This is a genomic window from Verrucomicrobium sp. 3C, from assembly GCF_000379365.1.
Classification (GTDB): domain Bacteria; phylum Verrucomicrobiota; class Verrucomicrobiia; order Methylacidiphilales; family Methylacidiphilaceae; genus Methylacidimicrobium.
In genome coordinates this window covers 1199482-1257152 of the sequence record NZ_KB901875.1, presented here as the reverse complement: position 1 = coordinate 1257152, position 57671 = coordinate 1199482, and the positions used below count along the sequence as shown (strand labels likewise).

The following is a 57671-nucleotide window of genomic DNA, read 5'->3' as shown; positions in this document are numbered from 1 at the left end:
CCGAGAATCCCAAAGCGACGCCGACCGCTACAGCCGGTTCGATCCCAAGGAAGAGGAGGATGGGAACCGTAAGGGTGCCCCCTCCGACTCCGGTCAACCCGATGAGAAAGGCAATGCAAAAGCCGAGGAGATAAAATTTTGTCACGCCGATTGTCTCGTGTTTCTACCGTTCCTTAGCCTGCGAGTTCAAAGCTTTACCGCCGCCAGAGATTTTCGGCCGCCTGCTGCAATCGGATCCGGGTTCGGGAAGCGACAAGAAACGGGGATTCGCTCGTTGCGATCGGGAAAGGCCGTTGGGCCTCTTGAGGCTCTGCGGCCCTCGCCTCAAGACCGAGCCTGTTTCACAGCCGAACCGAGCTCGGTCTCGCCTCGGAAGGCTCATCTCCTCTTGACAGACCGCCGCCGCGCCAAAGGAAGTAGAGGATCGGGTAGATGAGCAGTTCGAGCACTCCCGAGGTCACGATCCCGCCGACCATTGGTGCGGCGATCCGCTTCATGACGTCCGCCCCGGTCTCCTGGCTCCAGAGGATGGGGAGAAGACCGAAGAAAATCGCGCAAATGGTCATCATCTTCGGGCGGATTCTACCGAGAGCGCCCTCCTCGATCGCCGCGCACAGATCAGCGCGCGACCGCATTCTCCCTTCACGGCTCCGCTCTTCATACGCATGGTCGAGATAGAGAACCATGATCACCCCCGTCTCCGCGTCGAGGCCGGCCAGCGCGATCAGTCCTACAGCCACCGCTACGCTTAGGTTGTAGCCGAGCCAGTAGAGGAACCAAAAGGCGCCTACCAGGGAAAAGGGGACGGCGAGCAACACTAGGAAGGTTCGACCCATCGACCGCGTGTTTAGATGCAACAAAACAACAATAATCACCAAGGTGAGCGGGATGAGGAGAAAAAGGCGCTGCTTCGCGCGAAGGAAATATTCATAAGAACCGGCCCACTCGACGTAGTATCCGGGAGGAAAAGCGACATTGCGGGCGATCTGCGCGCCCGCCTTTCGAACATAGCCGACGAGATCCTTGGCCGTGCTATCGACAAAGACAAAGCCGACGAGCTGGGCGTTCTCGCTCCGAACCTCGGGAGGGCCGAAGGTAAACTCAATGTTCGCCAGTTCTCCCAAAGGGACCTGGACGCCGGAAATCGGCTCTGATGGCGAGCTCCGGGACGGGCTTTCGACCGAAACGGTCGCAGGAGCCGCGCCCAACAGGATCCGAGAGAGCGCTAGCGGGTCCTGTCGAAAGTCTCGATTGTAGCGGACGCTCACGGGATATCGTTCCCGGCCCTCCACCGTAACGGTCACGGTGTTCCCGCCAATCGCTCCCTCGATCGCTTGGTTGACATCCTCGACCGTGAATCCGTAACGGGCCAACGCCTCGCGGCGAACCTGTATGTCCAGGTATCGGCCCCCTTCCACCCGCTCCGCAAAGACGCTCCGGGTGTCGGGAAACCCGGAAAGAGTGCGCTCGATCCTCTCGCCCAAGTCGCGGATCACGTTGAGGTCCGAGCCAAAGATCTTGATCCCCAGGTTTGACCGGAAGCCGGTCGTCAGCATCTCCGTGCGGGTCTGGATCGGCATCCAAAAGATGTTCGCCACTCCCGGGAACTGGAGCTGTCGATTCAGCTCCGCGACCAGTTTGTCCCAACTCATCCCTTTGCGCCATTGGCTTTCCGGCCGGAAAGTCACCACCGTTTCGGTCATCGAGAGAGGGGCGGGGTCGGTCGCCGTGTCCGCCTGCCCTACCTTTCCGAAGACGGTAGCGACCTCAGGCATTCGGGCGATGATCCGGTCCTGCGTCTGGAGGATCCGAGCGGCCTCCGCAATCGCCACCCCGGGCACGGCGGTCGGCATGTAGAGCAGGGTTCCCTCACCCAGCGGAGGCATGAACTCCGCGCCCAGGCGGGAGATCGGATAGAGAGTCGAGGCCAGCACCGCAACGGCGAGGAGAAGCACCGGAATTCGATAGTGGAGGACGAACCGGAGGATTGGATCGTAGAAGGCAAGAAGCAGCCGGTTGAGCGGGTTGCGCCTTTCCGGAACGATCCGTCCCCGAATGAACCAGAGCATCAGCACGGGAACCAGCGTTACCGAGAGCAGAGCCGCGAAAAACATCGCAAAGGTCTTAGTGAAGGCCAGGGGACGAAAGAGACGGCCCTCCTGAGCCTCAAGAGCAAAGACGGGAACAAAAGAAACCGTGATCACGAGGAGAGAGAAGAAGAGGGGACGGCCCACCATCTTCGCGGCAGCAAGCAGCACTCGGAGCCGCTCCTCTCCACGCGGATCCTTCCCGCTCTTCTCCCAGGCCTCCTCCAACTGCTTATGGGCATTTTCCACCATGATGACGGCTCCATCGACCATGGCCCCGATCGCGATGGCGATTCCTCCCAGCGACATGATATTCGCCGTCAGGCGCAGACTGCTGAAAGGTATGAAGGAGAGGACGATTGCCGCAGGGAGAAGCAGAATCGCCACTAGGGCGCTGCGTACGTGCCAAAGGAAGAGAATGCAGACCAGGCTGACCACGAGACTCTCCTCGATCAACTTCTTCCAAAGGGTGCGAATCGAGCGATGGATGAGCTCGGAACGGTCGTAGGTGGGGACCAGTCGGACTCCGGAAGGGAAAGAGCCCTCGAGGGTCTTCAGCTTTTTCTTGATTCCGTCGATCACCCGCAGGGCATTTTCGCCGTAGCGCATCACGACGATCCCCCCAACCGTTTCCCCCTTTCCGCCGAACTCCACTAGCCCTTGCCGCAAGTCTCCCCCAAGGGTGAGGCTCCCCAGTTGGCGGACCAGGATGGGAAAGCCCTGCGGGTCGGTGCGCACGACCACGCTTCCGACGTCCGCAAGGGATTGAAAGTAGCCCCGCCCGCGAATGTAATACTCCATGGTCGAGACCTCGAAGCTCTTCCCACCCACATCGCGGTTACCCTTACGAACCGCGTCGACGACTTCGGAGAAGCGCACACCGTAGGCCACCAGCTTGTCGGGATCGAGGTTCACCTGGTATTGGCGGACATAACCGCCGACGCTCGCCACCTCCGAAACGCCGTGGACGGACGCCAGGGCATAGCGGAGCGTCCAGTCCTGGAAAGAGCGAAGCTCGGCCAAGTCGTGGCTTCCCGACTCGTCGACGAGCGCGTATTCATAGACCCAGCCAACGCCCGTCGCATCCGGCCCCAAGGTTGGGCTGACCCCTTCCGGCAATCGGCCGCGAACCGAATTCAAGTACTCGAGCACGCGCGACCGGGCCCAATAGATGTCCGTGCCATCCTCGAAGATAACGTAGACAAACGACTTCCCGAAGATCGACTCTCCGCGGACAAACTTCACCTTCGGCGCCGAGATGAAGAGCGTCGAGATCGGATAGGTGATCTGATCCTCCACGAGCGTTGGACTCCGCCCCGTCCACTCCGTATAGACGATCACCTGAACGTCGGAGAGATCCGGAACGGCGTCCAAGGGAGAGCTCCGCAAAGCCACGATTCCCCAGGTGAGGCCAAAGGCGGCCAGCACACTCACCAAGAACGGATTGCGGCCGCTCCATTCGATGAGGCGCTCCAACATGGCTACATCCCAGGCATTCTGGGCATCCCTTGGTGATGGTGACGGCCAGCCGGCGGAGGAGCGGTCGGAGCAGGCTTCCCGGGCCCCTCCGTTCCCTCGGCAGGCTGCTCCCCAGACCAAATCTGCAAGGCCCCCTGGACACGGGACTCGGCGTCGATGAGGAAGTTCGCACCCGTAACCACCTGTTCCCCTTCGTGGAGCCCCGCGAGCACCTGGTACTCGTCGTCGAGTTTTTCCCCTAGCTGAACAAAGCGGGGCTCAAGATGGCCCCCGCCGTGATCGACGAAGACGACGAAACGCCGCCCTGTCGGAATCACGGCATCGCTTTGCACCGCCAGTTGTACCCCGTAGTCGAGATGAGCCGTCACGTCGGCGTACATTCCGGGACGGAGTTTGTGGCCAGGGTTCGGCAAGATGACCCGAACCTGCAGCCGACGCACCGCCTCCGTCAAATGTGGTTGCATAAAATCGATAGAACTCCGAAACCGCTCTCCCGGGAGCGCGGGAAGAGTCACCTCGCATGACTGGCCTTCCGAGATAAAAGGGGCTTGATCTTCCGAGAATTGCGCGAGAACCCAGATACGAGAAAGATTCACCAGCCGAAAGAGAGTCTGTCCCGCCGAGAAGCGCATCCCCTCGACCACGTTTTTCTCGTGCACATGGCCCGAGATGGGAGACAGCAGATCAAAGGTTCCGCGAATCCCTTTCCCGGTGCGCACGTCGTTGGTCGACATGCTCCAGGCATAGGTCTCGAGCTCCCGAATCTGCGCGTCAGTCAAGTCCCAGACGCGAATCCGATTCCGGATATGCACGAACTGCTGGTCGAGGAGGATGGGGTTTGCCTTTTGGATCAGAAGGCTCCTCCGCCAGGCGCGGTAGGCACGGATATAATCCATTTGGGCTTGAACCCAGTTCTCGGAAAGAATCGTGGCTAGCTTTTCGCCTTTGCGAACTCCCTTCCACAAATAATCGGCGTAGAGCTTGATGACATACCCGTCTCCAGCCTTTACGTTGATGTCGACCACCTTCGACTCATCGACAGCCAAAATGGCGGGAGCGCGCAATTCGCGCATGAGGCGGCGCCGCTCCACGACTCCGGTACGGACCCCGATTGCTTGCAGCCGCTCGGGAGGAACAAAAAAGGGGCTTGCCTTCGGGGTAGACTGATCCGAGACCCCTTGTGCAGCAGGAGTCGGAGAACCAGAAAGGGGAGTCTCTTCCGGCTTTCTGCTCGAAGAGGCATGCGCGTGAACGGGCACTAGATCCATGCCGCAGATCGGGCATTTGCCCGGAACGGGAGAGCGCACGCTGGGATGCATGGTGCATGTGTAATGGAGAATCCTTCCCTCTTCCTGGGAATCCGCGGCGGCCGAGCCGGTTTCGAGCCAACCCCACAGGCAGAGCGTCAGAAGGAGGAGTGGCAAAGATCGGCTGCTGTTCACGGATGGGAAGAAACTGCCTCTGAGGCGATCAAACACCCCTCGGAGGAGAAACCCTCGCCCACCTTTCGCGGGCGACGGCTTTCCTTCTCTCATCGCAAACCGGCGCCGGGTTCGCGCAGCGCCATCGGAGGATTCCAGAGGACTTCCGCCCCGAGAAAGGCTGCTCGCGCTCCCGTCGGCTGCCGAAGCTGCCGAAGGAAGGCCGAGGTCGGCAGAATCTCCCGCGCGGGGCGAGGAGAGTTCGGAAGGATTGCCGGCGCCTGGAGGCGGGATCCCTCTTCTTCCGAAAGGAACACTTCACCCGTGGCAAGAGACTTTTCCCGATCCATCCGCACTCCGGGCCTCGGAGTTTCTTGATCTTCTCCCCGAGGAAGCTCTGGGCTCGGTTCCTCTGGCCGCGCTTCCGGATGCCGAGTGGGGGAACGTCGCGACCCCGGCTGGTCCGGCGGAAGCGGCTCGACTTTCCCTCGGCGGTAGGCGAGAGCCGCCTGGATCGCCAGCAGGAGCAAAATGGCCAAAAGAGTGCGCCACTCGGTTGAAAAAGAGAACCCCGCTCCCACGATGGGAGCGATCCCTTCGGCTTCCTGGAGCCAACCAGCCATCATCTTCCCGCTCTCCCTTTTCGGACTAACCTGCCTATCTCACAAATTCGTAGCCGGGGCGCCGCCAATGGGCTTGGATGCGAGGCGCGGCGCCGGTTTTCCCCCGGAGCGGTATGAGACGACATCCTGCGAGGAGGGACAATCAAGCCCCAACGAAACAGCCGGGTCCATTACGCAAGCCGCAGGAGAACGTTTGTGTGGAGTCGAGGAGTGGCGCGGTGCGACGTAGGAGAGCCATAGCGGGAGCTGCCCCTTTCGGTATGACAGTGCCTGAGTATCTCTCCCTATCGGCCGTTTCCACTCCCCGCTCATCAAACCGAACAGGCAGATTTCCAGCATTCGGCTTCCGGACAAGGTTGGCGCAGGATTATGCCCACGGTAAGCTCCACGTACAGCTCCCGAGGGAGATGAGGTCGAACTTGCCTTCGCTTTCTCCTGCAACGTCATCGGGAGCTTCCGAACACGCAAGGGAGGTTGTAGGCGTACCGCCACTCTCCGTTCTCGCTCCTTCCGACGTTTCCCTTGAACTAAGGCCCCTTCCCTCCCTCGGACTTTCTCCGAGCTCACAGGTAGTATGGACCTATCCGACTCCCACCTGGTCCCGCTTCGGCCCCTCGCAGGGCAGCGNTCGGTCCGCTCGGGGCCANCCCGAGCTCCCGGCCAGATGGGCCTCCCGTGTTGATGCATCGTCCTTTGCCCGCATGCCCTCGCCCAATACCCCGGCGGCTCTCCCCAGTGCACGTATTGCTCTCCTTCCCAGGGAGACAACGGCCTTCGCTTCTTTCTCACGAGCTCGGCGTCCGCATTGCCGGTTTCGAGCCTTTGTTCAGCGTTCACTTTCCTTAGGGCCTGCTTGCTCGCTGACCCGCTTCCCGGGCCTTTTTCCCCAGAGGCTTCGACCGCTGGCGTTACCACCAGTAGCCGCTCCGAGTGCTTCCGGCTGGAGCAATCGTTGCCGGGTGGAGATCACTCCCTCCCCACTGGGCGATGCACCCTTTTCACGGCGCACAAGAAATGCAGGTTAAGAAGAAGGCACGCTCCCCGAAGTCATCCCCGAAGGTTCGCCCGCGATGTTCGAACGCATCGCCGTGTCGGCCTGGATGTTGCGCAGCCGGTAGTAGTCCATGACCCCGAGATTCCCTTTCCGAAAAGCATCCGCCATGGCCAGCGGAATCTCGGCTTCCGCCTCGACGAGCTTGGCCCGCATCTCCTGCTCCAAAGCCACGGCCGCCGCACGTCGCACCTCGGCTTTGGCTTGCGCAACCCGTTTGTCCGCTTCCGCCTGCTCGGCCTGGAGCTTCGCTCCGATGTTGTCACCAATGGTGACTTCGGCGATGTCGATCGAGAGGATTTCGAATGCGGTTCCGGAATCGAGGCCTTTCTGAAGAACCGTCTTCGAGATCCGATCCGGATATTCCAAAACCTCCTTGTAATTGAGCGCCGACCCGATCGTGGTGACGATGCCTTCTCCGACCCGAGCGATGATCGTCTCCTCGGTCGCACCCCCGACGAAACGCTCGAGATTGGTGCGAACGGTGACTCGGGCCCGCGCTTTCACGGAAATTCCGTCCTTGGCCACGCCGGTAATCGTATTTTGCCCCGTCGCCGGATTCGGACAGTCGATCACCCTGGGATTGACGCTGGTCCTCACCGCCTCGAAGACGCTCTTCCCGGTGCCAATCGTGGCCAAGTCGATCGCACACGCACGGTTGAAATCGAGAGAAATTTGCGCACGATCGGCGGCGATCAGGGCTCGCACCACCTGCTCCACGTTGCCACGCGCCAGGTAGTGGGATTCCAATTGGGCGGTGCTCAAATCAATGCCGGAACGGACCGCAGTGATGCGATTGTTTACGATGAGCGAAGGGGGGATCCCGCGCAGCCGCATGGCGACCAGATTGAACAAGCTCACCCATGCCCCGGAGATGAAGGCGCGAACCCACGTCCCGACGAAATTGATCACGAGAAACGCTCCGACGAGCGCGATGACAGCCAAAAGACCCAGAAAGAAAAGGGAAATCATGGGCTACTCCTCTCGCTTACTGCCTCCACAACCCACTGGCCGTCATGCCACGCGACCACCTGGATCTTCACACCTTCCTCCAGAAATCCGCTCTCCGCAATGACCTCTGTTCGCTTCTTCTCGATTAGGGCGACCCCGATGGGATGGCAAGGGGAAAGGAGAATCCCCTGTCGGCCAATCCACTCGGCGGATGGGCCGGCGGTCCGGCGCGGATTATAGAATTCCAGCGCCATTCGGTGCCCGATCCGGCTCTTCGGCAGAAAACGGAGCCAGGACCAGAGCAGCCCGCCGAACAGAAAGAGGCTTGCCGCCAGCGTCTCCAAGCCCGCTTTCCAGCCGAAACTCACAAAGGCGAGGACCACCCCCGTAAAAAAGGCGATCGTCGCGAGCCATCCCAGGATCGTGCTGGGGAAGAAGATCTCACCAATGAACAGAAGCAGACCCACCAGGAGGCAAAAGAGAATCTCGATCATCTCTCCTCGTCCAATGCCTCGACGACGACACGAACTCCCTCCGTCGAAACGATCCGCAGCCGGCTGCCCGCAGGAACGAAAGCCCCCGAGGTCACGACGTCGACCAACTTATCTCCAAAGCGTGCGGTTCCCGCAGGCCGCAGAACGGTAAACGCAACCCCTTCTTCTCCGGGCCGCACGCGAGGAACTGTTTTTTCCACGGAGATCCCTTCGGGACCCAAACTCAAACGCCGTGTCGGCAGGAACCGAGCGGCAATCGCCCCCAAGGCGAAGGCTCCCAACGCGGCCAGCGCGAGCGAAAGGAGCGGCTGGGCGAGCCGCTCGGCTCCGATCCAGACCGCCTCTTTGGGATACCGATCGACCATGGCGTAGAGCAATCCCATGACGACGAGAATCAACCCGGCCATCGTGGGCAGCAGAAGGCCCGGCAGGAAGAGGAATTCGAGAACGATTAGCCCGACCCCGGCAATAAAGAGAAAGAGCGGTTCCCAACCGCTCAAGCCCGCGAGATAGTGACCAAAGAAATAGAGGAGAAAACAGAGCAAGGCCCCGCCGCCAAAAAGCCCAAAAGAGCCGCCGGTCTTGATCTCCAAGTAGCCCAACAGAAGGCCAAGCCCAAGGAGCAGCGGACCAGTGGCCATCAGGGCGCGGGCAAGCTGCTCGAAGCCGGTGGGACGCAACTCCCGCACGCGCACGCCAGGGCCACCAATCTGGAGCGCCAAGCTCCGCAGATCCGCAACGCTTCCCTCGGAAAGCAACGGTTCCGGAGGATGGCCGTAGCGACGCGCCGCCTCGGTATCCGTCAGCGTCAGCACCTTCCCTTTCGGTAGAAGCGGAGTCCCCTCGATCACAAGGCCGCCTTCCCGATCCACCATGGCGTCGAATACCGCCGGATTATGGCCGTGCCGCTGCGCCGTCGCCCGCACCAGCGCTTGGTAGGCCGAAAGTATCTTCTTCTCGTAACTTTCGGGGATGTTCTGAACCGACCCGCCGCCGGGAGAGGCGAGAACTGGGGTGGCGGCGCCGATTACGGAACCGGGAGCCATGTAGATATGCCGGGTCGCCGCCGCAACGAACGCGCCGGCCGAAAACGCCTTCGGATCGACAAAGGAATAGGTCGCCTCCTGATTCGGAAAATGCTCGAGGACGCGAATCATCTCCTCCATGGCGTCCGCTCGGCCTCCGGGAGTGTCCAAATCGAGAACGATTGCTTTCGCTCCCTGGGAAACTGCTTCTTTGACCCCGCGCCGCACCAAGTAGACCAGAGCCGGTTCGATTTCGCCATGCACCGGAACCACGTAAATGAGATTGTCCGCCTGAGCGGCGGCGGCTTGGGCGAGGAAGACAAACATCCCAAAGAGCTTCCAGGAGAGGCTCAAGCCGGCACCGCTGCGCATAGGCTGTGCTCCACCTTCGGCCAAGGAGTCATGGACGTCAATCCCGGGCCCAAAGAGCATTGACAAGATTCGGCTTCTTGCGCGAGGCTTCTCCACGCATCAGGGCAGACGAATGATAACGCTACTCCTTTGTCTGAGAGAGTCGGCTTTCTCAAGGAAAAGCTTCGCCGTGCTCGCGTCACTGCTTCTCCTATGGATCGCGGCACTGCTCCCGGCGTTGGCTGCCGTCCCGGCGTTGGCTGCCGAGGAATCGGCGAGCGCCGATTCCTCTGGGACGGCGACCAGCGCAGGCCAGAGTTCCTCGACCCAGAGTTCGTCGAGCCAGAATTCGCAGGTAGCGGAGTTGATCAAGCGGTTGGAGGACCAGGGGATTCCGGTCCAGGCGAACACCAAGGGGATCGTGCTCTCGGGGTATGTGGATGCCAGCTACACCTACAACGCGATCAACGCTCCTTCGTTTAACCAAGTGCCTGGTTTTACGCCGCCGGCGGGCTATACAGGGCCGACCAATGCGGCGGGGAGGGCCTTAGGGTATCCGGCGATTCCTGGACGGGAGCCGGTGGATGGGATTCCTGGCGGGGGCTTCAACATGAACGCCTTCAAGCTGGCCTTGGAGAAGCCGTTGACCGAGGAGAACCGGTGGCAGGCCGGTTTTCGGGCCGATCTGATCGTGGGGCAGGATGCCTCGATCGGGGCTCCGGACACGATCGGGGGCTTGGGGACCAACTACAGTTCGCTGGCTCTCTTCAACACCTCGAGCTTCTGGTTGGAGCAGGCCTACGTGGTTTTCCGGGTGCCGGTGGGCAACGGGCTCGACATTCGGGTTGGGAAGTTCGTCGATCCGGCGGGCTACGAGGTGGTGGAGCGGCCGGTGAACCTCGATTTCAGTTATGGGCTTCTCTTCAGCAACCTCTTGCCGACGACGCTGACAGGGATGCAGGCGATCTACCATTTCGACGACCAGTGGTCGACGAGGTTTGGGGTGGCTGACGGGGGCTTCGACGTCTCCCGCGGAGGCTACAACTACAACGGATACCTCAACAACACGATCGATAGCAACGCGGCCTATCTTCTCTTTTGGAATGGGCAGTGGGAGTCCAAGGGCAAGAACGCCATCTTGAGCGCGACGGCCATGTACGGCTTCAACGGGGTCAACCCTCCGGGCTTCGGAGCCTCTCCGATCGACGGGATGGCCCAGCCCTACGGGATCGCGCAGGGGATTCGCGGCGAGGGGACCTTCAACCAGAACAACGCCTTCTTCCTGGGCGATGTCTGGGGCTCCTGGGCTCCCAAGTTTGCCCACGACAAGCTGCTCCTGGGCTTCGAGTTCACCGGAGGCTTCTACAACAATGACGTCAGCTACGTCTCCCCCGCGGTCAGCGGGCTGCCCGTCGGCCTCTATAGCGGTCCCTCCAACTGGTATGGCGCCGCCATCCACGCGAAGTACCAGTTCAACTCGATCATCAGCCTCTCCCAGCGGGCCGAATGGATGCAGGCGGGCTGGAACAGCATCCTGGCCGGCCATGACGCCCCCACCGATATCTGGGAATATACCGCTACTCTGGCCTTCGACCTCGCCGATAACTTCATGATCCGCCTCGAAGGAAGAGTCGATTGGGGCCTCGGGGTCATGGCTTACTACGGCTATCCCTTCCAGGGAACCACCTCCCCAAGCGCCCTCCTCTCCTCCGCCAATGGCCCCATCTTCCTCGGCGCCCTCGAATTCGTCTACAGCTACTAGCCTGCTTGTCTCACAAGCGTCGGAGACCGCATCAAGCGCGAAAGCCCCCGATCGCCGAGGGTGAATCTCGCCCCCCTGCTCTGCTTCGGATGACGGCATACCGTCCGATGATCCCGCCATCTCTTGTCCTGTGCCAGCTCAGCAACCGTAGCGGCAGCCGGGCTCCCTCCAACGGGTGAAATTCGGAAAGGAAAGGGGCCGCTCGCCCGTCCCCGAAATCCGGCCGCCATCGGACCCAGATCTCTTCCACTCGCCCCGTTTGGAGAGCAATTCGATTCCAGTTCGCGTCTCCCAAAAGGCAAATGCCGGACGAACACGGAAGGAGGAGGCGCGGGAGCTGAGCCAAGGGAATCTTGCGGGCGCGCAGTCTGCCTGCTCGTTCCGACAGGTCCCAGGGGCTCCAAAGTTCTTCCGGCATCCGCACCCTTCGCCCACGGCAGAGCAGTTCGGTAAGGATATGGGCACCCACGGGCTGAATCGATAGGCGCCCGTCAAGAAAGAGTTCCGTCAGCAGCACGACCATCGCCGACAGCGAGCCTCTCTCCCAACACGGAACCCAGAGTTAGACGAACGCCTCGCGCAAATTCCGCCGCAGCCATCCGCCGCTTTCCTTCGATCTGCACATCGCGCAGAAGAAGGCCGCCGCCCCCTCCCGCAGCGACGAAGATCCCATGGGAATCGATCCACACCACCTCACCGGGTCTTCCGGAGCCTCGAGTGGACGCGATGGCTCCAAAGATCTTGAGCATGCGCGTCTCTCCCCGCTCGCAAAGCCATGTGTAGGCGACAGGCCAAGGATTCATCGCCCGAATATGCGCGTGGATCTCCCACTTGTCTTGGTTCCAGTTGATCTCCCCATCCTCTTTGGACAACTTTCTCGCGTAGGTCGCCGTGGCCGGATCTTGTGCCACCCGCTTGGCCGAGCCGTTCGCAAGCTGATTGAGAGCTTCTAGGATGGCTCGCGACCCCAATTTCGCCAAGCGCGCCTGCAGGGTTCCTGCCGTGTCCGTAGAACGAATCAGCAGCTTCTTGGCTAGCAAGATATCGCCTGTATCCATTCCTTCGTCCATCCAGATCACAGTGACCCCGGTCTCCCGGACGCGGCTACGGATCGCCGCCTGGATCGGCGCGGCCCCCCGATGGCGAGGGAGAAGCGAAGCATGCAGGTTGAGCGCGGCCCGGCTCGGAATCTCCAATACCTCCCGCGAGAGGATTTGCCCGTAGGCGACGACGACTAGGACATCCGGTTGGAGGAAGCGGATCTGCTCGATGGCGGTCGGAGAATTGATCTTCTCCGGTTGATAAATCGGGAGGTGGAGCTCCAGTGCGGCGGCCTTTGCTGAGCAAGGGGTGGGAAGACGATGTCGCCCCGAAGGACGGTCGACCTGAGTGATGACTCCGTGCAACCGATAATCCCGATGGACGGCGAGCGCGCGCAGGACGGGGATTCCGAATTCGCCCGATCCGATGAAGACGATTCTCATGTTCTAGGCAGAAGGCCTCAAAGCAAAGGCCACGGTACTCAGGGCCGCCGCCGGCGCGGGTGTCTGTGACGAAGGGGTGCGGACAAGGGAGAAGCAGCGACGGGCGAAGCGGAAGCTTCCCGTTGTCCGAGTGACGCTCCGCAACCCGTGCACAGATAGTCGTAGATCTCCTTGCCAGGCAGCACGAGCAGGAGTCGCTCCCGGACCGCCATGGGTTTCCGGCACGAGGAACAATAAAGAGTGGAAGCCGAAAAACTTTCGAAGGAACGGCTCATGTGCTAAACTTATCTCTTGGAAGCGAAGAGCCGCAAGGCAATTGGTGCTCTGATGCTGCGTCAGCGGGAAGAACTCTCTTTTCCTCCCTTCTTTGAGATTCCGGGAAGACGTCAAAGCGATCGGGCGCCAGAAGACGGAGCGGACCATGCAAACCGCGTTTGTTTCCTCGGAGGTCGACTCGATCCTCGATCGAGCCGCAGACTTACTGCGCGCGGGAGAGATCGTCGGAGTCCCGACGGAAACAGTTTACGGGCTAGCGGTTGACGCGACCAATCCTGCAGCCGTAGCAAGGCTCTTCGAGCGGAAGAGGCGAGCTTTCTCTCACCCGGTCAGCCTCCTTTGCGCGTCGGGGCAGATGGCCTTTGGCCTGCTCAGCGATGTTCCCGAAAGCGCCGTCCGGCTTGCGGATCGCTTCTGGCCTGGGCCGCTTACCATGATCCTGCGCAAGCGATCCGAAGTAGTTTCCGATCTTCTGACGGCGGGCCTCCCGTTCGTCGGGGTGCGTGTTCCCGATCATCCGCTCGCCCTCGCCCTCTTGGAGCGCCTCGGCCGTCCATTAGCGGCCCCGAGCGCCAACCGCTCGGGGCATATCAGCCCGACCACGGCCACAGATGTCCGACGCGAGTTTGGGGAGGAGATTTCGCTAGTGATCGATGGCGGCTCTTGTCGCGTAGGCGTGGAATCGACAGTGATCTCCTTTGTGCTTCCGCGACCCGTCTTGGTTCGCGAAGGAGGAATTCCTCGGGAGTTCCTGCAGGAAGAGATTGGCTCCCTCGAGCCTCAGACGGAGGAAAGTCGTTCTCCGACCGATGGTCGCCTTCGTCGATCTTATGCGCTGCGGACGCCCCTCATCCTCGTCCAAGCGCCTGGAGAGGTTCCTCTCTCCGATCGAAGGGAGGCTGGGCTTCTCACCTGGGGGCCTTGCCGAGCGGGATTTGCCGTTTGCCATAGCCTTTCCCCGTCTCATCGCCTGCAAGAAGCAGCGGCTAATCTCTTCGGCCGGCTTCGGGAGCTCGACGAAAGCGGCGTGAAGCGGATTTACGCCATGCTCGTGCCCGACCATGGCCTTGGCCGAGCAATCAACGAACGGCTGCGAAAGGCAGCCAACGTTCCCGCTTCCCAGAAGAAGCTCGGCGACGAGACTCAGGCGAGCAGGCCTGCTTCTCCCTCCTCTTCCTGATCCGGCACCACGCGAGCGACGCGAATCAGCCGATCCCCTTGGTCAAGCTGGAGAAGTCGTACTCCTTGGGTATTACGGCCGACTCGCCGGATTCCCTTCACCGGCGTACGGACCGTAAGCCCCCTCTGCGTAAGGAGCATGAGCTCATCTCCGTCGACCACCGAGAGGGCCGCCACCACTTCTCCCGTCCTCTTGGTCATCTTCATGGTGATGACCCCCTTTCCGCCACGCCCCTGCCGCCGATATTCGTCAAAACTCGTGCGTTTCCCAAGGCCGTTAGAACCAGCCACCAAGAGTGTGGCGGCAGGATCGACCAGCGCAGCCGCCACCACCCGATCGTCCTGACCCAAGCGAATTCCCCGCACCCCAGCAGCGGTTCTACCCATGGAACGAACCTCTTCCTCGGAAAAGCGGATGCTCAAACCTTCTCGAGTAATTAAGACGACTTCGCGATCGCCCGCAGTGAACTTCACGTCGATCAGCCGATCGCGTTCCGAGATATGGATGGCTCGGATCCCCTTCTTGCGCACATGGATAAACTCAGAGAGCGGGGTCTTCTTCACCTGTCCGAGTGCGGTACAGAAGAAGAGGAACCCCGGGCGATCCCAGGCGGCTCCCTCTTCGGAGGAAGCTCCCACCCGAAGAAGGGCGGCAATCTCCTCGTCCTGCGCGAGTTCGAGAACATTAGCAATGCTTCTGCCCTTGGCCGCACGCGCCATCTCCGGAATTTCATAGACGCGCTCCACGTAGGCACGCCCCGCCGTGGTGAAGAAAATCAGGTGATCATGCGTGGAGGCTGTGAAGAGGTGCTCTACGAAATCGTTTTCTTCGGTCCTTTCGCCTTCCTGGGCCACCATCCCGATCACGCCGCGGCCGCCGCGCCGTTGCAGCCGGTAGTTGACCAAGCCCGTCCTCTTGATATAGCCCCGATGCGTCAGAGTGATGACCACCGCTTCCCGGGCCACCAGATCCTCAAAAGCGACCTCTCCTTCCGCCGGCACGATTTCCGTCCTCCTCGGGGTTGCCCGCTTGGAGGCAACCTCCAGCAGCTCCGTCCGGATCAGGTACAGGACCCGAGCCTCGCTTCCTAGAATCTCCTCGAGTTCGCGTGCTCGCTCCATCAGCTTTTGATACTCGGCGATGATCTTTTCCCTTTCGAGACCGGTGAGTTGGTAGAGGCGCAGGTCGAGGATTGCGTCGAGTTGCGCATCGGAGAGCAAGTACCGACCGTTCACCAACCGCTCGATATGGCGAACGACGATTCCGAAGCCTTCCACCTGCCCTTGAGTAAATTCATATCCCCCCAGTTCGATCCGGGCGGCTTCCCGATTCGCCGCTCCCCGAATGACGCGGAGGAACTCATCCAAGTTCGCCAGGGCGATCAGATACCCTTCCAGGATCTCTGCCCGCTCTTCCGCCTTCCGTAGCTCGAAGCGGCTTCGTCGCAGAACCACCTCTCTCCGATGCTCCAGGTAGGCGAGCAGCATCTCCTTGAGATTGAGAGTGCGAGGCCGTCCTCCGTCAATCGCCAGGGAATTCACGGCAAAGATCGTTTCGAGGGGAGTGAGCCGATAGAGATTGTTTTCGACGACCTTGGATACGGCATCGCGACGCAGTTCGATGACGACCCGAGTGTTCTCGTCGGATTCATCTCGGACGTCGCTCGCATCGATCAGCTTTTCGGTGATGAGATCGCCAATCCGCTCCACCAGCGTGGCCCGATTCACGTTGAAGGGAATTTCGTCGACGATTAGGGTCGATCGCCCGTTCCTCCCTTCTTCCACATGCAGGCGCGCCCTGAGTCGGACGCTGCCTTTTCCGGTCAGGAAATATTTCCGAATCCCCTCCTGGCCCACCACGATCCCTCCAGTCGGAAAATCGGGTCCTCGGACAAACTGGAGCAGATCCTCGGAGGTCAACCCGGGGTTATCGATGAGGGCGCAGACGCCCTGCACGAGCTCTCCGAGATTGTGCGGCGGGATGTTGGTCGCCATCCCTACCGCAATGCCGGTACTCCCGTTGACGAGCAGGTTCGGAAAAGCTGCGGGAAAGACGACAGGCTCGGTTCGCGTCTCGTCGTAGTTCGGGACGAAGTCGACCGTGTCCTTGTCCATGTCCGCCATCAGAAGCAAACCAAGATGGGTCAGCCGGGCTTCCGTGTACCGCATCGCCGCAGGCGGGTCTCCTTCCACGGATCCGAAGTTTCCCTGTCCATCGATCAGCAGATCCCGCATAGCCCACGGCTGAGCCATGTGCACCAGGGTGGGATAGATCGCTTGATCTCCGTGCGGGTGATAGTTTCCCATGGTCTCGCCGACGATCTTGGCGCATTTGAGGTGTTTCCGATTCGGAGCCAAGCCGAGCTCGTGCATCGAGTAGAGGATCCGCCTCTGCGAGGGCTTCAATCCATCGCGCACATCGGGGAGCGCGCGAGAGATAATGACAGACATCGCATAGTCGAGGAAGCAGTTGCGCATCTCCTCGGAGACGTCGCGCGACTCGAAGCGCTCCCCTCCCAGAAGCTGCCGCCCCTCTCCCTCTGTCGTCTCATCCGGCATGCGATCTATTCTCCCATTACACGTCGAGATTGCGGACGTGCAGCGCGTTTTCTTCGATGAACCGTCGCCGTGGCTCCACGACATCCCCCATCAGCGTTGCAAAGATCTCTTGCGCTGTAGCCACATCGGAGATGTCGACCCGCAAGAGCTTCCTACGTTCCGGGTCCATCGTCGTCTCGTAGAGCTGCTTCGGATTCATTTCTCCCAACCCCTTGAACCGCTTGATCTCGATCCCGCGCTTGCCAACCTCCTTGACGGCCGTCAAGATTTCGTTCGGGGCGTAGAGAAGCCGCCGGCCGCTCTCTTCCTCCCCTTCGAAGAAGGCGTACAGAGGCTCTGCAGAGCGAGCCCGGGAGATCGGCATCCCCAGTCCGGCCAGTTGGTCGAGCTTATCCCGGATGCTTTTGCTTTCATAAAGCTCAACATGGGTCGCCCGGCGGAATCGCGATCTCGACTCTTCCTCGCCATCGCCACCTTCAACGGGAGTCGTCTCTGCTCCAGCCGGCTCCAGCGACTGCTCGCCCCCTACGGCGTCCGCCGGCTGCTCTTCCGAAGAGACCCCGGTCTCGCCATTTCCATTTTCGTGTTCAAAAAGAGCCAAGTCGGGGTTGGCTTCGGCGTAGCGGGCTAAATCCCCATCCGAGCAGAAGAAATGCACCTCCTCCTGGTTACCTTCTCGTACCCGGACGAGGTGGAGCGGCAGCACCCCCGTCTGCGGGTCCCGGTTCTCCAGATAGGCCTCGAAATCGGCCCCATGATTCTGCAAGGAACGGGCAAACCGATCGAGATTCTCTAAACGCTCAAGGATCTCCACGAGCTTTGCTCCAGAAAAGAGATGGCCTGCCCGGAGGTCTTCGACCCTGGCATCCTCCGCTCCCTGCTGGATCAACATCTGGTTGAGCTCTGCATCGTCTCGGACATACCATTCCTTCTTCTTGCGGGTCACCAGGTAGAGGGGGGGCTGCGCGATATAGACGAATCCCCCACGAATGAGCTCCTCCATCTGTCGATAGAAGAAAGTCAACAGGAGAGTCCGAATATGGGAGCCGTCGACGTCGGCGTCGGTCATCAGGATGACCTTGTGATAGCGAAGTCGGTCGAGTTGAAAGGCTCCTTCCCCCTCGCCCCCTCCGATGCCCGTGCCGACCGCCGTGATGATCGTCTGGATCTCTTCGTTCTGGAGGACCCGATCGAGCCTGGCCTTCTCCACGTTGATCAGCTTCCCTCGAATGGGAAGGATCGCCTGGAAGAGCCTGTCTCTCCCCTGCTTGGCGGAACCACCGGCGGAATCTCCTTCGACAATGAAGAGTTCCGCTTCCTCAGGACTGCGAGTGGAGCAGTCGGCAAGCTTTCCCGGCAATCCCTTTCCGGAGAGGGCGGTTTTGCGGACCGCTTCCCGCGCCTTCCGAGCCGCTTCCCTGGCACGTGCCGCAGTCAGCGCCTTCTCCACGACCTTTCGAGCGACGGCGGGATTCCTTTCGAAAAAGGACATCAGCCCGTCGTACACCAGGGATGAAACAACTCCATCGACCTCGGGCGACACCAGCTTGACCTTGGTCTGGGATTCGAAGCTTGGATTGGGATGCTTGAGCGAGAGAACGCAAAAGAGACCCTCCCGAACGTCATCTCCGGAGATCGCGGGATCTTTATCCTTCAACAAGTTGTTGATCTTCGCGTACTGATTGACGGAGCGAGTGAGGGCCGTCCGAAAGCCTGAGAGATGAGTGCCGCCATCCGCATTGGGAATCCCATTGGTGTAGCAGAGAATCTGGTCCGCATATCCCTCGGTATATTGCAGAACGCAATCGAGCAGAATGTCGTCCTTCTCCCGAGCGATCACGATGGGCTTCGGGTGAAGGAGTTCCATGCTCCCGGTGATCTGCTGGAGAAACTCCTCGATCCCCTGCTGATAGAAGAAGCGCTGAATCTTCGGCTTGTCGGCATCCAGGACCCGCTCATCGGAAAGGGAGATCTCCAAGCCAGGGTTGAGAAAGGCGAGCTCGCGGAGTCGCGGCGCGAGGATGTCTGTCTTGAACTCCTGGGTCAAAGTAAAGATCTCGGCATCCGGCTTGAACGTAATAAAGGTGCCGGTGGTTCGGCTTTTGCCAATGACCTCCAAAGGCTTAACGGTCTTTCCTCGGCGGAACTCCATGTGATAGACGTTTCCGTCCCGGGAGACTTCGACGTCGAACCATTCCGAAAGTGCGTTGACGCACTTTGCTCCCACTCCATGAAGCCCGCCAGAATACTTGTAGACCCCTTGGCCAAACTTGCCTCCCGCATGAAGGTTGGTCAGAACAAGCTCGACTGCCGGAATCTTGAACTTCGGATGAAGATCCACCGGAATGCCACGCCCGTTGTCGCGAACGGAAAGCGACCCGTCGATGTGGATCGTCACCTCGATGCGAGTGCAATGACCGGCTAGATGCTCGTCAATCGAGTTATCAAGGACCTCAAAAACGCAATGGTGCAACCCGCGCTCATCGGTATGGCCGATGTACATTCCGGGGCGCTTGCGCACCGCCTCCAGGCCTTCCAGTTTCTCGATTTTTGACGCATCGTACGGAACCGAATTCGCCGGCAATTGGCGCGATAGCCCTTCAAGAGACATCGTAGCAACTTATTCGGCGGCATGCTACGACACTTCGCTCTTGAAGACAAGCCGAACGCTTCCCCCTTCCGTCTATGGCGGCCTCGGTGGTCCGCCGAAGATTGCGCTTTCCCTTCTCTCGGAGTAACCTCCCCTGCGCAGTGACGGCGCCTCCTCGTCAATCCATTATCCTCGTAGTCGAGGACGAGCCCGACGTCCTCGAGCTGGTCTGCTTGAATTTGTCGGCAGCCGGGTTTCACACCATTCGCGCCATGAACGGCACCGAAGGGCTCGAGAAGGCGCTGAGCGGCCTGCCCGACCTGATGATTCTAGATCTCATGCTCCCGGAGCTAGGCGGCCTGGAAGTCTGTAAAACTTTGCGCCGCAATCCAGAAACGGCGGATCTACCCATCCTGATTCTGACCGCGAAAGCGGAGCCCATCCATCGGGTCGAAGGACTCGAGCTGGGGGCCGACGACTATTTGACCAAGCCTTTCAGCCCGCGGGAATTGGTACTCCGGACGCGATCGCTCCTGCGCCGACGCGCGGAAGACGTTCTGCCGATCGAACCGATCCGTCATGAAAATCTTGTTCTCCATCCCAAACGACACGAGGCGTTCGTCCGCAACCGTCGAGTAGACCTCACCGTGACGGAATTCCGATTGCTCAACATGCTGCTGCGCGGGCGTGGACGGGTTCACAGGCGCGAGGATCTGCTGCGAGAGGTCTGGGGATACGACAAGTCCACGGATACGCGGACCGTGGACACGCATGTCCGCCGCTTGCGGGAAAAGCTGGGAAGATCCGCCCGCTATATCGAAACGGTGCGCGGGATCGGATATCGGTTCCGCACAAAACGCAAGGGAGGCGACGAGAAGGAGCCCGTTCGGGCTAAGCCCGACGCATGACGCTTTCCTCTTTCCTGATCGCCCTCCTCGGATCGGCTCTGGCGATCGCCCTCCTTCAACTGCTGGCTTGGGCTCGTTCGGCCGCCAAGCTTGAGCGCATTGCCGAAGAGATCGTCGAGGGTCGGCGTCCTCGCTCGTTCGTCATCTTTGGCCCCAGGAGCCTATTCCGCGTGGCGAGCCGGCTGGAAGCGATACTGGCCGCCAGGGAAAGGCTCTCGGAGCAAATCGAGCAGCAGGGAGAGAATTTCCACGGAGTCCTTCGGAACATGATGGAAGGAGTGGCAATCGTTGACCGCAACCATCGGGTTGAGTTGGCCAACGAGGTGCTGATGAAGCAATTCGGACTCAGCTCGGAACCGTCGGGACGCACCGTCCTCGAATCCCTTCGCGTCGCCGAAATCGATCGCCTGATCAGCGAAGCCTTTGCCCGGCAAGAAGCCTGTTCGGGCGAGATCTCCCTACGCGACCTGCCCTCCCAATCCGAGCTCTTTCTGATCGTCAACGCCGTCCCCATGCGGAGCGAGCCGGGCCAGCCGACTCAGGTTCTCCTCGTGCTTCATGACATCACGGAACACAAGCGGAGCGAAGAACGCCAGAAGGAGTTTCTCGCCAACGTCTCGCATGAGATTCGAACCCCACTCTCGATTTTTCGAGGCTATGTCGAAACTCTGATGAATGCCTCGCCTGCGCTTGCGCAGGAGGAGGTCCAGCGCGTTCTGAAAATTCTCCGGCGCCACTCCCTGCGCCTGAGCAAGCTCGTCAACGACCTGCTCACCCTTTCCGCCGTGGAGCCGGGACGCATGCACTTGGAGCGTTCTCCCATTTCTATCCCCCACTTCCTGCGAAGGATCGAGGCGGATCTGCGTCAGCCGCTGCAGGAAAAACGGATCCGCCTCCTCGTGCAGCTTCCGGAGAATCTGCCGAAGGTTGACGGGGATCCCTTCCGCCTCGAGCAGGTCTTTTACAACTTGGTGGAGAACGCGATTCAATATTCCGAACCTGACTCCACCATCCGCATCGAAGTCGACCGGGAAGGAGAAAGGATCTCGATTCGAGTGATCGATCAGGGAGTGGGCATTCCTCCGGCCGATCTGCCCTATGTTTTCGAGCGCTTTTATCGAGCCGACAAGATCCGGAGCCGGCAAGCGGGAGGAACGGGTCTCGGCCTTTCCATCGTGAAACGAATTGTCGATCTTCACCAAGGACGCGTCCAGATCGAGAGCGAGCCCGGCAAAGGCACGATGGTAACGGTGACCCTCCCCTCTTGGCCTCTCGTCCCTCCGGAGAGCACGCCACCCGCCCGACCAAGCGTTGCGGTCGCTCCGATCGAAAACCCCGCGCACACGCCCGAAGGTCGAGGCCGATCTGCCCCTCCGCTACTCAACCGCGCGCCTTGAGGCGTCGACTTCTGTCGGCAGAATCTCGGTGACAGAAGGCCAACTCGCTCTTTGCCCCCTCGCTCACTCTACGGTCACGCTCTTGGCGAGGTTTCTTGGCTTGTCGATATCCCGTCCCAGGGAGAGCGCTATGTAGTAGGCGAGCAACTGGAGAGGAACGACGGTGAGGATGGGAGCGAGAAGCTCCGAACATTGCGGGACAAGGAAGACGTCGTCGGCGAGCTCGCCGATCCGATCATCCCCTTCGCTCGCAATGGCGATCACTGGTCCCCGCCTGGCCTTGACCTCCGCGATGTTGCTCACGTTCTTGTCGTAGACACCATCCTGGGGGCAGAGGAAAACGCTCGGGATCCGCTCATCGACTAGGGCGATCACCCCATGCTTGAGCTCGGCCGCCGGGTGGCCCTCGGCCCGTATGTAGGTGATCTCCTTCATCTTCAGCGCCCCTTCGAGAGCGATCCCATATTGAAACTGTCGCCCCAAGAAGAGCATGGCCTCGGCATCGGCATATTTCTCCGCGATCGCGCGGATCTCCTTATGGCGGGAGAGAACGCTTCCCACTTGATCCGGAAGCTTTTCGATCGCCTCGATCAACTTTTTCCCCTGCCGGGCGGAAAGGTAGCGCAATCGACCAAGCAGCACGGCAAGCAGCAGAAAGATCAGCACCTGGGAGGTGAAAGACTTGGTCGCCGCAACGCCAATCTCCGGTCCCGCATGCATATAGACCCCTCCTTCCGTTTCCCGGGCGATGGTACTCCCCACCTGGTTGCAAATCCCAAGGACACGCATTCCCTTCCGCTTGGCTTCCCGGACGGCGGCCAGCGTGTCTGCGGTCTCCCCGGACTGGCTGACCGCAAAAACCAGAGTCTCTCCGTCGAGCGGCGCGTTCCGGTAGCGGAACTCGCTCGCGTAATCGACTTCCACCGGAAGGTGGGCCAGGGATTCGATCAGGTACTCTCCGACGATCCCCGCGTGACGGGCCGTACCGCAGCCGACGATTAAGATTTGCTGGATCCGCAAGAGCTGGTGCGGATTCATGTTGAGACCGCCCAGCTTAGTGGTCGCTTCCTCGAGATCGAGGCGTCCCCGCATGGCGTTACGGATCGCCTCAGGTTGTTCGCAGATCTCCTTGAGCATGTAGTGCGGATAGTCTCCCAACTCCGTCTCCGCTTCCGATTGTTCCACCTCGCTGATCTCAAATCCCACCCTAGGCCGGGTGAGCGAGGAGATGTCGAATCCGTCGGGACGAATCGCGACCACGTCGCCATCGCTCAAGTAAACGACCCGCTGAGCCTGCCCGGAGATTGCCGTGACGTCGCTGCTCAAAAAGAACTCGCCATTGCCGATGCCCAGGATGAGAGGGCTTCCCCTCCGCGCGCCGACCAGCAGGTTGGGGCAATCCTTATGAATGACGGCAATGCCGTAGGTGCCAATCACCTCTGTTAACGCTGAGCGGACCGCGTTTTCGAGCCTTTGAGGATCCTGGGGAGGGAGGCGGTCATAGGCTTCGCCGATGAGGTGGGCGAGCACCTCGGTGTCCGTTTCCGATTGGAAATGATGACCGGAATCGGATAGCCTTTGCTTTAGAATCTGGTAATTTTCGATCACTCCGTTATGGACGATGGCGAGCCGATGCGACTGATCGAGGTGGGGATGGGCATTCGCGTCGCTCGGAATTCCATGAGTCGCCCAGCGAGTATGGCTCACGCCGATCTTTCCCGAAAGTCCCTGTTTTTGAAGGGCGAGCTCGAGCTCGGAGATCCTACCCTTTCGCTTGACCACACCCAAGCGGCCCTCCCCGAGGATGGCGATTCCGCTCGAATCGTATCCCCTGTATTCGAGCCGGCGCAGCCCGCTAAGCAGGAGCGGCTGCGCTTCCTTTTGTCCGAGATAGCCGACAATGCCGCACATAGAATGGCTCCATTATTCTGCCTGGAGAACCTTCGTCAATTCCCATGACTGGATGGAAAGGTTCTACTCATTTCTCTCCATTCGACGTGATCACGCTGATCCTGGGTGGAGGAGCCGGCACGCGTCTCTTCCCTCTGACCAAGGAACGGGCAAAGCCAGCGGTCCCGTTGGCCGGGAAGTATCGCCTCGTCGACATCCCCATCAGCCTTGCCATTCATTCCGAACTCAAGCGCATCTTCATCCTGACACAGTTTCAGAGTTCCTCGCTGCATCGGCACATTCAGCAGAGCTACCGATTTGACGACTACTCCCAGGGATTCGTCGAACTCCTGGCCGCGCAGCAGACGATGAAGGGCGCCTACTGGTACCAGGGCACCGCTGATGCTGTAAGACAGAACCTGAGCCACTTCGCGAGTCATCCGCATGAGCTGGTCTTGATCCTAGCGGGGGATCAACTCTACCGGATGGATTTCCTGAGTTTAATAGAACAGCACGTGGCATCCTGTGCAGATTTGACGGTTGCCGTGACTCCCGTCAGCCAGAGCCGGGTAAGCGGTTTTGGGATTCTTCGGGTCACCGAGGAGCGAAGGATCGCCTCTTTCGTCGAGAAACCAAAAGAGCCGTCGCTTCTCGCGAATCTGGCGATCGTCGATCCATTCGTTTCCCTGCTTCGCCTGCCCCCCGATGAACCGCAATATTGGGCTTCGACCGGAATCTATCTGTTCAATCGGAAGGTCCTGGCCAGTGCATTGATGGGTGGGGAACCAGACTTTGGCAAAGACGTGATCCCCCGCCTGATTCCCAACCATCGGGTCTTCGCCTATGTCCACGCGGGGTATTGGGAAGACATCGGAACGATTCGCGCCTTCTACGAAGCCAACCTCGATCTGTGCGAACCAGAGCCGAAGTTCGATTTTTACGATAGCCGCTTCCCGATCTACACGCGGGCACGCTACCTGCCCAGCTCAAAGATCTCGCGGGCGGACGTCTCCGGCTCGCTCATCGCCGAGGGCAGCGTGATTTCCGATGCAAAAATCGAGCATTCGCTCATCGGGATTCGAAGTGTCGTTTTGCCCGGAGCGACGATCAAGGATACGCTGCTCCTGGGGAACGACTACTACGAGACCGACGCGCATGCGCTCGGCGCGGAAGGACGAGGACTACCCAGGATGGGAGTCGGCCGGAATACCTTCCTGGAAGGAACGATCGTTGACAAGAACGCCCGAGTAGGCGACAATGTGTGGGTTTCTCCTAAAGGCAAACCCGCGAACATGGATGGAGATTGCTTTTTCATCCGAGACGGATTGGTGATCATCCCCCGGGGAGGGGTCGTCTCACATGGGACGGTGATCTGACAACGGGCATTCGTTCCTCGGATCTCCCGCAATGCTTTCCTTGAGATTCGGCAAATCTCAAACTTTTGCTTTGCCTGAGCCGTTTTTCTCGAAACATGATAGGCATGGCAATATCCGCCCCTAGCCGACATAGGACGCTCCATTGCCGCTGTGCGGGCACCTGCTATCCTAGCGACGGGTGCCAGTGTCTTTCCTATTTCCGATCTTTCTTCTCCGAACCGGGCGCCGCACCATTGCTACCGCCGTTCACACCGTGTCGAACCGATCTTCTCGGCATCCTCTCCCCTCACATTGATTTCCGCGTCAGCCCAAGGGCATACGCTCACGCCTTTGCTCCACTGGCAAGCGCTCCGGAAGCGGATGTCTACCTTATTTTGGGCGTTGGCCACCGTTCGAGGCTCGAATGGAGCATCGACAATCGCGATCTTCGCACTCCCCTCGGCCGGGCTCTCGCGGAAGTCGAGTCCGTCGCATGGCTTCGCAAACAGCTGAGCTTCCCCTGCCACGATCCGGAGGCGCACGAGGGCGAGCATTCGATCGAGTTTCCCATCGTGCTTCTCCAAGCCATTCGCGCCTTCCGAGGCAGCAATCGGCCCGTGCGCTTTCTTCCCATTCTTTGCGGCGGGCTCTTGGACTGGGTCGAACAAGGGAGAGTGCCCGACCGGAACACACCATTCGACCAGATGGCAACATCGCTCCATTGCCTGCACGAAGCTTACGGAGAGCGCATGCAGTTGATCGTCAGTGTGGATGGTTGCCACATGGGTCCGCGCTTCGGGCACCCGTTCGCGGCCACTCCACCCCTATTGGAGCAGACCCGGCTTGGGGAAGAGGGGCTTTGGCGGACCGTGGAGCAACGGGATCTCTCTGCTTTTTTTGCGCTCCTGGGACGCGAACGAAACCTCCCCTTCTTCGACGGAATCGGTGCTCTTGCGCTGCTGCTTCGCATAGTCGGATCCAAGGCGCGGCTGAAACGCACGTATCATGAAGAATGGTTTGAGGAAGAAGACCAGTCCGTGGTCACCTTCACGAGCGGCTTATTGCAGAAAAGCGAAGAGTACCTAAAAGACGGAGCAGAAGCATGAATGGCGTGCGAGTCCGCTTTGCCCCTTCCCCCACAGGTTATCTTCATGTCGGCGGGGCGCGCACCGCCCTGTTCAATTGGCTCTATGCCCGTCACACGGAGGGAACGCTCGTCCTTCGCATCGAGGATACCGATGCCGCGAGAAATTCCGTCGAAGCGGTGCGCGTGATCTTCGACGGTCTCCAGTGGCTGGGGATCGACTGGGACGAAGGTCCTCTCCCGAATGGGGGCGCCCGAGGCGATCGAGGACCCTATTTCCAAAGCGAGCGGAGGACCATTTATGATCGCGCGGTACGCCTGCTCCTCGATCGGGATCAAGCGTATGAACGCGACGGAGCGATCCGCTTCCGGATGCCACGCAAGAGGATCGTGGTCGAGGACTTGATCTGCGGTGAAGTCTGTTTCGATTGCGCGCTGGAACAGGACTTCGTGATTCAGCGGAAGGACGGATCCCCAGTCTTCCATCTCGTGAACGTCGTCGATGACCTCGAGATGGGGATCAGCCACGTCATCCGTGGAGAAGACCATCTCTCCAATACTCCCAAGCATCTGGCCATCGCCGCCGCCTTGGGAGGGAGCGCGCCTCGGTACGCCCACATCCCTCTCATCTTGAATCGTACCGGCACAAAGATGAGCAAGCGGGATGTCGGCGCTTCCCTGAGCGAGTATCAAGAGGGCGGGTATCTGCCGCAGGCGGTTCGCAACTACCTCTGCCTTCTCGGATGGTCCCTCCGCGAGAACCGCGAAGTCTTTCCGATCGAGGAGGCAATAGGGAAGTTTGAGCTCAACCAGATCCACCGGAGCAACGCCCGCTTCGATGCAGACAAGCTTCTCTGGATGAACGGGACCTATCTGCGAAGCCTGAGCGCCCAGGAGCTGCTGCCCCATGCGCGCATCTGGCTTGAGAGGGCCGGCTTCCCGATTGCGAAGTGGGAACCGGACTACCTCAAAGAGGTCGTCCTCTTGGTGAAAGAAAAGGTGAAGACGGGAAAGGAACTGGTCGAATGGGCTCGTCCGTTTTTCCAGGAAGAGGTCTCTTTCGAAGAGGGCGCAGTCAAACGGTTTTTAAACCCTGCAGGCATCCAGGCGCTTCGCAACCTCCTGGGCGATCTCTCGGAAGCATCCGACTTTACGTCCTCCTCGCTGGAAGCTCGCTTTCAGAGGCTTGCGCAGGCTCACGAGACGTCCGTTCGGACCTACGTCCATCCCGCACGCGTTGCCACCACGGGTCGCGAGGTAGGGCCAAGCCTCTATCACTCCCTGACGATCCTTGGCAAAGAACGGATTCTTCACCGCCTTCACCGAGCGATCGAGACCTTTGCCTCATGACATGGGCCAATCGCGTCACCATCGTGCGGCTGCTCTGCATCCCAGCCATGGCCGCGGTTCTCTGGCAGTACGGCGAGAGCCAAACGGAGGGAGCGGCTGACGATCGCTTTCGGATCGCGGGTCTTTCCCTCTTTCTGGCGGCCGCGCTCAGCGACGCCCTGGACGGGTACATCGCCAGGCGCTGGCGACAGCAGACCCGTGTAGGAAAGATCCTCGATCCGCTGGCGGACAAGCTCCTTTTGCTGGCCTCTCTTCTCTGCTTGACCACCCTCCCTTCTCCGCAGTCGGCCCCACTCCCCTTCTGGTTCCTCGTCCTGGTCCTCATCCGAGACGTCTTCCTTCTCGGTGGCATCGGCTTCTTGCTCTTCCTCAAAAGAGAAGTCCCGATCTATCCCCATTGGACAGGGAAGGTAGCAACCTTTTTTTCCTTTATCACCGTGGCGGCGGGTCTCCTGAAGCTCTCCTGGGCGGCAGCGTCCTGCTGGATCGCAGCCGTCTTCCTGATCGCCTCGACCTGCTTTTACTTCGCTAGGGGATTGCGCATCCTCGTCCAATGCGTTTCTTGCTCCCCTCTCCCTTCCTCGCGCAGCGGGAGCGCCAGTCTTCGTTAGCCCCCATTTCTCACAAGCTTTCTCCTGCGGCTTGCACAATGGGCTTGTCTGCTTCGTAGGGCTTGGTTTTCCATCCTCGCAGTATGTTCTCTCATACTGCTCCGGGGGAAAACCCGCGCCGTGCCTCGCATCCAAACCCATTTGCGGAGCCTCGGCTGCGAAATGTGTGAGAAATGGCGGATAGAGAATGAATCGAGCGGTGTCGTGCGAAAAGCCAGAAGCGCCTATGCGAACTTTCGTGATCGTGGGACGTCCCAACGTCGGAAAGTCGACTCTCTTTAACCGGCTCTGTGGAAAAGAGATCGCACTAACCGATCGCGAGCCCGGTGTGACGCGGGATCCTCTTTCCGTCCGAGTTCGCTTCGGCGGCAAGCCGGCAGTACTGATCGACACAGGAGGAGTTGTGTTCTCTCGTGAGGAGAAGGAGCGGACGCTGACCGATCTCACTTTGGCCACTCTCCGCCAGGCCACCGATCTCCTCCTCGTTCTGGACGGACGATCCGGACTTACCCCGCTCGACCGAGAGATCGCCGGGCATCTCCGCAAGCTGGGCAAGAAGGTATGGGTCATTGCCAACAAGATCGATCAAGAGGATCTCGACCCACTGGCCGGAGAGCTTTCCGAACTCGGCCTAGGCGAGCCGATCCCGATCTCCGCCGCCCATAACCGAGGCATACGCCCATTGCGAGAGAGATTGACGGGAGAAAATCCCGTCTCCGCATCGCCCGCTCTCCCGGAAGAGCCGGCTCGACGGCTCGCCCTCCTCGGGCGGCCCAACGTGGGCAAGTCGACCCTCGTCAACGCCCTGATCGGCGAATCTCGATTGCTTGTGGCTCCAGAGCCAGGGACCACTCACGACGCCATCGATATCGAGTTCGAATGGCGCAAGAAGCGCTTTCTCCTCATCGACACGGCGGGATTGGCGCCGCGCCACAAACAGCGGGAGGGGCTCGCGTCCAAGACGGCCGGACGGTCACTTCACGCCTTAGCCCGGGCCCATGTGGTGATTCTTGTACTGGACAGCCATTCGGGCATCACGCGGCAAGACAAAAAGATTGCCGGCTGGATTCAGCGTATCGGCCGGCCCTGCGTCATCGCGTTCAACAAGTGGGATCTTCTTCCGCAGTCGGCCGAGGAGAAGCAGACGCAGGCCCTTCTCGCCAATGCGGTGAAGAGCGATCTGCCATTTCTGTCGTTCGCTCCCATCGTCCCTTTGAGTGCCAGAAACGGCACCAATCTCGACCGTTTACTCGAGACAAGCCTCCGCGTGGACGAGGAGGCGGGCCGGGCGGTCTCGACCGGCGCTCTGAATCGGTTCTTCCAAAAAGCCCAGCGCCGTCTTTCCCCACCAGGATCGGGTGGGAGGCACCTGAAAATCTATTACGCGGTAAACGAAGCGCCACGGGATTCCTCAGCCGCATCCCCCTTTCGCCTTCGCCTCTTTGTCAATGATCCGCGGCTCCTAATCGAATCTTACGAGCGCTTCCTCGAGTCCCAGATCCGCAAGGAGTTCCCGCTGCTGGGGCGTCCGGTCCACTGGAGCTGGAAAAAAGCGGAGGGAAGCGTTCTCAGCGGGAAGCGCCCCCTTCCAAGCCAAAGAAGGAAAAAATTCTTGTCCTAACCAAGGAAAGTGCAGCTAGGAAAATCGCCAGAGTCCCGAGGAGCCCGATCACGACCGGCCACGGTAAGGGCGCCATGCCGACGCCAGCGATCGCCAGAAGCGATACAATCACGACACCCCCAAGAGAGCCAATCCAGAGCCAGAGGCCCGGGAGCGGTCCAGGCGTTGGGCTTCGTTCCCGAACGACATAGACCATACCCTGCCCGGAAAAAGCGAGCCAAGCAAAGACCAGCGTCTGGAGATGCGCCGTGTCTAGCTTAAGCCAATGGACGCCCAGCGAGAAGATCGTGAACGAGAGGGCCAAAAGGCAGAGCGCAAAAGCCACTGCGGTCAGCACCACGGACCGGATCGGCCAGCGGCGGCAACGGACCGGGACGCGAACACGGTCGGAAGCAAGCGACATGGTGATGAAATCGTTCGTCAGGAGCAGAAGCACTCCCAGGAACGGGGTAAGAACGAAGATGCCGGTGGAGAGGAGGCCTGCGGTGAGGAAGACCGCAACCTCCACCGTTTTGATGATCTTATTCAAAATGTAAGTCAGCATTCGCTCGTAGATTTCCCGGCTCATCTCCACTGCGGCGACGATATCCATGAGTCCCGGGCTGGTGAGAGCGATGCTCGCCGCCTCCCGTGCGACATCGCAGGCGCTGCTGACCGCGATCCCGACTTCGGCTTGCCGGAGTGCCGGTGCATCGTTCACCCCGTCGCCGGTCATTCCGGTCACATGGCCGCCCCTTTGCAGGCGTTCCACGATCCGGAACTTCTCTTCCGGAAAGACGCCCGCGAAAATGTCGCAGGAATCGATCGGATCTCGCTTCCCCGCAATCGGAGGCAAGGGGGTTACGCAAACCCGCGAGCCGATGCCCACTTCGCGCGCAACCGCGCGGGCCGCCGCCACGGCGTCCCCGGTCACCAGAAGGACGCGGATCCCAAGCTCCTGAAGTCTCGCGACCAGGCTGCGGGAATCGGTCCGAACCGGATCGGAGAAGCCAAGAAAGCCAGCCAGCCGCAACCCCCCGGGATTGCCCGCGGCCACGGCGAGGACGCGCAAGCCCCGAGACGAAAGCCTTTCCACCGTCGCGAGGGCATCCGCTGGAAATCCCCCGACGGCGCGCTCCACGGCGCTCGGGGCTCCTTTGAGGACACGGAAGCGACCGCCATTCGTCTGGAACTCGGCACCGGAATATTTCGTCGAGGGATCGAAGGGCGTGAAAGAGACCTGATTCTCCTTCGGCAAAGGGAGGCGCTCTCGTTTTGCGAGCGCAAGAATGGCGCAGTCGAGCGGATCCTCGGTCGCTTCCAGTGAGGCGATTGCTCCCCACGACAGAAGCTCGTCCCTAGTGGTGGGAGAAAGAGGCGAGATCTCTTGAAGGACAGCCTCGTTGGTCGTAATGGTTCCCGTCTTGTCGGCGACCAAAATATCCATCGTTGCCGCATTCTCGACGGCGGCCAGTCGCCGGACGAGCACCCCCTTCCTCGCCAACTCCTGCGCCCCAAGCGCGCTCGTCATCGCAAAGGTCGCTGGCAAGGCGGCGGGCACGGAGGTGATCAGCAATACGAGGGCGTACGGCAAGACTTCCGTGAGCGGAAGGGCATGAACCAGCCCATAGCCGAAAACCAGGACCACGAGCGCGCCATCGATCCCGATCAGCCAACGCACAATCCGAAAGATCGTCTGCTCCACCTGGCTTGGGGCCCGTGCCGACGAGACCAGGTCGCCGATTCTCCCAAAGGAACTCCTCGCTCCCGTGGCAAAAACCTCGCCGGTCGCCTCTCCCTTGCGGATCACCGTCCCTCCGTAGACAATATCCTCCGCTTCCTTTTCCCGGGCGAAGGGCTCCCCAGTAAGGGAAGCTTCGTCGACTTCCACGGCGCCCGACTGCAATCGGGCATCCGCCGGAACAACATCCCCGACCCGCAGATGAATCCAATCGCCACGAACGATCTCGGTCAGGGGAATGCGCTGCCATACTCGATCGCGAAAGACTCGAGCCGTCCCGATCCAGTGTCGCCGGAGGAGATGCAAGGCCCGCTCTGCACGACTCTCCTGGAAGAAGGCCAAGGCCGCCGTCAAGAGCAAGAGCACCCCGATGCCAATCGCGTCTCCGATTCGCCGCAAGAGCGCTTCCACGACGATCGCGGCTTCCAACATCCACGGGACAGGTGCCCAAAACTTTCCCAGGAAGGCCAGGAGAGGAGGCCTTAGACGCTCCGGGAGAGTATTCCACCCCTCCGCGGCAATTCGTCTTGCCGCTTCTTCGCGAGAGAGCCCACCCATCGGGCTTCCGCCCGCAAGCTCCTTGGAAAAGTCTTCTTCCCTCATCGGCCCTTCTGCGGTTTCCTTCCGCCTCACCGGGTTGCCTTCAGGCCCAAAGCGGCAAGGAAAAGAGTACCCGTTCTCGCAAGCCCCATGCTACATTTCTCCGTTCCTGTCGGCGAAACTCCCGGCCTGCGATGACTAGCACTGCTTCCTTCGAACTCTCTCGCATCCGAGAAACCCTGCTCCTGATGGCCAGCCTTGCCGCCCGCCACCTCCGGGTGGCGCTGCAAGCCCTCACCGAGCGAAACGATTCGCTCGCCGATTGGGTCGAACAGCAGGACTCTGAAATCGACTCCCTGGAAGTCAAGGTCGACGATCTGGTCATCACCTACATCGCGACGCACAGCCCGGTCGCGACCGACTGTCGGTTCGTGCTCGTGGCTTCCAAGATATCCAGCGATCTGGAACGGATCGGCGACCAAGCCGTCACGATCGCCCGCCTCGCCCGACGGCTCAATGCCGCACCTCCGCTCAAGCTTCTCTTTGACATCCCCCAGATGGCGATGGTGGCCGAAGAAATGTACCGCGATGCCATCGACTGCTTTATCGAGGCCAAAGCCAAGGAAGCCATCGGCATCGTGAAGAGGGACAAGGAAGTCGACACCCTCAATAAAAAGCTTTCCGAGGATCTGCTCCAGGCGATGCGAGAACAGCCGGGATCGATCCCGCAAGCAACAAACCTGCTCCTGATCAGTCGTGCGATCGAACGAATCGCCGACCACGCCAAAAACATCGCCGAAAAAGTCTATTACCTCTATCGCGCCCGAGATATCCGTCATCGGGGCAAGGCGGAAAGAAGTGAACCGCTACCGGAAAACCCCGAAGATTCGAATTAGGCTCTCCTCTTCCCTCCCGGGAGAGCCTGCGCAAGCTTAGGTAGGCGCTCAATGCGCGCCGCTCGCGCCATGCGGAAGATAGGCGCTACACCGTTTCCAGAGAAAATAGAGGACCGCCGCGAGCAGCACGAGTAGCAGGAGAAATCGGTTGCGGTCCCGCCTCCGCTGTGCACTGTGCTGCCAGCGTAGTGAGCTTCTCCTCTCCTTCGCCAGCCGCGCTTCCGCCGCCTCCCCACCCTCGGACAGGAAATGTCTCGCCCCTGAATCTCGCTCCCCGCCTTCCGAGCCAGCCCGCTCCGGATCCAGCGGCATGGGTCTATTTCTTCAGAAACCAAACAAGTGAGACCGCTAGGAGAGAGAGAATCAAAGGAAGAGAATAGGCAAAGCCGCTCGCGACTTTACGCCAAAACTTAAACCCTTCGTCCGTTTCCTCGAAAACTCCTTCCACTCGATTTGAATTATGTTCCTGCTCGACAGCCTCCCATCCCAGGCGCTCGAGACGTCCTTGAGCCTGCCGCAGAATAGCCCGGGACTGATCGACCAGGGTTAACGCTTTGGTCAGCTCCTCGGAAAGATTTGCCGGCTCCCACGTTGCGGGTTCCAGCGCCTCCAGCGCAGCGAGTTGTTCGGCGAGAGTCTTGCGAACCGACCGTATATCTTCGAGCTCCCTCTGGCCGTCCTCTTCCTGGCGTGCCAAAAGAGCGACGCTCCGCGCCAACTCTTCGGTCACCCCTCGGTGTCCTCCCTCGAAATCCCGCTGTTTCTTCCGCAACTCCTCAAGCTGGAGCTTTTGGCGTTCGATCTCCTCTCGTCTCCGTTCCAAATCGAGCAATACCTCCTGGGCTTGCTGAACCTTGATGTTCAGATCATCCACGGAGAAACGGGGAGCTAGTTCAGCTTCTTCCGGCACAGATGCCGTCTCCCCAACTTTCCTACTCATAGTATAACGCTCAGCATCATCCTACCGCTCCGTTTCGATCAAGCAAGCCTTTAGCCTGCATGTCTCACAAGCGTTCTCCTGCGGCTTCCGAAATGGACCCGGCCGCTTCGGTGGGCAAAAAGCAGCGCAGCCGCACGGGAAAGAGGTCTTGACAAGATCATTCCCTACTGCCTTGACTCGTGCCGAGAATGCAAGCTTTCTCTTCCCCTCCTCTCCGAATTTCCCCGCTGGATGACCGTCACCGAAAATGGGGAGCGCGAATGGGGAGCTTCGCCGGATGGACGCTCCCGATCGTCTATAGCTCGGTAGCGGAAGAAGTGTTGAGCGTCCGCCGAAAAGCGGGCCTCTTCGATATCAGCCACATGGGAGAGATTCTTCTCGAGGGTCCGGATGCGCCGGGGTGGCTCGATCAGCTTTTGCCGAGCAAGATCACCGCACTTCCCACGGGACGTGGGCGATACTCATTCCTGCTGAAAGAGAATGGTGGCATTATCGATGACTTTTTCGTCTACCGGATCGAGCCGTCGAGGTTTCTCCTGGTGGTCAACGCCGCGACGACGCAAACCGATGTTCGCTGGTTTTCCGAAAAGCTGTCTCGTGCAAAAGTAGCCCTTACGGATGAAAGCGAATGTTGGGGAGGCCTAGCCCTCCAAGGACCCGAGGCTCGAGAGATTCTCCGACGGGTCCTTCCCGACCTTCCAGAAGCATTCGAGCGGCGCGCCATCATAGCCGCTTCTTGGAAGGGCAGCAGCTTTTGGATCGCACGTACCGGCTACACGGGCGAGGATGGGGCGGAACTATTTTTTCCTGCTCCACTCGGGACGAGCCTCTGGGATGCGTTGCTTCAGGCGGGTGCATCGTCGGGTCTGCGCCCCTGCGGCCTGGCGGCACGAGACATCCTCCGCCTGGAAGCTTGCCTTCCCCTCAACGGCCATGAACTGAATGAAGAGATGACTCCCCTGGAGGCCCGCATGGGCTGGGTCGTGGATTGGGAAAAGAGCACTTCCTTCCCCGGCAAGGAAGCGCTGCTGGAGAAAAGAAGCCGAGGTCTCGACATCTCCCTGGTTGCGTTTGCCGCTGAGCATCCCGCTCCTCCGCCCAGAGCCGGTTATCCACTCTGGGCTGGAGAAACCGTGGTTGGAAAGGTAACGAGCGGAGGCTATTCTCCGACCCTGGAGGCCGCGATCGGTATGGGCTACGTGAAGACGCCGCTGACCACCGAGAGTACCCGGCTCACCTATCTGGTCAGGGGCGCTCGCTATCCGGTGACGTTGAAACCTGCACCCCTCTATCGCCGCAAAAACAGATGAAGATTCCGACCGATCGTTTCTATTCCAGATCGCATGAGTGGTTGCTGCTCGAAGGCCAGATTGGCGGCGTCGGAATTACCGATTATGCGCAGCGGGAGCTTTCCGACATCGTCTTTGTCGAGCTGCCGGCAATCGGCACGCACGTACAACGGGGACAAGCCGTGGCCACCATCGAATCGGTCAAGGCCGCATCCGACATTTACTCTCCCGCTACCGGCGAGGTCCTGGAAGTCAACACCGCGCTCGCTCAGGAACCCGGGCTGATGAATACCGACCCCTACGGGAAAGGCTGGCTTTTCCGGATCCGCGTCGAGGCTCCGGAAGAAACCGAGCGCCTGGAATCGCCGGAGACGTATGCAAAGCTTATTGCAGGCTCGACGGAATCCCCCCCCACCCCATAAGCGGGGGCGGTCCGAAAGAGACCCGCTTCCCCAGCCTGCCTGCCTCACAAAGTTCGTACCCGAGGGGCGGCGAATGGGTCTGAATGCAAGGCAGGGCGCCGGTCTTCCCCCGGAGTTGTATGACGACATTCTGCGAGGAGGGGAAACCAAGCCCCAACGAGGCAGGCAGGTCCATTTTGCAAGCCACCGGAGAACGCTTGTGAGACGGGAAGGCTAGACAACCGGATCACTAGAGATGAGCAATCCAACAGAGCCCGCCTCCTTTTTGAAACGCCACATCGGGCCCAGCCCAGGCGATGAGGGGGAGATGCTGAAAATGCTCGGCTTCTCCTCGGCGGAGGCCTTGGCAGAGGCGATCATCCCCCGGTCAGTCCGCACCCGCTCGCCATTCCACCTCCCAGAAGCCCTCCCGGAAGCCGACGCGCTGGCGGCTCTGCGGAATCTCGCCAAGAAGAACCGCATCCTCCGTTCCTACCTGGGAATGGGCTATTCCGCCTCGATCACTCCCGCCGTGATCCGACGGAACATCTTGGAGAACCCCGACTGGTACACGCCCTATACTCCCTACCAATCGGAAATTAGCCAGGGGCGGCTGGAAGCACTTCTCACCTTCCAAACCCTAGTCGCCGACCTTACGGGAATGGAAGTAGCGAATGCGTCCCTTCTCGATGCCGACACGGCTGCGTGCGAAGCCATGACCATGTGTGCGCGCGTAAGCACCGTCCCGGATTCGAAGCGCTTCCTCGTCTCTTCGCTCTGCCATCCGCAAACGATTGCCGTGGTGCGGACCCACGCGGAACCCCTCGGGATCGTGGTAGATGTCCGCGACCCGCTGGGGGACGGTTTACCGGAGGAGAATTGCTTCGGTGCCCTGCTACCCTATCCGACGACGGACGGCGTCGTCCTTGACTACACCGATACGATCACGGCACTTCGAGCGCGACACGCAATCGTGGTGATGCATGCGGATCCCTTGGCACTCACGCTCTTCCGAACTCCGGGCGAATTCGGAGCGGATATCGCCGTCGGCTCGATGCAGCGCTTTGGTCTTCCACTCGGCTACGGCGGGCCCCATGCCGGCTTTCTGGCTACCCGGGCGAACGATCTTCGTAAAATGCCGGGTCGCATTGTAGGCATCTCTCGCGATCGGGAAGGGAGGCAAGCACTCCGTCTGGCCTTACAAACCCGGGAGCAGCACATCCGGCGGGAAAGGGCCACGAGCAACATTTGCACCGCGCAAGCACTCCCCGCTGTGGTCGCCGCCTTTTACGCGATCCATCATGGACCTCCCGGGCTTCACGCCATAGCCGAAGGCATACGGACATTGACCAACCGCCTTGCGGACGGGCTCGCCAAGATCGGCCTCCCGCTTCAGCCCGGACCGCACTTCGATACGGTGGTCGTTCTGCTGTCCCAATCGCGCTCCGAATCCCTTCTTTGCCGCGCCCAAGCGGCTGGGATCAATCTTCGTCGGCTACCCTCCGGGCTGGGGATCTCCTTGGATGAAACGACGGGAGAAAAGGACTTGCTCGATCTGCTGTCTGTTTTCGCCGAGGAGCCCGGTTCCCTCGGGCGGCCCTCGCCTCGCGCAAATGCAGCGTCATCTCCCATCCCGCCAAACCTCTGCCGCCGCCTGCCTCTTCTCCCTCACTCGATCTTCCATCGATACAAAAGCGAGACCGAGCTTGTGCGTTATATCCGAAGGCTTGCTGCGCGCGACATCAGCCTAACGACCTCCATGATCCCCTTGGGATCGTGCACGATGAAGCTCAATGCCGCAGCCGAGATGCTTCCGATGCTTTGGGATGAATTTTCACAGATTCATCCGTTCTGTCCCATGGAGCAGGCCAATGGCTACCGCGAAATGCTCGACGACCTAGAGCGTTGGCTCAAGGAGATCACCGGTATGGCTGCCGTCTCCTTTCAACCGACGGCAGGCAGCCAGGGTGAATTCGCCGGACTTCTCGCAATCCGCGCCTACCACAGATCTCGCGGACAGGGAGATCGGAATCTCTGCCTCCTGCCGGTTTCTGCGCACGGCACCAATGCGGCAAGCGCCGCCGCGGCGGGCTTTTCGATCCTGCCCTTGCTCTGCGACCAGGAAGGGAGACTCGACCTCGCAGACCTTCGAAAGAAGCTGGCCGAGGTCGGGACGCGCGTCGCGGCGGTCATGATCACCTACCCTTCGACCTACGGTTTTTTCGAGGATACCCTTCCGGAGGTGATTTGCATGGTTCGGGCGGCCGGAGGGCTTGTCTACCTCGACGGGGCCAATGCCAATGCCTTTTTGGGCTTTTGTCGACCGGCAGAGATGGGCGTCGACGTCTGTCATCTCAACCTTCACAAGACCTTTGCAATCCCCCACGGCGGAGGCGGCCCCGGAGCGGGTCCAATCGCTGTCTCCCCCGCCCTCGTCCCCTTCCTCCCCTCGCATCCTTTTCTCTCCCCCGCATCAGCGGACGCGTGCGGCGCGATCTCTGGTTCTCCGTGGGGGAGCGCAGGGATCTATCCCATCACCTGGATGTTCCTCGTGATGATGGGGGCGCGTGGGTTGAACCGCTGCGCAGAGACCGCCCTTCTCTCGGCCAACTATATCGCCCATCGGCTCGCCCGATACTTCCCCATTGTCTTTCGCAACGCGTCCGGGCTGGTAGCCCATGAATGCATTGTCGATCTTCGGCCATGGAAGGATTCCGGGATCGAGGTCAACGACGTTGCCAAACGTCTCGCAGATTACGGTTTCCATGCACCGACGATCTCCTGGCCGGTCCCCGGCACCCTGATGATCGAGCCGACGGAAAGTGAATCGAAGGAGGAGTTGGATCGGTTTTGCGATGCCATGATCGCAATCCACGGGGAGCTCGAGATGGTGCGCATGGGCAAGCTCCCGGCGGAAGACAGCCCCCTCCGGAACGCTCCGCACACGACAACCGCCCTCACGGCGGAGAGGTGGAACTGCTCCTATTCCCGCGAGCTGGCGGTCTTTCCGCTTCCTTGGTTAAAGGAGAGAAAATATTGGCCGCCGGTCGGGCGGGTCGATGATGTCTTTGGCGATCGGCACCCCTCTTGCACCTGGCCCAAGCCAGAGGATCTGCGTTCGGGGAACGGTTAACCTGCCTGTCTCCCAAAGTTCGTTCCCGAGGCGCGGCGAATGGGCCTGAATGCAAGGCGAGGTGTAGGTTTCCCCCCGGAGGCTGGATGATGACACATACTGCGAAGAGGGAAAACCAAGCCCCAACGAAGTAGCCGGGGCCATATATTGCAAGCCGCAGGAGAACGCTTGGGAGACAGGCAGGTTAGGCGGACCCAAGACCCATCAAAAGGAGACAACGCCCAACGAGCGAAGAATGCGATCTTACTTTTTTTCCTTTTTGAACGTTGCTCCGGTCCGGCAAGCGAAGGAAGATGCGGGCACGAGATCCCGACCGGGAGGAAGAAGCATCTCGCTCTCGTTCGGGAAACGGCCAGGAGGTTCTCATTCTCGAGCGGTATTCTTTCATGGATAAATTTCGTGGATTCGGTTGGGTGCTCCTTCGCAGCTCCGTCTCCGTGCTGCTTCTGACCCTGATCATCCGGCGTGTCCCTTGGGCGGCGATCGACGAAACCCTCCGCGAGGCAGATCCCGTCTGGCTCCTGGGCGCGATTCTCTTGGCTGGAGTGCAGGTAGCATTTGCTTCGTTGCGCTGGCAGGCTCTGCTTCGGGCGCAAGAGATCCCGCTTTCTCTCGGGGAAACCATGCGGCTTACCCTCATCGGCCGCTTCTTTAACGCATTCCTTCCCGGCTCCACCGGTGGAGATCTCGTGCGGATCTATTACGCCGTGCGCCTCGCTCCGAAGCAAAAGGCGGCCGCCTCGCTCTCCGTCCTCTACGACCGCTTCGTCGGCGTAGTCATCCTACTCCTGATTGGCTCCGGACTCTGCTTCTTTCTCTATCCGATTCTCGCGAAAGGCTCCCTGGTCCAGGACATCCTCCTCGTCTTTTTGCTCGTTGCCCTGGGAATCTTTCTCGTTGCGTTGCTTGCCTGGCTTCTGCCTTCGCTGCTCCGGCGACGCCCATTTCGCCTCATGGAGAGGCATGCGCCTTTTCATCGACTGCTCGAAGAGCTTTCCCATGCGACTCGCCGATTTGCCGCCGATCGGAATGCAACCGTCCGTGCCGCTCTCTTTTCCCTCGGTGCGCATAGCTCGACCTTCGGGTTCGCCTGGTTTGCGGCCACCGCCCTCCGGCTACCGATTCCCTTCTTTATCTTGGCCACAATCCTGGCGGTGGTGAGCGTCTTCGACGCCATACCGATCAGCATCTCTGGACTCGGTGTGCGGGAAGGGCTATTGGTACTATTTTTCCAACCGTTGGGATTTACGAGCACGCAAGCGGTGACCTTTTCTCTGCTCTTCTTTGGAACTACTCTTTTTTGGAGCTTCGCTGGCGGGATCGTCTATTGGAGGCAGAAGGCCAAGCGATCCGCGGAGGCTGCACCGTAGAGCAACCCGTCGCGCCTGGGCATCATAGCAATGGGTTAAGAAGCCTTGGGAACTCAAAACCAGAGCATGTGGCAAGCGGGGTTGCGCCTTGTGAAGCGACTGCAGGAGGCGGGCAATATCGCTTACTTCGCCGGGGGCTGCGTGCGCGATCGCCTATTGGGCCACGAGTCCCACGACATCGATATTGCCACCACGGCGACTCCGGAAGAGGTCCAGCGACTCTTCCCTCAGGCCACTGGTCTGCATGGCAAAGCCTTCGGAGTCGTTCGTGTGCCATCGGGAGATTACTCCTTTGAAGTGGCCACCTTCCGCCGAGATATCGGGACGCGCGACGCCAGGCATCCGGATCGTGTGGTTTTTGCGCATCCAGCCGAAGATGCCTATCGACGCGACTTCACGATCAATGCTCTCTTCTACGACCCCGTATCCGAGCGTCTGATCGACTATGTGGGAGGTCAACTCGACCTTGTAGAAAGGAAACTTAGGGCGGTTGGGAATCCATCGCAACGCTTCTCGGAAGACAAGCTTCGCTTGCTACGCGCCGTGCGGTTCGCGGCCAACCTAGGTTTTGCCATCGAGACAGAGACTTGGCTTGCCCTCCAGGCCCAGGCGGTCACCGTCTCTCTGGTGAGCATCGAGCGCATACGTGATGAATTGGATCGTATTTGGTCCGGAGCTGCGCCCGCTCAGGGCCTCGACCTCCTGGATCGAAGCGGGCTCCTCGCGCAGATTCTTCCGGAGGTCTCCGCTCTGCACGGCGTCGAGCAGCCCAAAGAGTTTCACCCCGAGGGAGACGTTTTTGTTCACACACGCCTCCTGCTCGACCAACTCCATCATGCGCCCCTGCCATTGGCTTGGTCCGCCCTGCTGCATGACGTCGGAAAGCCGATCACGCGAAAGGCGGATCCAAGCGGCCGGATTCGCTTCTTCGAGCACGAGGTTGTTGGGGCGCGAATGGCCGATAGGATCCTCTCGCGCCTCCGCCAACCCAATTCCCTTATTGAAGCCGTCGTCGCGATGGTCGCCAATCACATGGCATTTAAGGATGCCAGAGAGATGCGGCCGGCCACCCTCAAACGCCTGCTCGCGCGCGCAACCTTTCCACTGGAGCTCGAACTACATAGGATCGATTGCCTCGCCTGCCATGGAGATCTGTCGATCTATGAGTTTCTGCACAGTAAGTTAGAAGAGCTGCCTCCTTCTGACATCTCTCCTCCCCGGCTTCTCACCGGTCACGATTTGATTGCTCTCGGGCTTGGCCCGGGTCCGCGCCTCGGCTCTCTCTTAGAGGCGATCCGCGAGTCACAGCTCAACGGCCAGATTCGCACGCGGGAACAAGCCCTTGAGCTCGCCGAACGGCTCATCGCATCCTCCCACGAAGACTCCCGACCGCCTATCGATTCCACGAAGCCGCTCTGAGGATGCTCTTTTAGGTTTCCGATTTCCCTCGCCTCTTCCATGCTGATGCGAGCAACTGCTAACAGTCCCCGTTTGGCCGCCTTGACGCTTATTAGACCATAGCGCGCAAGTCATTGTTCTCCAGAATACTACGTATCCTACATCCCTTTCCAGCGATGCTTGCGCCACGCGCTTAACAGTTAACCTTCTCTTTTTCTCATTGACGCCTATCACTCCCTTTGTCACAAACGGCCAGGAAGCGCATCGAATCAGCTTCCGGAAAGAGAGGGAGCATGAAAGAAGAGAAAAAGAAAAAGAACAAGCACTGGAATCGGGTCGACCTCGTCCAACACGTTCAAGGGGAAATGGGTAAGGAGACCACAAAAGCTGTCGCCGAATCAGCGGTTGGAGCTGTTCTGAATGGACTTAAGGAGGGCATCCGCAAGGCGGGCACAGTGCAACTCATTGGCTTCGGCACGTTCAGAGTTGTGCATCGAAAGGCTCGGACGGGCATCAATCCGAAAACCGGCGAACACATCAAGATCAAAGCCTCAAAGTCGGTTCGTTTTGCTCCCGGCAAGGGACTGAAGCAAGCGCTTTAGCCTCCTGCGGTGATATCTGCTTCTGCTTTGGCCCAGTCGTAGCAGCAAAGACTCGGGGGCGGCACTATGCCGCGTCATCTCCGGGTGTCGACAAAAGAAAGGCCGGTGTCCCTATTCGAGACTCCGGCCTTTCCTTCCGCAGATCCGAGCGACCCGTCAGCAAACGGGTGCTGTTTCTCTACTCTTAATATTCCTCGCCCATTCCGGGAGTCGGAGGCGTGGCCTTCTTCTCCTTTTCCGGAATCTCCGTGACCATTGCTTCCGTCGTCAGGAGCAGGCTTGCCACAGAGGCAGCGTTCTGCAGCGCGGTTCGGGTCACCTTGGTCGGATCTACCACGCCCTCTTTCATCATGTCTACATACTCGCGAGTGGCGACATTGAATCCTTCCTCGTTCTTCCGGGCTTTCACCGCATTCACGATGACGCTACCCTCCAAGCCGGCGTTATTGGCCAGCGCTCGAAGGGGCTCTTCCAGTACTCGTTCCACAATCAGTGAGCCCACCTTTTCATCCCCCTTAAGGTCAAGCTTGTCGATTGCGGTCTGGCATCGCAGAAGCGCAACACCACCGCCAGGAACGATTCCCTCTTCGACGGCTGCTCGGGTGGCGTGCAAGGCGTCCTCGACGCGAGCCTTTTTCTCCTTCATCTCGGTTTCGGTTGCCGCTCCGACACTAATCACGGCCACCCCGCCTGCCAACTTCGCCAGCCGCTCCTGCAGCTTCTCACGGTCGTAATCCGATGTCGTCTCCTCGATCTGCCGCCGGATCTGGTTGGCGCGGCCCTGAATCTCACCGGCGCTACCCGCCCCTTCGATGATCGTCGTATTCTCCTTCTCGATGACGATCTTCTTGGCCCGGCCGAGATCTTCCATCTGGACGTTTTCCAGCTTGATGCCAAGGTCCTCTGTCAGGCATCGCCCGCCCGTCAGGATGGCAATGTCTTCCAGCATGGCCTTGCGGCGATCCCCGAAGCCAGGCGCTTTCACGGCGCAGACCTGCAAGGTTCCACGCAACTTATTGACTACGAGCGTTGCCAACGCCTCCCCTTCCACATCCTCCGCGATGATGAGGAGCGGTCGACCTCCTTTCGCGGTCTTTTCCAGGATGGGAAGAAGATCCTTCAGGCTGGATATCTTCTTCTCGTGGATTAGGATATAAGCATTTTCCAGCACCGCTTCCAACTCTTCGGCATTGGTCACAAAGTAGGGAGAGATGTATCCCTTGTCGAACTGCATCCCTTCCACCACCTCGAGCGTGGTTTCGATGGATTTGGCCTCCTCCACCGTCACGGTGCCATCCTTGCCCACTTTATCCAAGGCATCCGCGATGATCTGGCCGATGGAAGCATCCCAGTTCGCGGAAACCGTAGCAACCTGCTTGATCTCCTCTTTCTCCTTAACCTTCCGGGAAACATGCTGGAGCTCTTCCACGACGGCAGTCACCGCCTTGTCGATTCCCCGCTTCAAATCCATCGGATTCGCTCCGGCGGTGACGTTCTTCAAGCCCTCCCGGTAAATCGACTCCGCCAGGACGGTCGCGGTAGTCGTGCCATCCCCGGCTACGTCGCTCGTCTTGGAGGCCACCTCGCGAACGAGCTGGGCTCCCATGTTTTCCCAGGGATCTTCCAGCTCGATTTCTTTGGCGACGGTGACGCCATCCTTGGTAATGGTCGGAGCACCGAATTTCTTATCCAAGATCACGTTGCGACCCGAAGGCCCGAGTGTCGCCTTGACCGTCTTTGCCAGCTTCTCCACGCCACGCAAAAGGGCATGACGAGCCGATTCGTCAAAAATGAGTTGCTTAGCTGCCATACGTATAATTCTCCGCTTATTCTTTCTCTCTTCGAAACCGCTTTTTGCCTACCCCACAACGGCGAGGACGTCGTCCTCCCGAAGGATCTGATAAGCATCTCCTTCGATCTTCACTTCGGTCCCGCCATACTTGCTGATGAGGATGCGCTCCCCTTTTTTGAGTTCGATCGGAATGCGCTTCCCTTCCTCCAAGCGGCCCGGGCCGACGGCTACCACCGTTGCTTCCTGCGGTTTTTCTTTCGCGGTGTCTGGAATGATAATTCCTCCCTTTTTCGTCTCCAGCTCCTCGATCAGCTTGACGAGGATTCGATCCCCCAAGGGTCGAATATTCAGTTCAGCCATTTCTTCTCCTTTGTTATCAGTTCCTCTGCTCTATCGCGGGATCCGGTTTCCCAACCGACCCGCCCAAAAAAGTCTGCAAACCCTACTGCTTTTTATCCTTGTCCTTATCTTTATCGATCACTTCAAAGTCTGCCTCGATCACGTCGCCCTTTCCGGCCGACCCCTCCCCCGGAGCCTGCGGTGGCGGCGAGCCCGTCCCCGTGGTTCCGCCAGGCTGAGCACCGGAAGCGCTGGCCCGATACATCTCCGCTGAGACCGCCTGAATCTTCTCGTTAAGCTCGTTCAGCGCGGCTTGCAGAGCAGCCGTGTCCTCTCCAGAAAGCAGGCCGCGCAACCGGGAGATTGCATTCTCGATCTCCATCTTCCGGGCCGAATCGATCCGCTCTCCATGCTCCCGCAGAAGCTTTTCGGCCTGATAGGCGAGATTATCCGCATTGTTTTTGGTTTCCGCAGCCTCTTTCTGTTTCCTGTCCTCCTCGGCAGCGGCCTCCGCCTCCCGAGTCATCCGGTCAATTTCGTCCTTGGACAACCCACTGGATCCAGTGATCGAAATTTTCTGTTCCCGCCCTGTGCCGAGGTCCTTTGCCGAAACGTTCAGGATGCCGTTCGCATCGATGTCGAAAGTGACCTCGATCTGCGGCACCCCTCTCGGGGCCGGCGGGATTCCATCCAGATGAAAGACTCCCAGCAGCTTATTGTCACGAGCCATCGGCCGCTCCCCTTGCAGCACCTTGATCTCGACGCTGGGTTGACTGTCCGAGAAGGTACTGAAGATCTGCGACTTTCGAGTAGGGATCGTCGTGTTGCGCGGAATCATGGGGGTGGCAATGCCACCGGCTGTCTCGATTGCCAGCGTCAAAGGAGTGACATCGAGGAGAAGCACGTCCTTCACTTGGCCACGCAAAACCCCGCCCTGGATGGCCGCTCCCACAGCAACCACCTCGTCAGGATTCACCCCTTTGTGAGGCTCTTTGCCGATCAGCCTGCGAGCCGTCTCCACGATCTTGGGCATGCGTGTCATCCCTCCAACCAGGACCAGTTCGTCGATCTCCGAGGTGGCAAGCTTGGCGTCCGCCAGGCAGCTTGTCACCGGCCGGATCGTCCGCTCCGCGAGGGCATCGGTCAGCTGCTCGAGCTTCGCCCGCGTCAGCTTTTTCTGTATGTGCTTGGGCCCCGTCTGGTCTGCCGTGATGAAGGGAAGATTGATCTCGTAGTCGGTGGAGGAGGAAAGAGCGATTTTTGCCCGCTCCGCCTCTTCCTTGAGCCGCTGCAGCGCGTCGGGCTGACGACGCAGGTCGATGCCGGCCTCCTGCTGAAACTCCTGGATGAGCCAGTCCATGACTGCGGCATCCCAATCATCGCCACCGAGATGCGTGTCGCCGTTAGTGGCTTTAACCTCGAAGACTCCCTCTCCGATTTCCAGAACGGAGATGTCGAAGGTTCCCCCGCCAAGGTCGTAGACCGCGATGCGCTCGTCCTTCTTCTTGTCCAACCCATAAGCAAGGGAAGCCGCTGTTGGCTCGTTGATGATTCGGAGAACCTCCAGTCCCGCAATTCGTCCCGCGTCCTTGGTGCCCTGCCGTTGGCTGTCGTTGAAATAGGCGGGAACCGTGATGACGGCCTGCGTGATCTTCTCGCCGAGCTTAGCTTCCGCGTCCGCCTTCAACTTCATTAAAATGAAGGCAGAGATTTCCTCCGGGCTATAGAGACGCTTATCCGCCCCGGTCTCCACTTCGACGGCACAGCCTCCGCCCTTCCCCTCGACGACCCGGTAGGGAACCCGCTTCACCTCTTCCTGAACCTCCGAAAATCGTCGTCCGATGAAACGTTTGATCGAAAAGATCGTGTTCCGCGGATTCGTGATCGCCTGTCGCTTGGCAGCCTGTCCCACGAGGCGCTCTCCTGTCCTGGTGAATGCCACGACCGATGGAGTAGTTCTCGCGCCTTCCGAATTCTCCAAGACGACTGGTTGTCCTGCCTCCATTACCGCCATGCACGAATTCGTCGTGCCCAAATCAATTCCGAGGACGTGCGCCATATGCTTTCCTTTCGCAAAAATCGTTCCAAGTTGGAGAGATTAGCGCTAGAATCACAGCGTCAATACGTTACTACAGTTTTTCTTCCTGCAGAGCTCAAGGGGAACTGCGTCAGTCTGACGCAGTTATTGTGTCATTTTGTCCCTGCCGGTCTGTAAAGCGGCCGCCAGCTTCTCATGAATCCCGTCGAAACCGCCATTGCTGAATACCACAAGGACATCTCCCCGTTGGGCGAGAGTAGCCATATGAGTGGCGATCGCGCTTGCGTCCGGTTCAAAAAAGGCGAGCTTCCCTTGCTCTCGAAGAGCTTCGATGATTCTCTGCGGATCGAGTCGATCGGCAGCGGGAAGCTGATCCTTCCTGGCGACGTCGGCGATGAAAACGCCGTCGGCACCCTGCAGAGCTTCCGGAAGCGCCCGCTGAAAGACCGCCCGGCGCGTCGTGTTGCTCCTCGGCTCGAAAAGCGCCCAAATACGCCTGTGGGGAAACCGGAGTCGGACGGACCGTAGCGTCTCCCGAATGGCCGTGGGATGGTGGCCGAAGTCATCGACGATCGTAATTCCCTCCAGTTCGGATCGAACTTCTCCCCGTCGCCGCACCCCTAGAAAGCGGGGAAGTCCTTCTTCGATGATCGAGTCGAGAGAAACGCCGCCGTGGACGGCTGCCGCGACCGCCATGGCCGCGTCGCGCACATAGAGCTCTCCCACAAGCGGAATACGGAGCCGCCGGCCGAGCATTTCGAATTCGGAACTCTCTTCGGTATAGTGAACATTGCGGACCGGAATCTCCGCATCTTTCCCGAATCCCACGCTCGTTACAGGGGCAAGACTGCCCTCACAAACCGCCAGGCTATTCGGATCATCCGCATTGACGATGACTCGTCCGTTCCGCGGTACCAGATGAACCAGCCGCCGAAACGAGAGCAGAATCGCCGCGAGATCCGGGAAGATGTCTGCATGGTCGAACTCGACGTTGTTGATCAGAACGATTTCCGGCAAATAATGGAGGAACTTGCTTCGTTTATCAAAGAAGGCGGTGTCGTATTCATCCCCTTCCAGGACCCAGATGTTGCCTCTCCCGCAGTGGGCGCCAGCTCCAAAATTTCCGGGAAGTCCCCCAATCAAAAAAGAAATATCCTCTCCGGACGCAGCGAAGAGCCACGCCAACAGGGAAGCCGTCGTCGTCTTCCCGTGGGTGCCGGCGACCACGAAGTTCCGACTTTTCCTGAGGAAAATAAATTTGAGAACTTCCGGGAGCGACAGATAAAGGCGCTTTTGTTCCAAGACGGCCTCTAACTGCGGATTGCCTCGCTGGATCGCGTTTCCCACGACGAAGGTGGTTTCCGGATCATCGGGGAGAGTTTCCGGTCGATATCCTTCATGAAGCGCAATGCCGCGTGATGCCAGAAACGTAGAAAGAGGCGGATAGACATTCTGGTCCGAGCCGCCGACTTCCCAGCCCTCTTCCCGCAACATGGCGGCCACCGCCCCCATAGCCGTGCCGCAAATTCCAAGGAAGTAGTAGCGCCCCCGCTTTCCCTTTCCTCCGCCGAAGAGCCAGTCTGGGACGCTAGCCTGCATATCTCAGGCGATCGACCACTCGCATGGGCCACCATCGAAATCGAGGGTTCCACGTCCGGCGAGCGGGAAATGCTGCGCGAAGCCAAAGTCATTCCTACTCATACGCTCACGCTTTGGGTTTTGAGCCTGAGGAAGCATGCCGGCTTCGTGTCGCTGCCCGTCCGCCCCTTAGGATAGTCCACCGAGGACGCCGTTCGTCAACGTCGACTGGCTCCTTACGAAGGCGTTGATGGTTCGAAGCGGAGGAGTGGGCAGCGGGAAAAATCCTTCCCAACGGCGAACTAGCTTCTCAAGGCCGCAACTCAAAAGATTGAATCGCCACCGCACCGATTCGACAACATAGGGATCGAAGCTGCAAAATCCCACGTAGCGCTCCTGGCAGGCGAGCGGCTCTTTCCCTCCATTACCGCCTGCACGGCCGATCTGCTTGCAGCAGACGAGAGCGGACCGGTCTGCGCCGGAGAACAGAAAGAGCCGATATTTGGCCAAGCGCGGGTGTACGGAGACCACAAAGTCGATTTTCGGGCAGCGCTTGGGTGGCGTGCCGGGAGCCCAAACGCGTACGCGGCATGGCTTCTTGGCTAGCTGCGCATACCTCTCGCGGAATGGCAGAAAAGCATCGAGATCCGGGAAGAGCACGATCAACTCGCCCCCCTCGGAATGGAGAGCCAACTCTTCCACCGCGTGCCCCATGGCGCGCACCTGATTGCCTCCGAAGACGTGAAGCTGATCCTCATTGGGGGCTTCTACGAGCGAGTGGGGAACCAGTTGCCCCTTCCCTGCCTCCCGTAGGCGGACGGCGTAACGCCCGGGGCAATACATTGGCATAAAGCAGCGAAATGCCTGCTCAAAAGAGCGAACTACCCCGGTCCCATCCTCCATACCGATCGACTACACTAAGTAACGTGCCCCTTTGGGAGAAGCAACTGCCTTTTTCCGCCGCCGAACCTCGGTAAAGAAACCTTGCAGAAGGGAGAGCGATTGTCCAGCCAGCAACCCACCCGAGATCGCTAGCTCTTTACTCCTTCCTTCCCACAACCGCCACCGGCTGTCCACAGCCCCGAGCCTCGGATCCGCCAAGGCGTAGACGATTCGGGAAATCCGGGTTTGGAGGACTGCCCCCGCGCACATGGGACACGGCTCCTTGGTCACATACAGAGTGCAGTCATCCAACCGCCAATCGCCCAGTCGGATCTGCGCTTCCCGGATCGCCTGCATCTCCGCATGGGCCAACGCGTCCCTCAGGCGTTCGACCGCATTCGCTCCCCGGCCCGCAACGGTGTTGCCGCAAACGACCAGCGCGCCGATGGGGACCTCCCCCTCTTCTCCCGCCCGGCGGGCCTCCTCCAGAGCCGTTTCCATCCAGCGAATGTCGTCCGTTTTCATCTTTTCTCCGTCAGCCCATCCTAGATATGTTAATCTACGAGATGTTGCGAGCCGACAAAGCTCAGAACTGCCACGGCCGACGCTGAGAGCTCAACGTGCGCACAAGCGAGAGCGGGCGCCTGCGGGAAAGAAGTCGACCGTGCGTGATGGGAGAAGGACTGCATGACCCTCGAAGCCCTCTATGATCAGATTCTTTCCGGGCAGGCTGGTTGGGCGACCATCCCACATCGTGCTCTCTGGAAAGTCACCGGCGCCGATCGGGTACGGTATCTCAACGGCCAAGTCACAAACGACGTGGCCACCGTGGAGCCCGCATCTGCGATCTATGCCGCGCTTCTCACGGCGAAGGGAAAGCTGATTGCAGATCTTTGGATCGGCGCATCGGAAGATGCTCTCTGGATCGATGGACCAGCATCCGAGAAGGATCCCCTCGAGGCCCGCCTGCGTCGGTTCCTCGCCGCCGACGATGTCGAGTTCGAGCGGCTTGACGAGTGGACGCTGACCCGAATCTTTCCCTCGTCTACCCTCGCGCCCCCGGCGGGCGCCGTCGCCTTTCGCAGCACGCGCTTTGGCCTCCCCGGCTGGGACCTCTGGTCCCCCGCGACGGCGACCGCCGAACTCGGGTTTCCTCTCCCTGAAGCGATCTTGGAGTCCTTCCGTCTGGAAGCCCGGCTGCCACGGTGGGGAGCCGAGTTGCAGCCTGGGGATTTGCCTCAGGAAGTAGGGATGGATCCGCTTGCCATCTCCTATCAAAAAGGCTGTTACGTTGGCCAGGAAGTCGTTTCGCGCCTGCACCACGTCGGACACGCGAACCGCTCACTCGTCCTTCTGGCCGCACCGCCGCTTTCGGGGAGGCTCAAGATAGGAGCGCCGCTCTGCCAACACGGCCAAGAGGCCGGCAAAATCACCAGCGTCGCCTACTCCTTTACCCGCAAAGCCGAGCTCGCCCTTGGCATCGTCAAGCGTGCCTCTGCCGCTCCCGGCAGCCGGTTGCAGGCCGGCGACTCCATCTGGGAAGTGATCGCACCGCTGCGGGCGCCCTAGCCTGACTTCCTGCCAAAATAGATTAGACGCGTTCGCGATCCCGCGCTCCGTTCCATTGGCCCCGTGTCCAATCCGAACAGGCACCTCGATCACCCTCCGGAATCCGCATGCTGATCGATCTTCCGCGTCTCGGCCGGAGTATAGATATACCTGCCATCGACGGTCTTCTCTAAATGCTCGATCTTCTTCCCGGTCGTGTAAAACCAGCTATACAAATTGTTCGTCTTTACCCCCAGCTTCGCAGAGAGCTGCTTTACCGTGAGCCCTTCGGGGCTGGCGGCGGCCAGCGCTTCTAGAACCGCTGCTTTCAGCTTCCCAGGATGTCTCCCGGCTCTGCCGGAGATGCGTTCCATGGTCATAAGAGCCCATCCTCGGCCGCGGCCTTCCACCGGCATATCTTGAAGCGCTTTGTTGATCTCGGAGACTCTTTTCAAGAGGCTCTCCTTTTCCTCCACGAGCCTCGCGATCTCGGTCAGTTGTGCGCTCGTAATCTGTGTAAGCTTCATCCATTTAGTAAGACTCGTATTGAGAACTGATGCAATACTATTTTTCCCGAGTGTCCTGCTCACTCGTTTGTCGCTTCCAAGAATAGAGTCTTGCTTTGAGAGCCGCCTGTTCCGCTTCCGCGATCCGCTGCTGCTTCTGATAAGCGAGAGACATCGTCGTCCAAACCAGGGGTTCCTCCGGCTGCAGGGCTGCCGCCCGCAGGGCGGCATCAATTGCCGCTTGATATGCGCCAGTCTTATATAGAACCATCGCCAAAGCCTGCTGCGCGTCGAAATAGGAAGCGTCTTGATTGGCCGCCTCTCGATAGGCCGCAGCCGCCCGTTCCAGGTCTCCTACGGCAAGCGCCTCATTTCCATTTTCCACGAGTTCTCGTGCGCGAGGGTCCGTCATTTTTCTTTCTCCGCTTTGTCCGCTCCGTGCATTGCCGTTTCTTGGCCCTTCATACTTGCTTCTCTTGCTCTTTCTGCGCCAGGCCGAGGAGGCAGCCCACGAGTCCATCGATGGAGTGCTCCGCAGCCTCGGCGAAGACCGGAACCCCGAGCCGGTGCAATGCCTGAGTCGTGACCGGGCCGATGCTCAAGGCCCGCGGAGAAGAGGCACCCTCACTGGGACGAAGATCCAGCTTCTGCCAATTCTCCGCAGCACTCGAACTCGCAAAGAGAATCCAATGGGCTCCTTCTTCCAAGAATCTGCCTCTGGCCCCAGTCCGATCGCCCAACTCGGGCTCCGTATCATAAAGCACCCATTCTTCCACATGAGCTCCAAATCGCCGAAGTGAGCCCGGCAACTCCGGGTTGCCCAAGGCGCTGCGGGCCAGGCAGACGCGGGAACCACGCAAATCCTCGGGCCCAAAGCAGCTCGCCAGCGCGGCCGTCGTATAGCTTTCGGGAACCCGATCCACCGCGAGATGAAATCGACGGACGGCAGCGGCGGTCGCGCCTCCGACCGCGGCAAATCGTAGCTTGCCGAGCGCTCGCAGATCTCCGGTCGTCTCGAAGACATGGCGCAGGAAGAGATCGGCTCCTATGGGGCTCGTGAGGATGACCCAGGAAAAGTCGGAACCCAAACGGCGGATCAGGTCTCTCTGCGAATCGCGGAACAGACGAGGGACGATCCGTATCGTCGGAATCTCTAGAACATCGGCACCCAGTTCGCGTAGCCACTTTCCCAGACGGCTCGATTCGCTTCGGGTGCGCGTCACCACCACCCGTTGCCCGAAAAGAGGTAGCTCTTCCCGCCAAGAGAGCCGCTTCCGCAGCTTCACGACCTCGCCAACGACGATCACGGCGGGAGACCGGGCGAAAAACTCTCCGCTTGCCGCCTCGCGCAGGGTGCATTCCCGCACCTCTTGCCTTCCTGTTGTTCCCCATCGGATCGCGGCTATGGGGCATTCTTCCTCTGCTCCTCCTTCGAGCAGCCGTCGGCAGATTTCTCCGAGCCTTTCTGCCCCCATCAGAATCACTTTGGTGCCGTCCAAACCTCCCAAAGCGGCCCAATCCACCGAAGCTCCAGGCTTCGTCGGATCTTCATGACCGGTCGCAATCGCCACCTCGGAGGCAATGCCGCGATGAGTGAGCGGAATCCCGGCATAGGCCGCAGCGCCCAAGGCCGAGCTCACCCCGGGAACGACCTCAAAGGGAATGCCTGCGGCGGCCAGCGCCTCCCCCTCCTCTCCTCCGCGCCCGAAGAGGAAGGGATCTCCTCCCTTCAACCGAACCACCCGCGCTCCTTCCAAAGCGTGGCGAACGAGCAACGCCTCGATTTCTCTTTGAGAAAAGGCTTGGCGTCCGCTCGATTTTCCGACGAAGACGATTTGAGCCCTGGCACTCGCCCATTGCAAAAGCTCGGAGGCGCTCAGCGCGTCGTAGAACACATAGTCGGCCACCGCGAGCAGATCGCGCGCACGAAGCGTCAGGAGACCGGGGTCGCCTGGACCGGCACCTACCAGATAGACTTTCCCTTGGGATGTTCCACCGCTCATTCGATTGCCCTACCGGAGTCGGGCGGAGATCCCGCCTCTCTCAGGATCTCCTCCGCAAGCGACTTTCCGAGAGATTCGGCTTCGTGTGCGGGACCGGCGGATCTTTTGCGAAAGTTTCGCCCTCGCGCTTCGATCCAAATCACCCCTTCCAAGACTAACTCCCGCTCTTGGACGGTCGCCTTTGCCCCAACCGCCGAACGGCAACCGCCCCCCAGGCCCCGGAGAAACGCCCGCTCCGCAGCAACCTCCCAACCCGCAGCGTCGTCATGGAGCGGACGAAGAAGACGTCCGACCTCCTCATCTTCGATCCGCGCCTCGATCCCCAGCGCTCCTTGGCCTGGCGCCGGCAGCATGACCTCGAAGGGCAAATAAGCGAAATAGCAGCCGCAGTCCAAGAGTCCCAGCCTCTTCAAGCCAGCGGCGGCGAGAACCGTTCCAGACCAACTCGGATTCGCTTCGAGCTTGCGCAAACGGGTGTCCACATTGCCTCGAATTTCGCAAAAGGAAAGATCCGGCCGCAACTCTCGAAACTGTTGGATCCTTCTCGGACTCCCCACGGCCACCGTCGTTCCGGGAAGAGCGGCCTCCCAATCCGGCAAGCTTCGGCTCACCCATACATCTCTGGCATCCTCCCGCGGGGAAACGGCGGCGATTCTCAATCCCTGCGGGAGCTCAGTCGCAAGATCCTTCATGCTATGGACCGCAATATCGATCTCCCGGCGGAGCAGGGCGCTTTCCAGCTCCTTGGCAAAAATCCCCTTTCCCGGCAGCGACGATTCCTCTCGTTCCGACCAGCGATCTCCCGAGGTTTCGAGAAAGGAGATCACGAACTTTCGTCCAGTGGACAGTCCGTCGAGAGCACTCTTCACCCACTGCGCCTGCACTCGCGCCAACCCACTGCGACGACTCCCGATGACAAGAGGCCGCGTCATGCGGTACGAAAGTCTCCCATGACATCCGGACCAGGCGATCGCTTCCGTCGCTGCTCCGCCCAGATCGCAAAGCGCTCGACATAGGGCTCGAGCAGTCGGCGGCATCGCGCGATTTCGGCCGCTCGATCCTCGAGATTCTGTCGGGCGATCGCCTGCAAGTCGTCGATATTATATAAGTAGAGCCCGTCCAGGGCATGGACGGAGGGGTCGATATCCCTCGGCACGGCCAAGTCGATCAGAAACAGAGGGTCTCCCTTTCTTCTGCCCAGCAGAGGAAGAAGCTTCTCCCGGGTGAGAATGTAGTGCGGCGCAGACGTTGAGCTGATGACGATGTCCACTTCCGCGCTCCGCTCCAGGAATTCCGACCAGAGAATCGCCTCCCCGTGGAACTCTTTCATGAGTTCGCACGCGCGACCATAGGTACGGTTCGCCACGATAAGGAGGCTCACCCCGCGCCCCTCCAAAGCCCGCAACGTCTTTTCGCTGGTCTCTCCCGCTCCAAGCACCATGACCGACCGCCCCGAGAGATCTCCGAAAAGTCGTTCGGCAAGCTCCACGGCTACCGAGCTTACGGAAACATTCCCCCGGGTGATGAACGTCCTCGACCGCGCCGCCTTCGCCGCGGAGAAGGAGGCCTGAAAAAGACGGTTGAGCCAAAGCCCGGTCGTCCGCAGTCGATGCGCGGCTTCGTAGGCCGCCTTCACCTGCCCGAAAATCTCCGTCTCGCCGATCACCATCGACCGGAGTCCGGAAACCAGCTCGAACAAGTGGTGGACGCAAGCACGCCCTTGCCGAAACTGGGAGTAGGCCTCCCAATCCGCATACATCCCGTGGTAGCTCTCCAGAAAGCGGCCCCACCCCGTCCGGCATCGCATCGCATCTCGAGTGATTCCCACATATTCCACGCGGTTACAGGTAGAGACGAGGACCGCTTCTTCCAAACCCAGCTGCTGCCGAAGGAGCGGAAGCGCGCGAGTCAAGTCCTCGGAACCGAACGCGATGCGCTCGCGGATCTCCAAAGGGCTTTTTTCAAAATCGAGCCCGCCACCCACGAGAAATTGCATATCCCCCGTTCTCCGATCTACGGTCCATTTCATCGTCGGCAGAGTGGCCCGATCACTCCACGCTCAGACTGGTCCCATCCAAAATTGATGGGCGCGACTCCAACCGTTGATGAGCCAAAATGTCAATAGAACAAAAAGGAATCCGCATGCCATGCCTTGCGCAATCCTCCGCGGACTCCAGCGGAAAATCCCGCGTGCGCACACCAAGACAAGATAAAGCAGCCAGACCCCCACTGACCAGAAGAGCTTTACCCAATCCCAGCTGCCGCGCGTCGAAAGCAACACTCCGACAAAGAGCCCTGCGGTGAGCAAGACAAAACCGACATGCAGAAGCCTCCTCTGTACGGCAAGCAAGTCTCCCAGAGCGGGGAAGGTGTAAAACCATCCCGATACGTGGCGGCTCTTCAGCGTCCGGTCCTCGAAAAGGTAGAGAATTGCCGCCACCGCGCCGATCCCAAGCGCCCCGTAAGCCAACAACAGGGCCGTTCCGTGAACTTCCAGAAGCCACCCCAACTTCGGCAGCGGCTTTGCCCGATCGATCGGGGCGATCAAGGCAGCGAAATCCAGAAGAGAGACAACCGGAGCCGTGCAAAATCCGAGCACGGAGAACCGGTAGGCCGATCCAACCAGCAGATACATCAAGAGCAATGCCCAGCCCAAGAAGGCAAGCGTTTCCAGTAAATTCGTGATCGGGCAATGACCGATGCTTCGTCCCCGAAGGTAGAGAAAGAGCGACTGGCTCCCCCAGGCGGCCAGCAGGAAGGGATCGACGAGCTGACCACATCTCCGGAAACGGGAGCCGAGCATGTAGGCGCCACGCAAGGCACCGAGGAAAGCGAAAAACCCAGCCAGCCCAAGCCAGAGCCTCTCTCCCATTCCTTCGCTCCGGCCCCCTTACAAGCCTTGGTCTGCCAAGAGGCGGTCGGCTACATCCCGGACCTGCTTTCCGTCGGCCCGACCCCCAGCCTGCTGCAGGACAGCCTTGATGACCGCGCCCAATTGCGCTTTGCCCGTCGCCTCGGTATCGAGGATCGCGCCGCGAACCATGGCTTCCAGTTCTTCCAGAGAGAGAGGTTCGGGAAGGAACTCTCGCAGGACTCCGATTTCGGCTTCCTCCTGCCGAGCGAGATCCTCCCTCTGCCCACTCCGAAAGCGCTCGATGGAATCCTCTCTCTTCCGAATCTCTTTGGCGATCACGACGATCCCCTCCGCATCGGTCAGCGCCCCAACCCTCCCCTTTTCCAACTCGGCATACTGGATCGCCGACTTGAGCATTCGCAAGGCGGAGGTCCGAGCCGCATCCCGTTTTCGCATTGACTCCTTGAGTTCCTCATTGATTCTTGATAAGAGCGCCATCCCCAGGAGTGTAGCACTCTCTCCTCCTCCGAGGCAGCCGTAAAATTACCTGAGTCGGATGAAAACGCTCTACCGTCTCCTCTTTCTCGATCTCCTGAAAATCAGCCTGACGAGTACGGCCATTCTCACTTTCTTCCTGGTATTGGCCAACGTATTCCGCGATGTTGCCGACCTCATCATCCATCACGACGTCCCCCTCTGGGTGATCGCCAAGCTCGTTCTCTCGCTCGTCCCATTCGTGTTGACCTTCACCCTGCCCTGGGGGCTTCTCATGGCCGTCCTCTTTCTCTTCGGTCGGATGTCGCAGGACCACGAACTGATCGCCTTGAAATCCGCGGGCATCGGGATCGGCCCGCTGCTCGCCCCTGTCATCTGGTTCGCTCTCGCGTACAGCCTCTTTAGCTTTTCCATCAACGCGTATGTCGGACCCAAGAGCCGTCATGCGTTTAAAGAGATCTTTTCGGACGTTCTCTTACAAAATCCTCTCTCGTTCTTCGAAAGTGGAAAGTCGGTCGACCAGTTCGACGGCTTCCGGCTCTACGCAAGCAAACGCGCGGGCGCTCGTCTCTACGACGTCTATATTTGGGAAGTCGACAGCGCCTTCCGCCCCCTCCGCGCGATCCGGGCGGACGAGGCAGAGATCGACGCCGACATCCCCCACCAGCGGATCATCCTTACGCTGCGGAACAGCCGTCAGGAGGAGCGGAGCGTGGCCAACCTCGAGGATGTGCATAGCATCGTCGCCGGCTCTCGCGCCCTGCAGGTCCCCTACGAAATCTCGCTGGGCACTCTCTTCGATCGCCTGACCGTCCGGAAGAGCATTGGGCTTTCCACTTTGGCCGAGATCGGACAGCAAGTCCTGGGCAATCGAACTTCTGCCCTGGATCCCAACCCCACGCCGCTCCTGACCGAACTGCAAAAGCGTCTCGCGATTTCCCTCTCCTGCTTTACGTTTGCCATCGTCGGCGTGCCTCTGGCCATCCAGGTGCACCGGCGGGAAAGCTCCGTGGGCGTCGCGCTGAGCTTGGTGATCGTGCTCGCCTACTACGCGATCGTCCTCTTGGCGGACGCGCTCAAGGCGAAGACCCCTCTTTTCCCGGAGCTCATCATCTGGATGCCGAACATCGTCTTCCAGGCCATCGGCTTCCTCTTGATTTGGCGGGTAAACCGGAGGTAAACGCTCGCGAGACAATCGCCGCCCGTGCTCTCTTCCCTACGCCCTATGGAACATACGGTTCGTCCGGTTGGAACTGGGGAATTTCCGGAAAGTAGGGCTCCGGGGTAAAGGGTGGTTCGGAGGGCCCTTTGGGTGTTCCCGGCTCCTCCTCCTCCCCATGCGATGTTCCCGGTTGATGACCGGGCCGCATCTCCGGCTCCTGACCCGGTTCCGGATCGTCGTCCGATTGGAGCCGCTGGATACCCTCCGCAGAGAAGCCGAAGAGCTTGCCGGGACCGATCGACAGGGCACCTCCGAGCAGGCAGCAGAGCAGGATGGCGCGAAGGGCTTGGATTTTCATCGGAGAGGAGCTTTCGCCGAACCAAGCAATCCAGCACTCTCCCCTTCCCAGCGTCAAGGAATTTTGAACTCTTCGGAAGAGCGCGTCAGGTTCCGAATCGCCCCCTTTTCTACCACCACGAGGTCTTCCAAGCGCACGCCGCCGATCTCCGGATAGTAGAGCCCAGGCTCAACCGTCATGACTTGGCCCGCCTGAAAGCGGCCGGCCGCGAAGCGAGGCGGCTCGTGGATCTCCAGCCCCAGACTGTGCCCGGTTCCATGGAAGAAACCGACCCATCTG

General features: G+C 59.9%; 48 protein-coding genes (2 of these 48 only partly in view). 18 read left to right on the top strand and 30 right to left on the bottom strand.

What is annotated here, in order from left to right; translation table 11 throughout:
• From A37A_RS0106745 to A37A_RS0106710, 7 genes are all read right to left on the bottom strand, one after another.
• Positions 1–145 carry the beginning of a sulfite exporter TauE/SafE family protein gene (locus A37A_RS0106745; RefSeq protein WP_018290761.1) on the bottom strand. Its footprint begins 605 nt before the window's first position, so 145 of the gene's 750 nt are visible here — the first part of the coding sequence; the start codon lies at positions 143–145; the stop codon falls past the left edge of the window.
• 196 nt (positions 146–341) lie between these two features.
• Complete coding sequence (locus A37A_RS0106740) at positions 342–3566, bottom strand: efflux RND transporter permease subunit (protein WP_018290760.1); 3225 nt, start codon at positions 3564–3566, stop codon at positions 342–344.
• A 2-nt stretch (positions 3567–3568) separates the two neighbouring features.
• Complete coding sequence (locus tag A37A_RS0106735) at positions 3569–5008, bottom strand: efflux RND transporter periplasmic adaptor subunit (RefSeq protein ID WP_196799523.1); 1440 nt, start codon at positions 5006–5008, stop codon at positions 3569–3571.
• A gap of 89 nt (positions 5009–5097) precedes the next feature.
• The gene (locus A37A_RS0106730) at positions 5098–5613 is read right to left on the bottom strand and encodes a hypothetical protein (RefSeq protein WP_018290758.1); all 516 of its coding nucleotides are present in this window, start codon (positions 5611–5613) and stop codon (positions 5098–5100) included.
• A 1018-nt stretch (positions 5614–6631) separates the two neighbouring features.
• A complete protein-coding gene (floA, locus tag A37A_RS0106720) occupies positions 6632–7633 on the bottom strand; it encodes a flotillin-like protein FloA (RefSeq protein ID WP_018290757.1) in 1002 nt (333 codons plus the stop codon).
• Positions 7630–8106: a hypothetical protein gene (locus A37A_RS0106715; protein ID WP_018290756.1), complete on the bottom strand. Its 477-nt coding sequence runs from the start codon at positions 8104–8106 to the stop codon at positions 7630–7632. Before A37A_RS0106715 ends, floA begins: the two co-directional genes overlap by 4 nt.
• Complete coding sequence (locus tag A37A_RS0106710; protein WP_196799522.1) at positions 8103–9503, bottom strand: nodulation protein NfeD; 1401 nt, start codon at positions 9501–9503, stop codon at positions 8103–8105. The genes A37A_RS0106715 and A37A_RS0106710 overlap by 4 nt, the downstream gene beginning before the upstream one ends.
• 169 nt (positions 9504–9672) lie before the next feature.
• Between A37A_RS0106710 and A37A_RS0106705 the strand changes: the two genes are divergently transcribed.
• Positions 9673–11244, top strand: coding sequence for an outer membrane beta-barrel protein (locus A37A_RS0106705; RefSeq protein ID WP_018290754.1), 1572 nt, complete (start codon positions 9673–9675; stop codon positions 11242–11244).
• A gap of 31 nt (positions 11245–11275) precedes the next feature.
• Here A37A_RS0106705 and A37A_RS0106700 read toward each other — a convergent pair whose 3' ends face one another.
• A complete protein-coding gene (locus A37A_RS0106700) occupies positions 11276–11767 on the bottom strand; it encodes a hypothetical protein (protein WP_155996507.1) in 492 nt (163 codons plus the stop codon).
• Entirely contained in the window at positions 11736–12728 is a 993-nt protein-coding gene (gene fmt, locus A37A_RS0106695; protein WP_018290752.1) for a methionyl-tRNA formyltransferase, read from the bottom strand. The genes A37A_RS0106700 and fmt overlap by 32 nt, the downstream gene beginning before the upstream one ends.
• Positions 12729–13095: 367 nt before the next feature.
• On the opposite strand from fmt, the gene A37A_RS16235 reads away from it, so the two are divergent.
• On the top strand, positions 13096–14184 hold the full coding sequence (locus A37A_RS16235; protein WP_018290751.1) for an L-threonylcarbamoyladenylate synthase: 1089 nt from the start codon (positions 13096–13098) through the stop codon (positions 14182–14184).
• Here A37A_RS16235 and gyrA read toward each other — a convergent pair.
• Together gyrA and gyrB are read right to left on the bottom strand one after the other, a co-directional pair.
• Positions 14148–16742, bottom strand: coding sequence for a DNA gyrase subunit A (gene gyrA / locus A37A_RS0106685; protein WP_018290750.1), 2595 nt, complete (start codon positions 16740–16742; stop codon positions 14148–14150). The genes A37A_RS16235 and gyrA overlap by 37 nt on opposite strands.
• Positions 16743–16758: 16 nt before the next feature.
• The gene (gene gyrB / locus A37A_RS0106680) at positions 16759–19353 is read right to left on the bottom strand and encodes a DNA topoisomerase (ATP-hydrolyzing) subunit B (RefSeq protein WP_020494127.1); all 2595 of its coding nucleotides are present in this window, start codon (positions 19351–19353) and stop codon (positions 16759–16761) included.
• 140 nt (positions 19354–19493) lie between these two features.
• On the opposite strand from gyrB, the gene A37A_RS16230 reads away from it, so the two are divergent.
• Both A37A_RS16230 and A37A_RS16225 read left to right on the top strand, forming a co-directional pair.
• Positions 19494–20240 (top strand): response regulator transcription factor, encoded by a 747-nt coding sequence (locus A37A_RS16230; RefSeq protein ID WP_231363796.1) that lies wholly within the window; start codon positions 19494–19496, stop codon positions 20238–20240.
• A complete protein-coding gene (locus A37A_RS16225; protein ID WP_018290747.1) occupies positions 20237–21637 on the top strand; it encodes a cell wall metabolism sensor histidine kinase WalK in 1401 nt (466 codons plus the stop codon). The genes A37A_RS16230 and A37A_RS16225 overlap by 4 nt, the downstream gene beginning before the upstream one ends.
• A 63-nt stretch (positions 21638–21700) precedes the next feature.
• Here A37A_RS16225 and glmS read toward each other — a convergent pair whose 3' ends face one another.
• Entirely contained in the window at positions 21701–23548 is a 1848-nt protein-coding gene (glmS, locus tag A37A_RS0106665; RefSeq protein WP_018290746.1) for a glutamine--fructose-6-phosphate transaminase (isomerizing), read from the bottom strand.
• A gap of 44 nt (positions 23549–23592) precedes the next feature.
• On the opposite strand from glmS, the gene A37A_RS0106660 reads away from it, so the two are divergent.
• The 5 genes from A37A_RS0106660 (at position 23593) to der (ending at position 29548) form a co-directional block, all read left to right on the top strand.
• Complete coding sequence (locus A37A_RS0106660) at positions 23593–24903, top strand: glucose-1-phosphate adenylyltransferase (protein ID WP_020494126.1); 1311 nt, start codon at positions 23593–23595, stop codon at positions 24901–24903.
• Between the two features lie 95 nt (positions 24904–24998).
• On the top strand, positions 24999–25988 hold the full coding sequence (gene amrB, locus A37A_RS16220; RefSeq protein WP_343122722.1) for an AmmeMemoRadiSam system protein B: 990 nt from the start codon (positions 24999–25001) through the stop codon (positions 25986–25988).
• Entirely contained in the window at positions 25985–27316 is a 1332-nt protein-coding gene (gene gltX / locus A37A_RS0106650) for a glutamate--tRNA ligase (RefSeq protein ID WP_018290743.1), read from the top strand. Before amrB ends, gltX begins: the two co-directional genes overlap by 4 nt.
• Positions 27313–27927, top strand: a complete 615-nt coding sequence (locus A37A_RS18240; RefSeq protein WP_018290742.1) for a CDP-alcohol phosphatidyltransferase family protein — start codon at positions 27313–27315, stop codon at positions 27925–27927. Before gltX ends, A37A_RS18240 begins: the two co-directional genes overlap by 4 nt.
• 244 nt (positions 27928–28171) lie before the next feature.
• Entirely contained in the window at positions 28172–29548 is a 1377-nt protein-coding gene (gene der / locus A37A_RS0106640) for a ribosome biogenesis GTPase Der (protein WP_231363795.1), read from the top strand.
• Here the strand turns inward: der and A37A_RS16210 are convergent.
• On the bottom strand, positions 29496–31871 hold the full coding sequence (locus tag A37A_RS16210; RefSeq protein ID WP_020494124.1) for an HAD-IC family P-type ATPase: 2376 nt from the start codon (positions 31869–31871) through the stop codon (positions 29496–29498). The two genes, der and A37A_RS16210, sit on opposite strands and share 53 nt — an antisense overlap.
• Positions 31872–32002: 131 nt before the next feature.
• Here A37A_RS16210 and phoU point away from each other — a divergent pair, with 131 nt between their 5' ends.
• Positions 32003–32704 carry a phosphate signaling complex protein PhoU gene (gene phoU, locus A37A_RS0106630; RefSeq protein ID WP_018290739.1) on the top strand — a complete coding sequence of 234 codons (702 nt, stop codon included), beginning with the start codon at positions 32003–32005 and terminating at the stop codon, positions 32702–32704.
• A 48-nt stretch (positions 32705–32752) separates the two neighbouring features.
• Here phoU and A37A_RS0106625 read toward each other — a convergent pair whose 3' ends face one another.
• Both A37A_RS0106625 and A37A_RS0106620 read right to left on the bottom strand, forming a co-directional pair.
• Entirely contained in the window at positions 32753–33016 is a 264-nt protein-coding gene (locus tag A37A_RS0106625; protein WP_018290738.1) for a hypothetical protein, read from the bottom strand.
• Positions 33017–33020: 4 nt separating this feature from the next.
• The gene (locus A37A_RS0106620; RefSeq protein ID WP_018290737.1) at positions 33021–33578 is read right to left on the bottom strand and encodes a hypothetical protein; all 558 of its coding nucleotides are present in this window, start codon (positions 33576–33578) and stop codon (positions 33021–33023) included.
• A gap of 254 nt (positions 33579–33832) precedes the next feature.
• Here A37A_RS0106620 and gcvT point away from each other — a divergent pair, with 254 nt between their 5' ends.
• The 6 genes from gcvT (at position 33833) to A37A_RS0106590 (ending at position 41837) form a co-directional block, all read left to right on the top strand.
• Positions 33833–34954: a glycine cleavage system aminomethyltransferase GcvT gene (gene gcvT / locus A37A_RS0106615; RefSeq protein WP_018290736.1), complete on the top strand. Its 1122-nt coding sequence runs from the start codon at positions 33833–33835 to the stop codon at positions 34952–34954.
• On the top strand, positions 34951–35355 hold the full coding sequence (gcvH, locus tag A37A_RS0106610; RefSeq protein WP_018290735.1) for a glycine cleavage system protein GcvH: 405 nt from the start codon (positions 34951–34953) through the stop codon (positions 35353–35355). The genes gcvT and gcvH overlap by 4 nt, the downstream gene beginning before the upstream one ends.
• A 235-nt stretch (positions 35356–35590) precedes the next feature.
• Positions 35591–38467: an aminomethyl-transferring glycine dehydrogenase gene (gene gcvP, locus A37A_RS0106605; protein WP_018290734.1), complete on the top strand. Its 2877-nt coding sequence runs from the start codon at positions 35591–35593 to the stop codon at positions 38465–38467.
• Positions 38468–38760: 293 nt separating this feature from the next.
• Positions 38761–39837: a lysylphosphatidylglycerol synthase transmembrane domain-containing protein gene (locus tag A37A_RS0106600; protein ID WP_155996506.1), complete on the top strand. Its 1077-nt coding sequence runs from the start codon at positions 38761–38763 to the stop codon at positions 39835–39837.
• A gap of 90 nt (positions 39838–39927) precedes the next feature.
• On the top strand, positions 39928–41256 hold the full coding sequence (locus tag A37A_RS0106595) for a CCA tRNA nucleotidyltransferase (RefSeq protein WP_231363793.1): 1329 nt from the start codon (positions 39928–39930) through the stop codon (positions 41254–41256).
• A gap of 272 nt (positions 41257–41528) precedes the next feature.
• A complete protein-coding gene (locus A37A_RS0106590) occupies positions 41529–41837 on the top strand; it encodes an HU family DNA-binding protein (protein ID WP_020494121.1) in 309 nt (102 codons plus the stop codon).
• A gap of 184 nt (positions 41838–42021) precedes the next feature.
• On the opposite strand, the gene groL is transcribed toward A37A_RS0106590, so the two are convergent.
• The 6 genes from groL to A37A_RS0106560 form a co-directional block, all read right to left on the bottom strand.
• Complete coding sequence (groL, locus tag A37A_RS0106585) at positions 42022–43647, bottom strand: chaperonin GroEL (RefSeq protein WP_020494120.1); 1626 nt, start codon at positions 43645–43647, stop codon at positions 42022–42024.
• Between the two features lie 48 nt (positions 43648–43695).
• Positions 43696–43989, bottom strand: coding sequence for a co-chaperone GroES (gene groES, locus A37A_RS0106580; RefSeq protein ID WP_020494119.1), 294 nt, complete (start codon positions 43987–43989; stop codon positions 43696–43698).
• A gap of 82 nt (positions 43990–44071) precedes the next feature.
• Positions 44072–46027, bottom strand: coding sequence for a molecular chaperone DnaK (dnaK, locus tag A37A_RS0106575; RefSeq protein WP_018290728.1), 1956 nt, complete (start codon positions 46025–46027; stop codon positions 44072–44074).
• 123 nt (positions 46028–46150) lie between these two features.
• Positions 46151–47605 carry a UDP-N-acetylmuramate:L-alanyl-gamma-D-glutamyl-meso-diaminopimelate ligase gene (gene mpl / locus A37A_RS0106570; protein ID WP_018290727.1) on the bottom strand — a complete coding sequence of 485 codons (1455 nt, stop codon included), beginning with the start codon at positions 47603–47605 and terminating at the stop codon, positions 46151–46153.
• Positions 47606–47773: 168 nt separating this feature from the next.
• Positions 47774–48433, bottom strand: coding sequence for a hypothetical protein (locus A37A_RS0106565; protein ID WP_155996505.1), 660 nt, complete (start codon positions 48431–48433; stop codon positions 47774–47776).
• A 63-nt stretch (positions 48434–48496) separates the two neighbouring features.
• Positions 48497–48991 carry a nucleoside deaminase gene (locus tag A37A_RS0106560; RefSeq protein WP_018290725.1) on the bottom strand — a complete coding sequence of 165 codons (495 nt, stop codon included), beginning with the start codon at positions 48989–48991 and terminating at the stop codon, positions 48497–48499.
• A gap of 162 nt (positions 48992–49153) precedes the next feature.
• Between A37A_RS0106560 and A37A_RS0106555 the strand changes: the two genes are divergently transcribed.
• A complete protein-coding gene (locus A37A_RS0106555) occupies positions 49154–50035 on the top strand; it encodes a folate-binding protein YgfZ (protein ID WP_018290724.1) in 882 nt (293 codons plus the stop codon).
• Between the two features lie 89 nt (positions 50036–50124).
• Here the strand turns inward: A37A_RS0106555 and A37A_RS16205 are convergent, their stop codons facing one another.
• The 7 genes from A37A_RS16205 to A37A_RS0106520 are packed head-to-tail and all read right to left on the bottom strand — an operon-like array spanning position 50125 to position 55875.
• The gene (locus A37A_RS16205; protein WP_155996504.1) at positions 50125–50604 is read right to left on the bottom strand and encodes a hypothetical protein; all 480 of its coding nucleotides are present in this window, start codon (positions 50602–50604) and stop codon (positions 50125–50127) included.
• Complete coding sequence (locus A37A_RS0106545; RefSeq protein ID WP_020494117.1) at positions 50579–50932, bottom strand: hypothetical protein; 354 nt, start codon at positions 50930–50932, stop codon at positions 50579–50581. Before A37A_RS0106545 ends, A37A_RS16205 begins: the two co-directional genes overlap by 26 nt.
• Before the next feature lie 49 nt (positions 50933–50981).
• Complete coding sequence (gene cobA / locus A37A_RS16200; protein WP_018290721.1) at positions 50982–52523, bottom strand: uroporphyrinogen-III C-methyltransferase; 1542 nt, start codon at positions 52521–52523, stop codon at positions 50982–50984.
• The gene (hemC, locus tag A37A_RS0106535; RefSeq protein WP_020494116.1) at positions 52520–53455 is read right to left on the bottom strand and encodes a hydroxymethylbilane synthase; all 936 of its coding nucleotides are present in this window, start codon (positions 53453–53455) and stop codon (positions 52520–52522) included. The genes cobA and hemC overlap by 4 nt, the downstream gene beginning before the upstream one ends.
• Positions 53452–54552, bottom strand: a complete 1101-nt coding sequence (gene hemA / locus A37A_RS16195; RefSeq protein WP_018290719.1) for a glutamyl-tRNA reductase — start codon at positions 54550–54552, stop codon at positions 53452–53454. Before hemA ends, hemC begins: the two co-directional genes overlap by 4 nt.
• A 30-nt stretch (positions 54553–54582) precedes the next feature.
• Positions 54583–55395, bottom strand: coding sequence for an inner membrane protein YpjD (locus A37A_RS0106525; protein ID WP_018290718.1), 813 nt, complete (start codon positions 55393–55395; stop codon positions 54583–54585).
• Positions 55396–55413: 18 nt separating this feature from the next.
• Positions 55414–55875: a GatB/YqeY domain-containing protein gene (locus A37A_RS0106520; RefSeq protein ID WP_020494114.1), complete on the bottom strand. Its 462-nt coding sequence runs from the start codon at positions 55873–55875 to the stop codon at positions 55414–55416.
• A gap of 58 nt (positions 55876–55933) precedes the next feature.
• On the opposite strand from A37A_RS0106520, the gene A37A_RS0106515 reads away from it, so the two are divergent.
• Positions 55934–57052, top strand: coding sequence for an LptF/LptG family permease (locus A37A_RS0106515; RefSeq protein ID WP_018290716.1), 1119 nt, complete (start codon positions 55934–55936; stop codon positions 57050–57052).
• Positions 57053–57095: 43 nt separating this feature from the next.
• On the opposite strand, the gene A37A_RS0106510 is transcribed toward A37A_RS0106515, so the two are convergent.
• Both A37A_RS0106510 and A37A_RS0106505 read right to left on the bottom strand, forming a co-directional pair.
• Positions 57096–57392, bottom strand: a complete 297-nt coding sequence (locus tag A37A_RS0106510) for a hypothetical protein (protein WP_155996503.1) — start codon at positions 57390–57392, stop codon at positions 57096–57098.
• A 53-nt stretch (positions 57393–57445) separates the two neighbouring features.
• Positions 57446–57671: the 3' portion of a Xaa-Pro peptidase family protein gene (locus A37A_RS0106505; RefSeq protein ID WP_018290714.1), read on the bottom strand. The gene runs 878 nt beyond the window's last position; 226 of the gene's 1104 nt are visible here — the last part of the coding sequence; the start codon falls outside the window, past its right edge; the stop codon is at positions 57446–57448.

Excerpts from the sequence above, each read along its gene's own strand:
- A37A_RS0106740 (WP_018290760.1), bottom strand. The coding sequence starts at position 3,566 with ATGTTGGAGCGCCTCATCGAATGGAGCGGCCGCAATCCGTTCTTGGTG.
- A37A_RS0106730 (WP_018290758.1), bottom strand. The coding sequence starts at position 5,613 with ATGATGGCTGGTTGGCTCCAGGAAGCCGAAGGGATCGCTCCCATCGTG.
- floA (WP_018290757.1), bottom strand. The coding sequence starts at position 7,633 with ATGATTTCCCTTTTCTTTCTGGGTCTTTTGGCTGTCATCGCGCTCGTC.
- A37A_RS0106715 (WP_018290756.1), bottom strand. The coding sequence starts at position 8,106 with ATGATCGAGATTCTCTTTTGCCTCCTGGTGGGTCTGCTTCTGTTCATT.
- A37A_RS0106710 (WP_196799522.1), bottom strand. The coding sequence starts at position 9,503 with ATGCGCAGCGGTGCCGGCTTGAGCCTCTCCTGGAAGCTCTTTGGGATG.
- A37A_RS0106700 (WP_155996507.1), bottom strand. The coding sequence starts at position 11,767 with ATGGTCGTGCTGCTGACGGAACTCTTTCTTGACGGGCGCCTATCGATT.
- fmt (WP_018290752.1), bottom strand. The coding sequence starts at position 12,728 with ATGAGAATCGTCTTCATCGGATCGGGCGAATTCGGAATCCCCGTCCTG.
- gyrA (WP_018290750.1), bottom strand. The coding sequence starts at position 16,742 with ATGCCGGATGAGACGACAGAGGGAGAGGGGCGGCAGCTTCTGGGAGGG.
- gyrB (WP_020494127.1), bottom strand. The coding sequence starts at position 19,353 with ATGTCTCTTGAAGGGCTATCGCGCCAATTGCCGGCGAATTCGGTTCCG.
- A37A_RS16225 (WP_018290747.1), top strand. The coding sequence starts at position 20,237 with ATGACGCTTTCCTCTTTCCTGATCGCCCTCCTCGGATCGGCTCTGGCG.
- glmS (WP_018290746.1), bottom strand. The coding sequence starts at position 23,548 with ATGTGCGGCATTGTCGGCTATCTCGGACAAAAGGAAGCGCAGCCGCTC.
- A37A_RS0106660 (WP_020494126.1), top strand. The coding sequence starts at position 23,593 with ATGACTGGATGGAAAGGTTCTACTCATTTCTCTCCATTCGACGTGATC.
- amrB (WP_343122722.1), top strand. The coding sequence starts at position 24,999 with ATGATAGGCATGGCAATATCCGCCCCTAGCCGACATAGGACGCTCCAT.
- gltX (WP_018290743.1), top strand. The coding sequence starts at position 25,985 with ATGAATGGCGTGCGAGTCCGCTTTGCCCCTTCCCCCACAGGTTATCTT.
- A37A_RS18240 (WP_018290742.1), top strand. The coding sequence starts at position 27,313 with ATGACATGGGCCAATCGCGTCACCATCGTGCGGCTGCTCTGCATCCCA.
- A37A_RS16210 (WP_020494124.1), bottom strand. The coding sequence starts at position 31,871 with ATGAGGGAAGAAGACTTTTCCAAGGAGCTTGCGGGCGGAAGCCCGATG.
- phoU (WP_018290739.1), top strand. The coding sequence starts at position 32,003 with ATGACTAGCACTGCTTCCTTCGAACTCTCTCGCATCCGAGAAACCCTG.
- A37A_RS0106625 (WP_018290738.1), bottom strand. The coding sequence starts at position 33,016 with ATGCCGCTGGATCCGGAGCGGGCTGGCTCGGAAGGCGGGGAGCGAGAT.
- gcvT (WP_018290736.1), top strand. The coding sequence starts at position 33,833 with ATGCAAGCTTTCTCTTCCCCTCCTCTCCGAATTTCCCCGCTGGATGAC.
- gcvH (WP_018290735.1), top strand. The coding sequence starts at position 34,951 with ATGAAGATTCCGACCGATCGTTTCTATTCCAGATCGCATGAGTGGTTG.
- gcvP (WP_018290734.1), top strand. The coding sequence starts at position 35,591 with ATGAGCAATCCAACAGAGCCCGCCTCCTTTTTGAAACGCCACATCGGG.
- A37A_RS0106600 (WP_155996506.1), top strand. The coding sequence starts at position 38,761 with ATGCGGGCACGAGATCCCGACCGGGAGGAAGAAGCATCTCGCTCTCGT.
- A37A_RS0106590 (WP_020494121.1), top strand. The coding sequence starts at position 41,529 with ATGAAAGAAGAGAAAAAGAAAAAGAACAAGCACTGGAATCGGGTCGAC.
- groL (WP_020494120.1), bottom strand. The coding sequence starts at position 43,647 with ATGGCAGCTAAGCAACTCATTTTTGACGAATCGGCTCGTCATGCCCTT.
- groES (WP_020494119.1), bottom strand. The coding sequence starts at position 43,989 with ATGGCTGAACTGAATATTCGACCCTTGGGGGATCGAATCCTCGTCAAG.
- dnaK (WP_018290728.1), bottom strand. The coding sequence starts at position 46,027 with ATGGCGCACGTCCTCGGAATTGATTTGGGCACGACGAATTCGTGCATG.
- mpl (WP_018290727.1), bottom strand. The coding sequence starts at position 47,605 with ATGCAGGCTAGCGTCCCAGACTGGCTCTTCGGCGGAGGAAAGGGAAAG.
- A37A_RS0106565 (WP_155996505.1), bottom strand. The coding sequence starts at position 48,433 with ATGCCAATGTATTGCCCCGGGCGTTACGCCGTCCGCCTACGGGAGGCA.
- A37A_RS0106560 (WP_018290725.1), bottom strand. The coding sequence starts at position 48,991 with ATGAAAACGGACGACATTCGCTGGATGGAAACGGCTCTGGAGGAGGCC.
- A37A_RS0106555 (WP_018290724.1), top strand. The coding sequence starts at position 49,154 with ATGACCCTCGAAGCCCTCTATGATCAGATTCTTTCCGGGCAGGCTGGT.
- A37A_RS0106545 (WP_020494117.1), bottom strand. The coding sequence starts at position 50,932 with ATGACGGACCCTCGCGCACGAGAACTCGTGGAAAATGGAAATGAGGCG.
- cobA (WP_018290721.1), bottom strand. The coding sequence starts at position 52,523 with ATGAGCGGTGGAACATCCCAAGGGAAAGTCTATCTGGTAGGTGCCGGT.
- hemC (WP_020494116.1), bottom strand. The coding sequence starts at position 53,455 with ATGACGCGGCCTCTTGTCATCGGGAGTCGTCGCAGTGGGTTGGCGCGA.
- hemA (WP_018290719.1), bottom strand. The coding sequence starts at position 54,552 with ATGAAATGGACCGTAGATCGGAGAACGGGGGATATGCAATTTCTCGTG.
- A37A_RS0106525 (WP_018290718.1), bottom strand. The coding sequence starts at position 55,395 with ATGGGAGAGAGGCTCTGGCTTGGGCTGGCTGGGTTTTTCGCTTTCCTC.
- A37A_RS0106520 (WP_020494114.1), bottom strand. The coding sequence starts at position 55,875 with ATGGCGCTCTTATCAAGAATCAATGAGGAACTCAAGGAGTCAATGCGA.
- A37A_RS0106515 (WP_018290716.1), top strand. The coding sequence starts at position 55,934 with ATGAAAACGCTCTACCGTCTCCTCTTTCTCGATCTCCTGAAAATCAGC.
- A37A_RS0106510 (WP_155996503.1), bottom strand. The coding sequence starts at position 57,392 with ATGAAAATCCAAGCCCTTCGCGCCATCCTGCTCTGCTGCCTGCTCGGA.